This is a genomic window from Streptomyces sp. NPDC056987 (genome assembly GCF_042673865.1).
Lineage (GTDB): Bacteria > Actinomycetota > Actinomycetes > Streptomycetales > Streptomycetaceae > Streptomyces.
The window spans coordinates 322,771-378,972 of record NZ_JBHURV010000002.1 but is presented as its reverse complement, the minus strand read 5'-3'; the positions used below and the strand labels follow the sequence as shown (position 1 = coordinate 378,972).

The following is a 56,202-nucleotide window of genomic DNA, read 5'->3' as shown; positions in this document are numbered from 1 at the left end:
AGCGCGGGCGCGGCCGTCTCGTACGTACGCTGCGCCACGCCTATGAACAGGCAGTCGACGACGAGGAGTTGACTCGTACGGCTGGACATGGCGGCCGGGCGCAGCTCGCTCTCGCGGGCGGTGGAGGTGGTCAGCACGTGGTCGGCGTACTGCGAGACCGGGCTGTCCGGGCGGCCGGTGATGGCGACCGTCGTCGCGCCCCGGTCGAAGGCGACGCGGAGCGGTTCGATGGCGTCGCCGGTGGAGCCCGAGTGGGTGATGGCGATGGCCACGTCGCCGGGCTGGAGCTGGACGGCGTTGGTGACGGCGAGGTGCGGGTCGCTGTGGGCGTGCGCGATGAGGCCGATGCGCAGCAGCTTCTGCGCGAGGTCCATCCCGACGAGGGCGGAGGCGCCGACGCCGTAGATGTCGATCCTGCGCGCGGCGACGGAGGCGGCGACGACCGCGCCGAGCTGGACGGTGTCGAGCCCGGCGGCGGTGTCGGCGAGGGTCTGCTGTTCGTCGTAGGCGAGCTTGGTGACCACGTCTCCGATGGGGTCGTCCACGGCGATGTCGGCGGTGACGGAGGGGGCGCGGCCGGACTGCTGCTGGGCGGCGAGACCGGCGAGGGCGAGGCGCAGATCGCGGTAGCCGGGATAGCCGAGGAGCCGGGCGGTGCGGACGACGGTGGCCTCGCTGGTGCCGGTCAGCTCGGCGAGACCGGTGACGGTGAGGGCGGCGCAGCCGGCGGGATCGCCCGCGACCGCTTCGGCGACGAGCTGCATGGAGCGGGTCATGGTCGGGGCGAGGGTGCGTACCTTGGCGGCGAGGGCGGCGGGGGCGGGTGGAGCGTCACCGCTGAAACTTTCCTTCACATCGTGGGTCACTCTTGAAAGATATTTTCGGGTTTTCGGACCGTCAACCCCTGCGTCGGGGCCCCGTCGCGGGGCGGGGTGACAATTGCGGGATGGACGACGAGAACCCGGACGTGAACCCCGACCCGAACCCGAACCCGAACCCGAATCCGAATGTCGAGGTCGATGCGCTGGAGCAGGCGCTGCACGCCGCCCGCGCGCTGGTCCTCGCCGACCTGGCCGCGGGCGATGTGGCACGCCCCGAGGTGGTGTCGCTGGTCGAGGAGTCGGTGTCGCACCGCCGCTGGTGGGTCGCGCAGTGGCCGGAGGGGGTGGCGTACGTGGCGGGGCTGATCGCCCAGGACGTCCAGGACGCGCTGATGGAGCGGTACGGGCGCTGGCCGCTCTGCCCGGTGTGCGATGCGGGGGCCGAGCCGCACGCGCTGGAGGTGGAACCGGAGCTGGGGCCCGACCCGCACTGGGTGTGCGGGAAGGCGGGGGTGGCGGTCGCGGCGGTCGGCGCGCTGGGCGGGGCGGATGGTCCGGGTGGAGCCGGGGGTCCGGGCGGGCCCGGCGGGGCGGGTGCGGCATGACGGTGTACATCGATCCGCCCACCTGGCCGGGGCACGGCCGGATGTGGTCGCACCTGGTCAGCGACGTCTCCTACGAGGAACTGCACGCCTTCGCCGCCTCGATCGGCTGCCCGCCGCGCGCCTTCGAACGGGACCACTACGACCTGCCGTCGGAGCGTTACGGGGACGCGGTGCGGGCCGGTGCGGTGGAGATCGGCTCGAAGGAACTCGTCCGCCGGATCATGGCGGCGGGGCTGCGCCGCAGAAAGAACCGGCCCGACGGCTGAGCGGCGTGAGTGATAGCCTCTAACTTATTGATGAAGGTATAGCCAATCCGGTGTGGAAAGGTGACGGACCATGGCGGAAACGGGAACCGGATCGACAGCCCGCCCGCGGACGGGTGCGAAGGCCGAGACCCCGCGCGAGCGTTACCGGGCCCAGGTGCGCGCCGAGGTCAAGGAGCGCGCCTGGGAGCAGATCGCCACGGCGGGCGCGTCCGCGCTCTCCCTCAACGCGATCGCCAAGCTCATGGGCATGAGCGGTCCCGCGCTCTACCGCTACTTCGCCGGCCGCGACGAGCTGATCACCGAGCTGATCAGGGATGCTTACCGGAGCCTCGCGGACACCCTCCGCGCGGCCGCCGACGCCGGGGCCGACGTGACCGGGCTGGCACACGCCCTGCGCGGCTGGGCGCTCGCGGACCCTCAGCGCTATCTGCTCATCTACGGCACCCCCGTCCCTGGCTATCACGCGCCCGAGGACACCACCGGGATCTCCTCCGAGATCATGACGACACTGCTCGACGCCTGGCCCGAGCCGTCCCCGGACGCCCCCGTGTCGCCGTTCGACACCCATCTCGACAGCCACCGGGAGTGGGCGGCCGGCCACCCCGCCCCGTCCGCCACCCTCCACCGGGCCCTGAGCCTCTGGACCCGGCTGCACGGCACCCTGTCCCTGGAACTCGCGGGTCAGTTCGACGGGATGGGGTTCGATCCCGCGCTGCTGTTCACGGCCGAGCTGACCGACCTGGTCGATCCGCCGGCCCCTCACCGACCGGAACCTTCTCCTCGCTGACCGGAGCCCTCTCCTCGCCGACCGGGGCGGGCCGCCCGGTGACCGGGCCCGCGCCGGAGACCACCAGCGAGCCCGCCACCACCCGGCCGGCCGTCGCCCGGTGGAAGCGGAGCGAGAGCGCCGCCAGAGCGATGGCGACCAGGGTCATCGCCGCGCCCGCCCACGCGGTCGAGGCGAAGCCGAGGTCCGCGTCGATCACCGTGCCGCCCAGCCAGGGGCCGCCCGTGTTGCCGAGGTTGAAGGCGGCCGTCGTGGTCGCACCCGCCAGGGTGGGGGCCGCGGCGGCGATGTTGAACATACGGGCGTTGAGCGCGGGCGCCGTGTAGAACGCCGAGACGCCGAGGAGGAAGGTCAGGGTGACGACCGCGACCGGGCTCCCGGCGGTCAGCGCCAGCAGCACCAGGAGCACCGTCGACGCGGCGGTGCCGGTGAGCAGGACGCCGAAGAGGTGCGCGTCCGCGTACCGGCCGCCCAGCGCTGTACCGACCAGCGCACCGATGCCGAAGAGCGCGAGCACCGTCGGGACCCAGCCGCTGTCCAGGCCCGCCACGTCCGTGAGCAGCGGGGCGAGGTACGAGAAGGCGCAGAAGACGCCGCCCGCCGCGAGCGCGGTGACGGCGATGGAGAGCCAGACCTGACGGTCCCGGTAGATCGTCAGCTCCCGCTTGAGCCGGGGCTTCTCGGCGGGCCGCGGGATCCGCGGGATCAGGGTCACGACACCGGCCAGCGCGACCGCGGAGGCCGCGCCGACCGCCCAGAACGCCGAGCGCCAGCCCAGGTGTTCGCCGAGGAACGCGCCGGCGGGGACACCGAGCACGTTGGCGATGGAGAGCCCGCCGATCATGACGGCCATGGCGCGGGCGCGCGCGGTCGGCGCCACCATGGCGATGGCGACGGACGCGCCGACCGCCCAGAACCCGGCACACGCGAACGCGCTGACCACGCGGGACGCGAAGAGCACCTCGTACGACGGGGCGAGCGCCCCCGCGACCTGCCCGAGGCCGAAGACCGAGATCAGGGCGATGAGGGTGGTGCGCCGGGGCAGGCGCAGGGTGGCCACGGCGAGCAGCGGGGCGCCGACGACCATGCCGATCGCGAACGCGGAGATGAGCAGGCCGGCGGTCGGGATGGACACGCCCATGTCGTCGGCGAGCGGCGGCAGCAGGCCGGAGAGCATGAACTCGCTCGTGCCGAGGGCGAAGACCGAGAGTCCGAGGATGTAGACGGCGAGCGGCATACGGCCCGAAGGCGAGGGGGAGGGGGCGGGCGGCAGGGAAGGGGAAGGGGACGCGGCGGAATCGGGCATGTCAGGTCCAACCCGCACCGTCAGGCGTGACATTCCGGGGCCGGGCATCTGTTCAGATGATGAGATCGGGTGAGGAGGGGCGGGCCGAGACCGGTCCGGGACCGGTCTCGGAGCAGGCGGTCAGGCGGTCAGGCCGCGCAGCTCCGCCGCCATGTTCGCGCGGGCCCGCGCCTCCCACTCCCGCTCGCCGTACGGGGTACGGAACAGGGCCGGCAGCGCGAGCAGCTGCTCCAGTACGGCCGCCCGGCCCGTGCGGAACTCCGGGTCGGGGACGAAGCCGTACTCCTCCCGTACGGCCGTCGTGTACGCGGCGTACGTGTCCGGCGCCGAGGCCAGGACCGCGAGGTCGGCGTCGCACAGGACGGCGCCGTTCCGGTCACCGGGCGCGGTGGCGTGCCCGGCGGTGAGCCGGACGAGCCGGGCGACCTCGGCCGTGCCGGCCGCGTCCAGCCCGGCCTCCGGCAGTGCCCGTTCGGCCAGCCGGGCGGAGCGCTCCTCGTTCTCGGAGCGGTCGGGGCGGTAGACCGCGTCGTGGAACCAGGCGGCGAGCCGTACGAGAGCGGGGTCCGCCGCGTACGCGGCGAGGGTGTCGACGCGGTCCAGGACGGCGGTCAGGTGCGCGGTGGTGTGGTAGCGGCGCTGCGGCTCGGCCCAGCGGGCGAGGAGGTCGTCGGCGTACCGGTACGGGTCCGGCCCGGGGCCCGGCGCGGGCGCGGGCGCCGCGGTGTCCGGGAGCAGCGAGCGGAGGGTCGTCGCGAAGCGGTCGCGGAGGGCGGGGGCGGCGGGGTCGGGCATGGCACGACCATAGGGCCGGGCCCGGAGGAGATCCCCTCCGGGCCCGGCCCTGTGGTCATGCCCGCAGCCGTGCCGCCGTGCGGCCGTGCCGGTGCGGCGTCAGGACGCCTTGAAGCCCCGCAGCCGCAGGCTGTTGCCGACGACGAAGACCGACGAGAACGCCATGGCCGCGCCCGCGATCATCGGGTTGAGGAGCCCGGCGGCGGCGAGCGGCAGTGCGGCGACGTTGTAGGCGAAGGCCCAGAAGAGGTTCACCCGGATGGTGCCGAGCGTCCTGCGGGCCAGCCGGATCGCGTCGGCGGCGGTGCGCAGGTCGCCCCGTACGAGCGTGAGGTCGCCCGCCTCGATGGCGGCGTCGGTGCCCGTGCCCATCGCGAGGCCCAGGTCGGCCTGGGCGAGGGCGGCGGCGTCGTTGACCCCGTCCCCGACCATGGCGACGGAGCGGCCCTCGGCCTGGAGCTTCTTGACCGCCTCGACCTTGTCCTCGGGCATGACCTCCGCGATCACCCGGTCGGCGGCGATCCCGACCTCGGCGGCCACGGACTCGGCGACGGCGCGGTTGTCACCGGTGAGGAGGACCGGCGTCAGGCCCAGCGCGCGCAGCCGCCGTACGGCCTCCGCGCTGGTGTCCTTCACGGCGTCCGCGACGTCGAGCACGGCCCGCGCCTCGCCGTCCCAGGCGACCGCGATGGCCGTACGGCCGGCCGCCTCGGCCGCCGCCCGGTGCCGCTCCAGCTCCTCCGGGAGGTGGATCTCCCACTCGGCGAGCAGCCTGACGCGGCCCACGAGGACGGCGTGGCCCTCGACCACGCCCTGGACGCCGAGCCCGGCGACGTTCACGAAGTCCTCGGGCGTGGGGAGGGTTCCGACGCGCTCGGCGGCGCCCTCCGCGACCGCGCGGGCGATGGGGTGCTCCGAGGCGTGTTCCAGGGCGCCCGCCAGCCGGAGCACCTCGTCGTCGGTGGTGTTCGGCGCGCTGTGCGTGGCCAGGAGGGTCATCTTCCCGGTGGTGACGGTGCCGGTCTTGTCGAGGACGATGGTGTCCACGCGCCGGGTCGTCTCCAGCACCTCGGGGCCCTTGATGAGGATGCCGAACTGCGCGCCGCGTCCGGTGCCGACCATGAGGGCGGTCGGGGTGGCCAGGCCGAGGGCGCACGGGCAGGCGATGATCAGTACGGCGACGGCGGCCGTGAACGCGGCCGTCAGCCCGCCGCCCGCCAGCAGCCAGCCGCCGAGCGTGGCCAGCGCCAGCACGATCACGACGGGGACGAACACGGCGGAGATCCGGTCGGCGAGGCGCTGGACGGAGGCCTTGCCGTTCTGGGCGTCCTCGACCATGCGCGCCATCCGGGCGAGCTGGGTGTCGGAGCCGATCCGGGTGGCCTCCACGACGATCCGGCCGCCCGCGTTGAGGGTGGCGCCGGTGACGCCGTCGCCCACGGCCACCTCGACCGGGACGGACTCGCCGGTCAGCATCGACGCGTCGACGGCGGAGGAGCCCTCGACGACGGTGCCGTCGGTGGCGATCTTCTCGCCGGGCCGTACGAGGAAGCGGTCGCCGACCTGGAGATCGGCCGTGGGGATCGTGGTCTCCCCGCCGTCGCGCAGGACGGTGACCTCCTTGGCGCCGAGTTCGAGAAGGGCGCGGAGGGCGGCGCCGGCCTTGCGCTTGGAGCGGGCCTCGAAGTAGCGGCCGGCGAGGATGAAGGCGGTGACCCCGGCGGCGGCTTCGAGGTAGATGTTCCCGGCGCCGTCGCTGCGGCCGATCGTCAGCTCGAAGGGGTGGGTCATGCCGTGCATGCCCGCCGTGCCGAAGAAGAGCGCCCAGAGCGACCAGAGGAACGCGGCCCAGGTGCCGACCGAGATGAGCGTGTCCATCGTGGCGGCGCCGTGCCGGGCGTTGGTCCAGGCGGCGCGGTGGAAGGGCCACCCCGCGTAGACGACGACGGGGGCGGCGAGGGTGAGGGAGAGCCACTGCCAGTTGTCGAACTGGAGCGGCGGGATCATGGCCATCGCGACGACCGGGACGGCGAGGAGGACGGCCGTGATCAGCCGCTCGCGCAGGGTCTTCAGCTCGGCGTCGTCCTCCTCCTTCTCCTCCGTCTCTCCCTCGGCACCGGAGCCGCTTCCGGACGGTGCGAGTCGGGAGCGCAGGGGGGCGGGCTCCTGGGCCGTGTAGCCGGTGGCCTCGACGGTGGCGATCAGATCGCCGACCGAGAGCCCGTCGGCGTAGCTGACCTTCGCCTTCTCGGTGGCGTAGTTGACGGTGGCCTCGACCCCGTCCATCCGGTTGAGTTTCTTCTCGATGCGCGCGGCGCAGGAGGCGCACGTCATCCCGCCGATCATGAGTTCGACTTCGGCGGTGCTGCCCGGGGTTGCGCCGGTCGGGGTGCCGTCCGTGCTGGCGTCCGTGGTGGCGGTGGTCCGCGTGGTGCTCATGGTCGGCGGCTCCTTCTCTTCGGCCGATAGGTCCATCGTACCCCCTAGGGGTATAACGCTCTTCCTGTATACCCCCCACCCGTATGCAATGCAAGGGGTGGCCGTGATCGATCGGGCCCCTTAGGCTGGGATATTGGACTAGACCTATCTCTCTCCCCGCCCCCGATGAATGAGGTCCCCGCTCATGATCAAGCGTGCACTCCTGGAGGTGATCGCCCTCGACGCGGAGGACGCGATCGCCGCCCGGAACGGCGGTGCGGACCGCCTTGAGCTGGTCACCGACATGGCGGCCGACGGCCTGACCCCGGCCACCGCGACCTTCGCGAGGATCCGCGCCGCCGTCCCGATCCCCCTGCGGGTCATGCTCCGGCTGACGGACGGCTTCGCCGCCGGCGGCCCCGACGGCGCGGCGGCGCTGGTCGCCGCGGCGCGGCGGCTGCGGGCCGAGGGCGCGGACGAGTTCGTCCTCGGCTTCCTCGACCCGGACGGCACGCCGGACCTGGTGACGGTCGAGCGGCTGATCGCCGAACTGGACGGCTGCCGCTGGACGTTCCACCGGGCGATCGACCACGCGGCCGACCGCGACGCGCTGCGCAAGCGCCTCGCGGACCTGCCGGGCCTGGACACGTACCTCACGGCGGGCTCCCCGGCCGGCGTGGCCGAGGGCCTGCCCACCCTCCTGGCGGAAGCGGCGGCCGGCGCGCGCGGCGAACCGGGTTACGGGGCACGCCTCATGGCCGGCGGCGGGCTGCTGCTCCCGCACGTTCCCGTCCTGCGCGCGGCGGGCGTGACGGCGTTCCACATCGGCGGCGCGGCCCGCCCCGCCGGGTGGGACGGCCCGGTCTCGGCGGCGGCGGTACGGGAGTGGCGCGCGGCGCTCGACGCGGTGACGGCCGGCGTGTAGCGGCGCGCACGCCGCTCGGGCGCGCGCTGCCCGGGTGTGTGCCGCTCGGGTGTGTGCGCCGCTCGGGCGCGCGCTGCCCGGGTGTGTGCGCTGCCCGGGTGTGTGCCGCTCGGGCGTGCGCGCTGCTCGTGACGCGCGGGCCGCTCGTGGCACACGGGCCGCTCGTGACGCGCGCGCCGCTTGTGACGTGTCCCGGCCGCTCCGGCCCGATCCGGACGACAGGCGCCGGAGACCGAGCCGCCCGGCGAGGCGGGTGAGGCGCCCTCATCCGCCTCGCCGGGCGCGGGCGCAGGCGAGGGCGCCCGCCGCCCGTCGCGAGGGGGGAGAGAGGGCGCGTACCCGGACGGCGTCCCCCGCGCGTCAGGAACGGGTGAGCTGCTCCGGCAGCGCCGCCGCGTGCACCACCACCAGCCCCGACACCGCGCGCGTCAGCGCCACGTACAGCCGCCGCAGCCCCGTCCGTTCGTCCGGTTCGCCGTCGACCACCGCCGCCGGCTCGTCCAGCACCACGTAGTCGTACTCCAGCCCCTTCGCCAGCGACGCCGGTACGAGCGTCAGCCGCGCCTGTGCCGTCGTCTCCTCGCCCGGCGCGAGATATCCGAGCCCCGCCGCCGTCAGCGCCTGTGCCAGCGCCGGGATCCGGGCGTCCGCCGCGATCAGGCCGATCGACCCCTCGTGCGCCAGCGACTCCCGGCACGCCCCGACCGTCCCCGCGTCCAGCTCCGCGACGTCCGGAACCGCCCGTACCGCCAGCGAGCCGGGCGACTCCCGTACGGACGCCACCGGCGCCAGCCCCGGCGAGATCGCGGGCAGCAGCCGGGACGCGTACGCGATCACCTCGCGGGGTACGCGGAAGCCGGCCGTCAACTCCTCGACCAGCGCCTCCGGTTTGCCGAGGTGGTGCAGCGCGTCCGCCCAACTCGCCGTCGCCCACGGCGTCGTGCCCTGCGCCAGATCGCCCAGCACCGTCGCCGAACCGGTCGAGCAGCGCCGGCCCACCGCGCGGTACTGCATGGGGGAGAGGTCCTGCGCCTCGTCGAGCACGACATGGCCGAGCGAGTGCGTACGGGAGATCAGGTCGCCCGCCTCGTCGATCAGCACGGCGTCGGCCGGGGACCACTTCGCCGACCGTACGCTCCGGGCCGGTTTCGTCCACAGGATCGTCTTCTGCTCGTCGGCGCTCAGCACCCCGTCCGCGTGGGCGGCCAGGAACTCCGCGTCGGAGAGCAGCCGCAGCACCAGTTTCGCCGGATCCACCTGCGGCCAGACGGCCTTGACGGCCGCCTTCACCGCCGGATTGCGCGCCACCGCGTTCTGCACCCGGTCGTCGGGCGCCTCGCCCGCCTCCTCCATCCGTACGAGCACGGCGTGCGCGATGCGCTGCGGCAGCGCCTCGTGCGCCGCGCCGTACCGCATGTCGCGGGCGAGCAACTGCTCGACCATCTCGACGAGTTCGTACACCGGCACCCGCCAGCGGCGCGAGCCGCGCACCACCACGACCGGCTCGGTCGGCAGCGTGACGTGCGACCGTACGGCCCGCCGCAGCACCTCGGCCATCCGGGCGTCGCCCTTGATGACGGCGGCGTCCGCCGGATCCGTACCGCGCACCTCCGCCCCGGCCGCGACCAGGTCCGCGACCGTCGCCTGCTTCACCTCCAACTCGCCCAGCGTGGGCAGCACCTGCTCGATGTAGTGGAGGAAGGAGGCGTTCGGCCCGATGACCAGCGTGCCGGTACGCGCCAGCCGCTCACGGTGCGCGTACAGCAGATACGCGACCCGGTGCAGACCGACGGCCGTCTTCCCGGTGCCGGGACCGCCCTGCACGCACACCGTGCCGCCCAGCTCACTGCGGACGATCTCGTCCTGCTCGGGCTGGATCGTCGCGACGATGTCCCGCATCGGGCCCACGCGCGGCCGCTCGATCTCGGCCTGGAGCAGCTTGCTGGAGGTGGCGGTCTCCGTCGGGTCGGAGAGGTGCTCGTCCTCGTACGCGGTCAGCTCCCCCGCCGTGTAACCGAAGCGGCGGCGCAGCGCGACGTCCAGCGGCTTCTGCCGGGACGCCTGGTAGAAGGGCTGCGAGACGGGGGCACGCCAGTCGATCACCATGGGGTCGCCGTCGGTGTCGTGGACGTGGCGCCGCCCGATGTAGAAGGACTCGCCCGCCGCCCCCTCGGCCTCCTCCGCCCCGACGGCGTGCAGATAGTCGAGCCGCCCGAAGAAGAGCGGGGTGTGGGCGAGATCGGCGAGCGCCTTGATGCGCTCCTCGATCTGGGACTCCAGCACGGCGGCGTTGACCCAGTTCGCGGTGACGTCGCGGATGTCGAGCGCCTGCACGTCCTCGCGCATGGCGCGCAGGGCGGCGCGGGAGGCGCTGAGGTGGGCGCGCTCGCGCCCGAGGAGATCGGGCGAGCCGGGCGAGCTGGGGGATCCGGCGGGCGCGTCGGGGGAGTCGGGCGCGTCGGAGAGGTCAGGGGCGGGCGCGGGCACGGTGTTGCCTCCGGGGCTGTACGCACGCCGACGGGCCGCGCTCCACTGCCTCCGTACGAGCAGAGGCGTACGGCAGCGGCGGGCGGGCTCCGGTCCGGCGTGGATCACGTCATGGCGGTCGGCCGTCCGGTTTCCGTCCGGACGACGGCGCTCCCGTGTGTGAGGGAGGCGGGCAAGGTGCAGGATTGTAGCCACCGGGCGACGGCCGGGCGAATGCTTTTCGTCGCGGGGGCGCCGCGACGCAGGGGACGCCGGCCCCTGAGCCTCCCCGGTACGGCCCAGGTCCTCTCCAGGTCCTCTCCAGGTCCCATCCGGGGGTCCGTCCGGGGTCCATCCTCGGGTCCATCCCGTAGGGGACCCGTCCGGCCGGAAGTCGTACGCCGGTTCACAAACGGTTCAAACCCTGGGGCGATGTGGTCCACAGGCCCCGGAGTCACCATGGATACATGAGCACAGCAACCTTCACCCCGGCCCACGCCCCTCAGGGTCCACCGGTTCCCGGCGCGACCGCGACGGGCTCCGTCCCCCACCCCGGCCACCCGGTCGGCAACGCGCTCCGCGCGGCCAAGGTCTTCCTCACCGCGGCGTTCAACGTGGCCGTGCTGGGGGAGTATGCGGAGGAGGCGGGCATCAAGCGCCACCGCTGACCCCTATCCACTAGGGTCGCGGCCGTGACCTACCGGACCGTGACTCCTCGCTCACTCATCGCAGTGGGCGCGCTCGTCCTCTCGCTGGCCGCGTTCGCCACCCTCTGCGTCACCCGGCCCGTCCCGCTGGCCGACACCCTCGTCTACCGCGCCGAAGGCGCCGCCGTCCTCGGCGGGAGCGACCCCTACGGGATCGACCTGTACGGGGCCGGGGTCCATGGCTCCGGGGCCTACGGGTCCGGGATCTACGGCTCCGGGATCTACGGGACCGGCACCTACGGAACCGCGTACCCGCCCTTCGCCGCGATCCTCTTCGTCCCGACCACCTGGCTGCCCGTCGGCGCCCTCAAGGTGGTCTTCGTCCTCGGCAACATCGCGCTGCTGGCGCTGTTCGTACGGCTCTCCCTCCGGCTCGTGGGCCGATCCGGCCGCCTCGTGGGCCGTTCCGGCGCCGTCCTCGCCGTCGCCGCCGTGGCGGCCGGGCTCTGGCTCGAACCCGTCACCCGCACCATCCTCCTGGGCGACATCGCCCTCGCCCTCGCCTGCCTCGTCCTGTGGGACCTGACCCGCCCCGACCACGCCCTCGCCAAGGGCTTCGCCCTCGGCATCGCGGCGGGCATCACCCTCACCCCCGCCGTCTTCATCGCGTACCTGCTGCTCACCTCCCGCGTACGGCAGGGGCTGACCGCCCTCGCCGCGCTCGCCGGGACCGTACTGCTCGGGATGCTCGTACTCCCGTACGCCAGCAGGGAGTTCTGGACGAGCCAGGTCTTCGAGACCGACCGCGCCGGCGCCGCGTGGACCGCGGGCAACCAGTCCCTGCACGGCCTGCTGGCCCGCCTGCTGCACACCCCCGAGCCGGCCGCCGTCTGGGCGGTCGTGGCGCTGCTCACGGCCGTCTGCGGACTGTGGGCCGCCCGCCGCGCCGCCGTCCGGGCGGGCTCGGAGCGCTGGGGCATCCTGTTCACCGCCACGACCGCGCTGCTGGTCACCCCGGTGAGCTGGTCGCACGAGTGGGTGTGGTGCGTGCCCCTGCTGGCCGCCCTGCTCGCCGAGCGCCGCTTCTGCACGGCTGCGCTGGCCGGGGCGGTCTGGACGGCGCGGAGCTTCTGGGCCGTACCGTACGAGGGCGAGCCGGCCCTGCGGCTGGCGTGGTGGCAGCAGCCCCTGATCTCCCCGTACGCGCTGTGCGCCCTCGCCCTCCTGATCCTCACCGCCTGGCACATCCGGGCCCTCCGGAACGACGCGCCCGGCGCCACCGAACCGCCGTCCCGCCTGCCGGGTCCCCGTGCCGGCGCCGGACCGGGCCGCTCAGGGGCCGGGCGGCAGGACGCGGGCGTCGCCACCTACGCCGAGAACCACGAGTAGCGGGCGCCCCTAGTGGGCGGCCCCCCGAGGACTCCCCCTCACCCCTCGGCGAGGAGTTCGTCCGCGTCGACGATCCGGTACGCGTACCCCTGCTCCGCCAGGAACCGCTGCCGGTGCGCCGCGAAGTCCTGGTCGATCGTGTCGCGCGCGACCACCGAGTAGAAGCGCGCCTCATGGCCGTCCGCCTTCGGGCGCAGCACCCGGCCGAGCCGCTGGGCCTCCTCCTGGCGGGAGCCGAACGTACCGGAGACCTGGATCGCGACCGTCGCCTCCGGCAGGTCGATCGAGAAGTTCGCGACCTTCGACACCACCAGCACCGAGATCTCGCCCTGCCGGAACGCGTCGAAGAGCTTCTCGCGCTGCGCGTTGCTCGTCTCCCCCTTGATGACGGGCGCGTCCAGATGCTCGCCGAGTTCGTCGAGCTGGTCGATGTACTGCCCGATCACCAGGGTCTGCTCGCCCCGGTGCTTGCGCACCAGCGCCTCCGTCACCTTCCGCTTCGTCGCCGTCGTCGCGCAGAAGCGGTACTTCTCCTCCGTCTCGGCGGTCGCGTACGCGAGCCGCTCACTGTCGGTGAGGTTGACCCGTACCTCCACGCAGTCCGCCGGGGCGATGTACCCCTGCGCCTCGATCTCCTTCCACGGCGCGTCGAACCGCTTCGGCCCGATGAGCGAGAAGACGTCCGACTCGCGGCCGTCCTCCCGTACGAGCGTCGCGGTCAGCCCGAGCCGCCGCCGGGCCTGGAGATCGGCGGTGAACTTGAAGACGGGCGCGGGCAGCAGATGCACCTCGTCGTAGACGATCAGCCCCCAGTCGCGCGAGTCGAACAGCTCCAGGTGCGGGTAGATGCCCTTGCGGCGGGTCGTCAGCACCTGGTACGTCGCGATCGTGACCGGCCGGATCTCCTTCTTCGTACCGCTGTACTCGCCGATCTCGTCCTCGGTCAGCGAGGTGCGCCGCACCAGCTCGTGCTTCCACTGGCGGGCCGAGACGGTGTTGGTCACCAGGATCAGCGTGGTCGCCTTGGCCTGGGCCATCGCCCCCGCCCCGACCAGCGTCTTCCCGGCGCCGCAGGGCAGCACGACCACCCCCGAGCCGCCGTGCCAGAATCCCTCGACGGCCTGCTTCTGGTACGGGCGCAGCGCCCACCCGGATTCGTCGAGCTCGATCGCGTGCGCCTCGCCGTCCACGTAACCGGCGAGGTCCTCGGCCGGCCAGCCCAGCTTGAGCAGCGTCTGCTTGATCTGGCCGCGCTCGGAGGGGTGCACGGCGACGGTGTCCGGGTCGATCCGGTTGCCGACCAGCGGCTGGACCTTCTTGGAGCGGAGGATCTCCTCCAGCACGGGACGGTCGGTGGAGGTCAGGACCAGCCCGTGGGTGGGGTGCTTGGTGAGGGTGAGCCGCCCGTAGCGGGCCATCGTCTCGGCGACGTCCACGAGGAGGGCGTGCGGCACGGGATAGCGGGAGAACTCCACCAGCGCGTCGACCACCTGCTCGGCGTCGTGGCCGGCGGCGCGGGCGTTCCACAGGCCGAGCGGCGTCAGCCGGTAGGTGTGGATGTGCTCGGGCGCGCGCTCCAGTTCGGCGAAGGGCGCGATGGCACGACGGCAGGCGTCGGCCTGGTCGTGATCGACTTCGAGCAGCAACGTCTTGTCGCTCTGGACGATGAGCGGTCCGTTCACAGTTGCGCCCTTTCCGTCATTCAGCCATGGCGTCATCCGCCGGGCATCGGATGCCAAACGACCAGTGTCGCGCATCGCGCGCCGATCCGGACCCCGTACCGGCCCGCCGGACCCCGTACCGGCCCGGACCCCTGCCGGTACGGGCGTATCCCCCGGGGGCGGGGGCATCAGGGGGCTATGACCGCTGAGACGGAAAGGACCGGGCCGGCGAGTGCCGCCCCGGGGGGTGTGTCGGGGTTGTCGTGGGGGAGGACCGTGCTGCGGCTGGTGATCATGGGGGTCGCCTTCGTCTGCCTGGTGGGGTTCGCGGCCGTACTGGCCGAGCTGACGCTGACGCCGTCCCCGGTGTCCGCCGAGATGGCGGGGTCCAACCTGCGCCCCGGGCACTCGCTGCGGCAGTACGCGGAGGACTACACGTTCCTCGCCGCGTGCAAGCAGATCGGTGGAAATCTGCTGATGGGGGCGCCCTTCGGGGTGATCCTTCCGCTGCTCATGCCGCCCAGGCACCGGATGGTGCGGGTGGTGCTGCTGACGGCGGTGGTGATGGCGCTGGTGGAGCTGGCGCAGGGCGCGATGGTCGAGGGGCGCGCCTTCGACGTGGACGACGTGATTCTGAACACGAGCGGCGCGCTGATCGCGTATCTGCTGCTGGGGCGGCGGGTCTCCCACCGGTTCCACATGCTGAGCGTGCCGCCGCCGAGGGGCGCGAAGCCGGCGGCGGCGAAACCGGAGCAGAAGCCGGAGCAGAAGCCGGAGCGGAAGCGGCAGCAGAAGCCGGAGCCGGAGCCGAAGGCGGCACGGAAGGCCGGGAAGCCGGAGCCGAAGGTGGCGCGGAAGGCCGTGAAGCCCGAGCGGAAGGCGGCTCCGCCGGAGCCGGCCGGGCGGTGGTCCGACCGGCTCAGGCTCTCCGGGCGGACAGCCGCCCGGCGGCTCCGGCGGCTCAGGCCGGGTCGTCGGCCAGCTCCGCCACTCCCGTGATGCGGTGCAGCGGGTACGTACGGACCTCGTCGGCCGTGTGGTCGTACGCCGTCACGAAGCCGCCCTCCACCCGGACCGGCGCGATGACGCGCTGGCTGGCCGCGCCGTCCGCGTTGACATAGCCGATCCAGACCGCCGAGCCCGTCATGGCGGCGGCCTGGACGGTCGCGAGGGTCTCGGCGGACGTCGTACGGGGGAGCGCCCCGTTCGCACCGGCCACGGAGGTGCCGCCGGACATCGCGGCCGCCGCCGAGAGCGTGGCCGAGCCGGACGCCATCGGCTCCGGCACCGGCCTGCGGACCACGGTCGCGGCCATGTCGCCGGCCCGGATCGCCCGTACCGCCGCGCTCAGCAGCGTCCCGTCCGGCGTGGGCGGCCCGTCGGGGACCGGCGCCGGGGCCGCGCGGGGCGGGGTGCGGTGGGCGTGGGCGCGCGTGATCATGACATCGCCCTCCGGGGACTCGGCGGCGGGCGCGAACCCCATGGCGCGCAGCCCTTCGAGCAGCGTCGCCGCGTCGGCGTGGGCGGCGAGGACGGTCGGGGCGAGGCGGCGCAGCCGCAGGCCCTGGGAGCGCTTGTCGGCCAGGATCTCGTCGAGCACGGCCTCGTCGTCGCACCGTACGTACGCGGAGGCCACGCCGACCCGCAGATGGCCGTGCTTCCGCGCGACGTCGTCGATCAGATAGGCGAGGGGCTGCGGTACGGGCGTACGGCTGTGGTTCTTGAGGAATTCGTGCAGGTCGGAGGCGGACTGTCCGGCGTCCAGGGCACGGCGTACGGAGCCGGGCGTGAAGCGGTAGACCGTCGCGCCGCCCTTCGACTCGACGTCGGCCGCGACGGAGAGCAGCTCGGCGAGGTGGCGCAGGAGCGGGCCCGGGGCCACGGCGGTGAGGTCGGCCTGGAGGAGTACGTGGTCGAGGGGCTCGGGCAGGAGTGGCGCGAGGGTGTGGGCGGCGCGGAGCCCGGCCGGGGAGGCGCCGCCGGTACCGCTCGGGGAGAGGCCGCCGGTACCGGTCGTGCCCGTGGTGTCTCCCCTCTCGTTCGTCCCGTCCGGGGTCAGCAGCGCGCGGGCGTGGGACGACAGCGCGCCCCGGCCCGTGATCCCCAGCAGCTCCGCCTCGTTCAGCGTCCACGCCGCGAGGCGCCCGCGCAGGTCGTCCGGGCGCCCGGCGGCCGACGCGCCGCGCAGGGGGCGCTCCCAGCGCAGCCGGGCGAGCAGCGACTCGGGGTCGGGGGCGGTGCCCTCGGGGAGCGTGGCGAGGAGTTCGAGGACCCGGCGGCGTACCTCCGGCGCGGGGCCCCGGTCCAGGTCGGGGCCGAGCGCGGCGAGCGTACGGCCCTTGGAGTCCTGGCTGCCGACCAGGCCCGCCGTGCGCGTCGCCGTCAGCCAGGCGGTGGCGAGCCGGGCCCAGCGCTCGGGGGCGGGCAGCTCCTGCCAGTCGTCGTAGCCGGGGGTCGGCGCGTACCGTTCCTCCGTCTCGCCGTCCGTCGCCAGCAGGCCTGCCGCATAGGCGAGTTCGACCCAGAAGGCGGCGACGGGCTCGGTGACGTCGAGGGCGGTGGCGGTGCGCTTGAGGTCGCGTACGGAGAGCCCGCCGGCCCGCAGGACGTTCGGGCCGCCCTCGTTCCAGTCCTTGGCCAGCTCCTCGACGGTGGCGAGAGCCGTGTACGCCTGGCCGGCGGCCGTGCTGTCCACAGCCTGTGGACGGGCGGCGGCCTGCGGACGCCCGTCCTCGGGGCGCCCGCTCTCCGGCCGGACGGCCTGGAAACGCGCCGCCGAACCGGCACCCGCCCCCTCGGCGCGGGGCGCGACCGCGGGCGCCACGGGCTCCGGCCTGCGGTGCGCGCGCCCGGCGCGCAGATGGAGCGCGGCCTCACGGGGCAGGACGACCGTCCGGGTGGTCGCGGGCAGCAGCAGCCCCCGGTCGCGCAGCCACCGCACGGGCGGGGTCGGGCTGGACGTGACCTCGCCGTACGGCGGCCCCCACACCAGCCGGTCCAGCACCGACAGCGCGTCCATGGGGGCGGTGTCGAGCAGCGCCGCCATCCGTGTCCGGTCGGTGAAGAGCGCGGTGAGCGCGGCCACGGCGGAGACCGGGTCGTGGGTGGAGGGCAGCCCCGTCGCGGTCAGGATCTCCTGGAGCCGGCCCGGCGACATCCCGGCGGTGGCCTCGGTGACCGTCGGGCCGAGCCCGGTCGGCGACGGGTGCGTGGCGGACGGTGCCAGCAGCTCGCGGGCGGTACGGACGAGGCGCAGCCGGTCGTCACCGCCCCAGAGCAGCGCCTGGTCCCGCAGGGCCGCCACGGCGGCGGGCAGCGCCGCCTCGATGCGTTCGTCGCCCTCGTCGCCGGTCAGCAGCGCGCGCAGCGTGTCGTACGGCGCGGGCTCGGGCGCGACGGCGAGCGCCTCCGCGGTCTGGAGCGTGAACCGGTCGAGCCGTTCCAGCGCCCGTACGACGGACGCGCGGGTCCCGGCGCGGGTCGCGAGCTGGGTGAGGTCGCCCGGCACGGGGTTGAGCAGATCGGGCCTGGCCCGCAGCAGGGCGGCGAGGGCGTCGTCCCCCCGGGTGCGCAGGGCCTCCGCGAGCGTGCGCGGGGGCGTACCGCCCGGCCCTGGCGTACCGCCGGTTCCTTCGGACACGTTCGCCTCCTGCTCAGCCTGCGCGGGTCCCCATTCGTTCCACGTTAGCCCGTGAAGGCCCTTTCACTCGCGTCTCAGCGCGTGGGGGCGGGCCGCGGGTTTTCCGGGGCCCGGTTGTTTCCGGCGTTCTTCGTGTCGGATGTTCGTACTGGATGTACGGCTGGATGTACGGGGTGGACGCACGCGGGGGAGTTCGACACCATCGCGCTGTGGCCGCCGTGGTGGAGGCGGTCGTGCCTGCCCGGGGTGTGCGGTGCGTGTGCGCGTGTGCGGAGGACAGTGTGGGGATCGAGAGCGATCAGCTCGTCTACGACTACCTGAGTCGCGTCGGGGACGCGGCCCAGCAGCAGCACCTGCCCTCGGGGGACAGAATGCGGCTGGTCTCCACGCTCCGGAACGAGATCGACAAGCAGCGCGGGAAGTTCGGCACCGACAGCCCCGCGTCCGTCCGCCGGATCCTGGGGCGGCTGGGCGAACCGCACGCGGTGGTACGGGCGGCCGCGCGGGACGCGGGTACGGGCGCGGCACGTGCCCCGGAGGCCCCGGAGGTCGCCGTACCGGCGCAGCGGACGGGGCTGGCGAAGTCGCTGGGCCTGCGGGGGCCCAAGGAGCCGAAGGAGCAGAAGGGGACCAGCGGGGCCGGCGGGGCCGGCGGGGCCAACGGGTTCGGGGGGCGGAAGGCGGAGCCGGCGCCGCCTCCCTCGTCCGCGCCACCCGAGCCGTCCCGGCCGTCCTCGCCGTCCGAGGCACGCTCGGCGTACCCGGAGCCGTCGGCTCCGTCGGCTCCTTCGGCTCCGGAGGAGGCGGAAGCGCCGTTCGCCGTGCCGCCCGTCATTCCGCTGCCCGCCGCCCCGCCGCCCGCCGCCCCGCCTCAGGTCCCGACGGGTGAAAGTCCCGGCATCGGGCCGGAGAGCGGGCCCGAGGACACCGCCGGGCCCCGGATCCCCGCGCAGGCGTCGGAGTCCCCCTCGGCCTCCGCGCCGCCGACGCTGCGGAAGCCGTCCCGCCCGGCCGGTCAGCAGCCCGACTGGTGGCGGATCGAGCCCGGCCCCTCGGGGCTGACGGGTATGTCGATGGAGTCGACGCACGGGTTCGTCGGCGGGGTCGAGATCCCCGACATGCTCAAGCCGCCGAAGCCGAAGGAGGAGCCCGCCGCGGACGATACGGACGCGGCGGCCACCGACGACCCCGGGGCCCCGGAGGAGACGGCGGAGGGCGCCCCGCGCCGGCGCCGGAGACTGCGGCTCCGCCCCGGGCCCCGGAAAGCCGGGGGCGGCAGCGGGCTGTCCCACCCGTTCCTGCTGCTCGCGGCGGCCCTGCTGGTCGCGAGCGTCTTCACCGACCCCCGGCTGGCCCTCGGCGGCTGGCTGCTCGCGTACATCTCCCGGACCCTCTCCCGCGCCGAGGCGAAGTGGGTGGTCTTCGGACTCCCGGGTGTGTCGGCGGCCGGTGGCGCGGTCTGGCTCTGGGGCCGGATGGACGGCCGCTGGGGCGAGGCGATCCCGCAGGACGGGCTGGCCGACGCGCTGACCGGGGTCTGGCCGGTGGTGCTCCGCACGGCGGCGGTGTCCTCCGCCCTGTACCTGGTGTGGCGGGCCCGGCGGAAACCGGCGCGGTAGCGGGACGGAGGAGGACCGGCGAGGACCGGCGAGGGCCGGAGGAAACGTCGGGCCGGGTTATCCGTGGGGCAGCCGGTCGAGGATCCAGCGGCCCAGCTCCTCCGACATGTGGGAGTGGGATTCGTTCGTCGCGGAGAACTTGAAGTCGTCGAAGTCGCTCTCCTCCGGCGGGATGCCGTCGATGTCGGCGTACAGGTCCTCGCGCCGGTCGAGATCGCGGAGGGAGAGCGCGCTGATCGTGGGGACGAAGTTGACGCTGCGGTACGCCACTTCGGTCCGGCCGGTCAGCTTCAGCCTGTCGCCCGCGATGCCGAACGTCTCCAGCGTGCCGCCGGGCGCGCCGTCGAGATCGGGCAGACCGTCGGTCGTCGCCGTCTTCTTCCGGAACAGCCCCTGCAAATGCGCCACTTGCTCGGCGGCGCCGAGGGACTGGGTACGCAGCGCCGTGTGGGCGAACCAGCCGCTGGTCACCTTCAGCGCCTCCTCACCGGCCGGTACGCCGTTGCCCGTACCGTCGCCGCGCCCGTTGGCGACGCCGAGCTTCCGGGGGCGCATCGGCCAGCCGCCCACCCGCTCCAGCTCCGCGAGGAACTCGGTGCGCAGCGGGTCCTGCGACGGGGTGTCCTCCACGGCGGAGATGTGGCGCCACAGCAACTGGCGCGCGGCGGGGCTGTTGATCTGCCGCGAGAGCGCCGGGGTCGCCGCGAGGAAGTGGGCCAGCGCCTGGAGGCAGATCGGCACCCACGCCCCTCGGTGGGGCGTGTCGAACGAGAGATAGACCTCCGTCTGGTGGTCGATGGACTCGTGCTCCAGCTTGGCCAGGGCGTAACGGGTGATGAGGCCGCCCATGCTGAACCCGCCGACGAGCAGCGGCGCGTTCCCCGTCCGTTCGGCGACGGCTCGCAGGACGGCGTCGGTCGCCACCTCGGCGTTGCGGAGGAGAGAGGCGCTGCGGTCCTCGTACCCGATGAGGACGAGATCCCGGCGCCGGCGGCGCAGTTCGCCGACGAACGCGAAGTCCTTGCGCTCCAGGCCCTCCCAGAGCGCGTCCAGGCTGCTGGGTCCGGTCTCGAAGCCGTCGGAGAGGAGGACGGGGCGGGTCAGCGAGCTGTTGCCGTCGCCGTAGTAGACCCAGGCCCAGCCACCGTTCAGCTCCCAGGTCTCGTCGGGGGTGGGCGCGGGGGCGATCCCGGGGCCGGTGGGCGGGGCGAGGAAGCCGAAGGGCTCGATGGTGGGTTCGGTCTGATCGCTCATGCGGATCCTCGGCGTTCCTGTCGTGTCCCGTTGCGCGCGGCGGCGTGTTCGCGGCGGCTGGTTCGCGGCGCGGCGGCCGAAGCGTCCCGTCCCGCGCCGAACCAGGGATCACTCTGACTCCTGAAGATCCAAAACAGTGGAGCACCAGGAAGATGTCACTCGATCGAGTGGCAGGTGCGCCGTCGGCTCGCTCGCCGCCGGCCGTGGGCGCACTCTGTGACAAAAGTGTGGCGCAAAGCCACCGGGTGCTCTATGTTCAACGTCCTCATAACTGTCGATTCGCCGCAAAATCGCGGCTGTGAAGACGAATTGGGGCAACATGACCGTCCCCGCTCAGCCGAACCCGTCCTCCGGCACACCGCCTGCCGGCACCTCCGCGGGGCGGTCCCCGAACCGTTACTCGCACACCGGGACCACCCGCCTCCTCTGTGCCGGCCCGTATCTCCAGGCGCGGTTCCGGCGCCGGGTGGTGGAGGAACTGGTCGAGCACGACGGGAGGGCGGTGGCGCCCTCGGCCGGCGTCGATGTCGTCCCGGTGCTGGCCCACGCGTTACGGGCCCGCCGGCTCGAACTGCGGGCCGGAGCCTGGATCGTGCTCCTGTGGACGCTCTTCTGGCTGGCGGACCTCTACGGGGACGGCTTCGGCTGGATGACCTCGTGGAGCCTGGCCGACGCGTACAGCCAGAGCTACACGGAGCGGCGCTTCTTCCTCCTCACCGACATGGTCGACGTCTCGGACCTCGGAGCGCGTTACCCCGGCTCCGGCTCCTGGGCGCTGAACTACGCGCTCGTGTGCGGACTGCTGTGGCTGGTACGGAACATCTCGGGGCGCGGCACCAGCGTCTATTCGCTGGACGGTCTCCTTCCGGGGAGCCGGGGCCGGACCCGACTGGCCGCTTTCGTACCCCGGTTGCTGATGGCCCTGTACTGGGCGGCGGCGCTCGCCGCACTGTGGAACTCCTCGGCCAACTGGATGGCGGTGGTCTTTCCGCTGCTGATGGTGATCCCCGTGTGGCGGCACCGCAGCGCGGTGGAGGAGGTGATGTGCGACCGGCTCAGCACCGAGTCCTTCGGCAGGCGGCCCCGGGAGGAGCTGTCCGGCCCCGAGTGGCTGCGGAAGATCGGCCAGGCCATCGACCGGGAACAGAACTCGGGGCTTGTCCTGTACGAGCCGGACCGGCCGTTCGTCGGATCGGGGCGGGCCCTGAAGTCCTGGTCGCTCGTGATGGACCTGCGCCGCAGGCCCGGGGCGGAGGCCGAGCCGCTCACCGCCGCCGGGGTGCTGAACTGTGTACGGGACCGGCTGGCGGACCTCGGCCGGCTGCCGGAGCCCCCGGTCGGCCTCGACCGCCTCAGGGCCGTGGAGATCGACGAGTTGGTCTATCTGCCGTCGGGACCGTCGAGGAACGAAGTCGATCGCGGCGAGACCGCGACGGCGCTGCACCGGCTCACGTCGGTCGGCGAGGGCGGCGAGGCGCGGCGGCATTTTCTGCGGGTCCGGGTCGCCGCCTGGGAGCACCAGGTGGTGATCTCCGTACTGGTACGGGTGCACACCCAGGGCGAGTTGCTGGTGCTGGAGGTCGTGCCGCACGTACTGGACCCGCTCAAGCCGGAGTTCGGGCTCGTCGACGACATCGTGGCGCGGGGCAGGGACTACCCGGCGATCGCGGTGGCCCGAGCGCTGCTGACCGCACCGGCGGCCGGGGTGGCGGCGGCCTTCTCCGCCGCGCGTTCGCTGGAGGGCGTGGCGGGCGGGGCGTCGCGAGGGCGCGGATACGGCGGCGTCCGGGAGACCTCGGCCGAGGGAGCGGCGGCGTCGGTACGGGAACTGGCCTCCGTCGGCGGGCAGTCGCCGTTCCAGCGGATGGATGTCAGCCGCTACCTCAAGACGATCCAGGAGCGCATCGGTACGGGGGCGCTCCAGGCGCTGCAGGAGAAGGGCCATGACACGGGGCAACTGGAGCAGCAGATCGTGCAGGTGAGCAACGGCGGGGTCTTCATCGGGACGATGAGCGGGGGCGCGGTGGCCTCGGGCCGCGGCGCCATGGCGCGGGCCGGTGAGGCACTGCAGCAGATGAACGGCTGAGTCGGCGGCGACCGAGGCATGCGAACACCGGGAACGACAACAGGGGGAGCGAAGACATGAGCGAAGACATGAGCGGACACGGAAGCGGATACGGAAGCGGACGCGACGGCGCGGAGAACGCCGGGCCGGAGCCGGATTCCGGCGACGAGCCGACCCGTGGCACCGAGGAGTCGTCCCGTACCGACGAGCCGGCCGGTACGGAGCCGCCGGGCGGGATCGTCGTGGGCGAGTTCGGCGGAGGAGCGGTCGCCGCCGGGAAGGGCGCCGAGGCGGAGGACGCCAGCAGGCGGATCGGCCGGCCGCAGGACATGGGCGGACCGCCGCCTGTCGTGGCGCCGGTTCCCGGCGGCATCGCGATCGGACGGATGACCGGGGGCGCGGCGGCCTCGGGCTCGGACGCGCGGGCCACCGACCGGTCGGACCAGTTCATCGTGGCGACGCCGCAACTGAAGGACGCGCTGCGGCTGTTGCGAGGAGAGGAGCCTGAGGTACGGGAGGCGGCGGCCGAGGCCGAGCTGGAGATCCAGAACACCGGCGGAGTGACGAGGAGCCGTCTGCGGCGGCTGCTCGAACTGGCGGGCCGGGTGGCCGGATCGGTCGGCGGCCAGACGGCGGCCGGAGTCGCCACCGGAGTGATCACGGGGATGCTGACGTGACCGGGTGGGACCCGGCGAGACAGCGCTGGGAGTCCCAGCCGGCTCCGGACACCGGCCGGTCGGCGCTGGAAGCGGGCTTACGGATCGCGGCCGCCGCACTGACGGTGGCGGTGCTGGCCACGGTCGGCGTCGGCGGCGGACGACTGCTGTTCCGTGAGGATCCCCAGCAGGCCGGGGCATCGGCGGAGGCCACCCCCGGGGAGACGGCCACCACGGGAACGGACGCCGGAACGACCGCCGGAACGGACGCCGGTACCGCCGGGACCGACACCGCCTCCCCCGGAAGCGGGACGGCCTCGGCCTCCGCCACCGAGCCGCCGCCGGGCTTCGTCGTTCAGGAGGACGCCGAGGGTTTCACCGTGCAGGTCAGGGAGGACTGGCAGCGCAGGGCGGAACAACGGGACGAGGGCGTCGTCGTCTACTACGAGACGTCCGACAAGGCCGGACTGCTGCAGATCTACCAGATCTCCGAACCGGGCTACACGCCCTACGACGCGCTGGTGGAGACGGATCGGCTCCAGTCCGCGAACGACGGCTACAAGCGCCTCAAGCTGGAGCGGGAGAACGTCTCCGACGGCTCGGACGCCGCCGAACTGGCCTACCGCGTGCCACGCAGGGACGGGACGGTACGCCGGTCCCTGCTCAGGGCGTTCGTCGCCGACGACGGGGTGAGGTGGGTGGTCCTCGTCGCCGGACCCGAAGACGAATGGGACGCCACCTACGCGGAGTCGGCCAGCGTTGCGGCGGCCTCGTTCTGCCCTGAGGGCTACTGCCCGCCCACGCCCTGAGCCGCCCACGCCGTGCGGGCGTACGACCGGTGGCCTTACACCCGGTGGCCGTACGCCCGCACTACCGCAGGGTGATCGCCTGCACCGGGCAGGTCGCCGCGGCCTCGCGGACCGCGGGGCCGTTCCCGGCGCCCTCGCCCCGTTCCTCCTCCGGCAGCACGTCGGCCACTCCCTCGTCGTTCTGGGTGAACACGGCGGGCGCGTGCAGTACGCACATCGCCGCGCCGATGCACCGGTCGGTGTCGATCTCGATACGGGTACCGATGTCCATGGCGCCGGCGCTACCAGGCGATCGGCAGCTCGACCACGCCGCCCAGCAGCGCGTGCGGGACGCCGCCCCGTACCTGTTCCGGAGGGACGGCCAGCCGGAGCGCGGGGACGCGGCGCAGCAGCGTGTTGAGGGCGATCTCCATCTCGGCGCGGGCCAGGTTCTGCCCGACGCACTGGTGGATGCCGTAACCGAAGGCGACATGGCGGCCCGCCTTGCGGCGGATGTCGAGGACGTTCGGGTCGTCCCAGGCGCTCGGGTCCCGGTTCATCAGCATCGTCGAGATGATCACGCCGTCGCCCGCCCGGATGGTGTGCCCGGCGATCTCGATGTCCGCGACCGCCACCCGCTGCAGTCCGTCCGTGACCGAGATGAGCCGGGTCAGCTCCTCGACCGCGCCCGCGGTCAGGGACGGGTCGTTCCGCAACTCGGCGAGCTGGCCGGGGTGTTCGAGCAGGGCCAGGACGGAGGTGGCGATCGTGCTGGAGGTGCTCTCGTTGCCCCCGACCATCAGGACCGTACAGATCGTGACCAGCTTCTCCCGGTCCACGCCGCCCCGGGCACTCCTGATCATGTCGTCGATCAGCCCGTCTCCCGGCACTTGCTCCCGCCGCGCGATCAGGTCACGCAGATAGCCGAGGATTTCCTGGAACGCCTGCGCGGGTGAGTCCGCCTCGTCCCCGTCGGCCGGGGCGAGCGCGCGCCGGGAGCACGCGTCGAGCCGCGGCCGGTCCTCCTCCGGCACCCCCAGCAGCGCGAAGGTCGAGTCGGAGGCCAGGGGGAACGTGTAGGCGCGGACCAGGTCGGCGTGGTCGCCCCCGGCGAGCATCCGGTCGAGCAGCGCCCCGGCGGTCCGCTCGATGTGCGGGCGCAGGGCGGCGATCCGGCGGATACCGAACCCCGACGTCAACAGCTTGCGCTGGCCCGCGTGTTCGGGGTCGTCCGTGCCGATGAGGGGGAGCGCGTCGAAGCGCTGGGAGCCGAGGCGCTCCGTCAGGAACGGGAAGTCCGGGTGGTCGGTGTTGGACGAGAGCCTCGGGTCGGGCAGCAGCGCACGGCCCTCGGCGTTTCCGGAGACCAGCCAGACCCGCCGGCCGTCGTACAGGGTCACCTGCGACAGCGGCCCGTCCTCGCGCAGCCGGTCGTACCCCGAGGGCATCTGATACGGGCAGGTGCGCTCCATCGGATAGCCGGGAGCCTCGTCCTCCGGCTCAGCGGTCGATGGGGTGTCGGCTGGGGTGCCGGCGGTAGCTGTCACGGTCGTCCTCGCCATCCTCGGGTTCCGCGGTCGCCCGCTAACACCCTGCCGACCAGGGGCAGTCGGCGCCTCAAGAAGCGCGCGGGTTCATCCGTACGTGGCTGCGCCAGTTCACGTGTACGCGGGTGGCCCGGGCGGCCGGGACCGTTTCTCCCGGAAGCTCCGCGTCGTTGTCCCCGGTGTACCGGGGACGGCCGGGCCCGGCCGTCCGTCCTGATGCGAAGGCGGCACACTGTGAGCAACGAACTGGTTCACGACAAGACTGCGGGCAACGGACGGGTCCACCAGGACAGGAACCCCACGGGCGGGGACCCCACGGGCGGGAACCCCACGGGCGGGGACCCCCGGGACTCCCTGCGCCTCATGGAGATCGCGGCGGGTGGCTGCGCCTCGCGCGTACTGGCGGTGGCGGCCCGGCTGCGTATCGCCGATGTGCTGGACGGCGGGTTCCTGTCCGCCGACGAGATCGCCGCGCGCACCGGGGCCGACCGTGACGTACTCCCGCTCCTCCTCCACGTGCTCGTCTCGTCCGGGGTCTTCGAGCGCGATGAGAAGGGGGCCTTCGGACTGGCGCCGGGCTCCGCGGCGCTGCGGAGCGATCACCCGGGATCCCTGCGGAACTTCCTCGTCCTGCTGGCCGAGACGTACGACGACGCCTTCGGCGGGCTGCTCGGCACCGCCCTCACGGGACGCTCCGGGTTCGAGCAGGTCTTCGGTGTCCCGTTCTACGAGTACCTGGGACGCACCCCGGAGGCGGAAGGCGTCTTCGACGCGGCGATGGCGGAGCTGGCGGTTCCGGCGGCGGCCGCGCTCGTGGAGCGGTTCGACTTCTCCGGGGTGCGGCGCGTGGTGGACGTCGGCGGCGGCGACGGCACGATGATCACCTCGATCCTGGCCGGGAACCCGCACCTGGAGGGCGTCTGCGTCGACCGGCCCAGCGTCTGCGAACGGGCCGGCGCCAGGCTGGCCGCCACCGCCGGGCACCCGCTCGCCGGCCGGCTCAGCTTCCGCCCCTCGGACATCTTCCGGGAGGTGTCCGAGGGCGGTGACCTGTATCTGCTCAAGAACGTCCTGCACGACTGGTCCCACGAGAACGGTGTACGCATCCTCACGGCGGTACGCCGGGCGATGACCCGCACCGCGCGGACGCTCGCCCCGGGGCTGCCGAGGCCCCGGCTGATCGTGCTGGAGCCGCTCCTCGGGGCGGAGGCCGACGCGGCCCATTCCCTCTTCCGGACGGTGGTCTGCGGCAAGGGGACCGGCGGCTTCGAGCGCCACGACGACCTGCGCGCGCTGCTGGGCGCGGCGGAGTTCGGCGTGCTCTCCGTCGAGCGGCTGTCCAGCGGGCATCACGCCTTCGAGTGCTCGCCCAGCTGAACGGCGCGCGCGGAACCTTCCAGCAGGCTCATCGCCAGCGGTGTCGCGCTGTGATGGACGCTCTGCCGGTGGCGGAGGGTCACGATCAGGCCCGCCTCCCGCAGGACCGAGGTGTGCTGGGAGATCGCCGGTGCCGATACGGAGAGCCGCCGGGCGAGTTCGCCGGTGGTGGCGGCGCTCCGGGCGATGGCGGTCAGTACCTGTGCGCGGGTGCTGCCCAGGAGGATGTGGAGCGGACTCCGTTCGGCGCAGCTGGTCAGCAGACGGGCGTGCGGCGGCAGACCGTGCGGCAGACCGGGTTCGTGGGTGACGGGGTAGACGATGACCGGCGGGAGCTCGGGATCGCGCAGGGTGATGGGCGCCCGCCGGCAGAAGAAGGACGGCAGCAGCGTGATGCCCCGTCCGTACAGCTGGATGTCCCGGTCGTAGCGGCTCTCGACGGTGAGGACGGGTGCCTGCCAGCGGATGGCGGGATGCGCGGTGGCCAGCAGGCACTCACTGCCCCCGTCGAGCACGGAGCGTGCGCGCAGGGCGCGGTCGGCCTCGAACGAGGCCTGCACGGCGCTCCAGTGCGGGCCCAGGGCGATGTCGAAGTACCGCTGCATCAACACGCCCAGCTGCGCCAGCTCCCGTGGGTCGCCGTCGGCGAGCCGCCTGATCCCGGCGGTGCCCGACTGATGGACGGTGAGCCGTCCGAGGTCCCGGCGGAGGGTCCGGCGGGGGGTGGCGAGCACCAGGTCGATGCCCTCCTGCGGGGTGGCCACGGAGCGCGCCGGGGTGAGGAAGTCGGGTGAGTAACCCGTCGGCGGGGCGAGGCTGAGAAGGGCGTGCATGGGGGCGTCGAGCTGGGTGTGCACCCGCTGCTTCCACGCTCCGAAGGCGGTCACGCCGGCCTGCTGCCGCAGGAGGTGCAGGCTGAGCAGGATCTCCCACATCGGGTCGGGGGCGGTGGCCAGTCGGATGCGCGCCAGATCCGCGCTCGTGAAATGGAATCTCAGCACGGGCCGGCCCCGTTCACCGGATCGCGGCGGCGAGCGGAACGGGAAGTGGAGTGGGCGGCGGAGTGGGTGGCGGTGCGGCGATCGGGACGTGATCTCGGGACTGCACGGGGTACTGCACGGGGTACTCCCTTGCCTCGTACGACTGCTTGTCACCGGTACGACGCGGGGGTATGCACGTACGGTTGGTGCGATTTTCGGCCGAAAGCGGACGAACCACGGCCGTGGAACGGCGGCTGACGCCGCTCCACGGCCGTGGCGTGTGCGAGGAGGACCAGCGTTCGCGGTGGATCCGCGAGGGGATCAGCAGGCAGCGTTCGCCCACTTGTGGGAGGAGATGTTGTCGTTCATGTTCTGCCCGCCGCCGGTCCCGGTGTTGGGGAAGTAGTAGCTGGTCAGCGGGTTGTAGCTGCGGCCGTTGGGGATGCAGGCGTAGGCGCCGGTGTAGTTGAGGCCCCAGTAGACGAGGACATCGTCGTAGGAGCCGGCGTACCCGTTGTTCCAGATGTCGGACGCCTGGTTGCGCATGTTCCCGCCGGGGGAACAGGTGCTCCAGTCGCTGTCGTTGCCGCTCCAGGCGCAGTTGCCGCCCCCGCCGTTGATGTCGCGCCAGGCGTAGAAGTTCCCGTCGGCCGCGATGACGGACGCGGAGGCTCCGGCGGCCGGGCCCACGGGGGTCTCCGCGGCCTGCGCCGTCGCGGGGACGGCGAGCGCGGTGACGGTGCCGAGAGCCATGACGGACAGGACGGAGTACAGCCTTCTGATGTGCATGATTGTCCCCTTGCTTTCGCTCGATACATGGACGGGTCGTGCACCGGCCGGTGGTTCACCGGCGGTTGGTTCAGCGGGTCGTCTCGCGGGCTCTGGGGAGCGCGGCGTGCTCCAGCCGCAGCCGGCTCTGCACCGCGGTCCGGTATTCCGCGCGCAGTGCCGCTTCGTACTTCCGTTCAAGACGGTGCGCCGTGGCGGACAGTCCGCTGTCGTCCGCACACGCGGCCTCGTCGACGGCGGAACGGATTTCCCGCTCCCGTGAGGTGTCCCCGGATTTCTTCTCCGTGCTCAGGAATTGGGCCCGGGAATCGTCCGGATTCTTGTAGTCGTATCCGCGCTCGTGCATGCACGCCGCCCACACACCCACGGATTTCCGGTACGCGGGATCCGCGCGTACCTGGTTCTGCGCCATCGCGGGCAGCTGCCCCGTCACCACGTCGGCCTTGAACCAGGCCGGGAGATCCGTGTACAGCGCGCTCTGCGCCCACGCGGTGCAGCCCTCGGTGCTGGCCGTGACCTCGCCGCCGCCCGGCAGCCGCGCGCTCAGCCCCTCCGGGCTCGTGCCGTTGAGGGCCGCGGTTGCCGCCTTCCGCCGCTCCGGCGGGAGGCCCGCGTAGTAGAGCCGGTTGGGGTCGGTCGCGCGGAGCTTCTCGACCCGCCGCTGGATGTCGCTGCCGTACCCGTGCTTCGCGGCCCAGCCGGCATCGTCCACCGCGTAAGGGAAGCGGCGGTCGTCGGCGATGGGCTGCCGCGGGACCGGCCAGACCCGGAAACCGCGCTCCCGCATGCACTGCCGCACGAGTGTCTGCTCGGCGTCGTACAGCAAGGTCTGCTCGGCGCCGCTCAGTTCGCGTGCTCCAGCTGCTTCAGGTGCTTCACGTGTTTCACGTGTTTCGTGCGCTTCGCGTGCACCGGAGCACGCCACGGCGGTGACCCACGTGACACAGAGGAGCGCTACGACGAGTACGCGGGACGATCCGCCGGAATGACGTACGGCAGTGCCGATTCGAAGCATGGCAGGATATCCATCCTGAAGGGTGACGAAATGCGGTGTGCGGGAACCAGCTTCGTCCGCACCGAGTCCTTTTGCCACGCCTTTAGACGCCTGCTTAAAAGCCGAGATGAGGGCGGTTCCGGCCCCCGGCAGCAGGCGATTTCTCTACGGAATACCCGTCGCTGATTACTGATTCTTTCCGGAACGGAGAATTCTGGAACCCGCGGATCCGGAAGTGTCCGAGCCCTCCGGGCGGTACGGCGCGCCCGGCACCACCAGCGGTGACCCGGTCACCGGGTCCGGGACCACGACCGAGTCCAGACCGAAGACCTCGCGCACCAGCTCCGCCGTCACGATCTCGCCCGGCGCGCCCTCCGCCACGATGCGGCCCGCCTTCATGGCGACCAGGTGGTCCGCGTACCGCGCCGCCTGGTTGAGGTCATGGAGCACGATCACCACCGTGCGGCCCTGCTCGTGGTTGAGGCGGCGCACCAGGTCGAGGACCTCCACCTGGTGCGCGATGTCCAGGAAGGTCGTCGGCTCGTCCAGGAGCAGCAGCTCCGTCTCCTGGGCCAGTGCCATGGCGATCCAGACGCGCTGGCGCTGACCGCCCGACAGCTCGTCCACCGACCGGTCGGCGAGAGCGGTCACGTCCGTACGGGCCATCGCGTCCGTGACCGCGCGCTCGTCCTCGTCCGACCACTGCTGCCACCAGTGCTGGTGCGGCTGCCGGCCGCGCGAGACCAGGTCCGCGACGGTGATCGCCTCCGGGGCGGCCGGCGACTGCGGCAGCAGGCCGATCGACCGCGCGATCCGCCGGGTCGGGATGCGCGCCAGCTCCGTACCGTCCAGCAGTACGGAGCCGCCCTTCGGGCGCAGCAGCCGGCCCAGCGCGCGCAGCGTGGTCGACTTGCCGCAGGCGTTCGGGCCGACGATGACCGTGACCCGCCCGTCGGGGACGGCCAGGTCCAGTCCGTGGACGACCGTACGGTCCTCGTAGGCGAGCGTCAGCTCGCGCGCGACGAGCTTGCTCATCCCTTGCCTCCCGTGCCGGTTCCCGCGGTGCGGCCGCGGACGATCAGCCAGATCAGATACGGTGCGCCCACCGCCGCCGTCAGCACGCCCACCGGCAGTTCGGTCGGCGACAGCAGCCGGCGCGCCAGCAGATCGGCCAGTACGACGACGACCGCGCCCATCAGCGCCGAGCACGCCAGCGGGATCTGCGCCGTACGCGTCATGCGGCGGGCGATCTGCGGCGCCAGCAGCGCCACGAAGTCGACCGGGCCCGCCGCGCCCGTCGCCACCGACGCCAGCACCACACCGAGCAGCACCAGACCGAGCCGGACGCGCCCGAGCCGTATGCCGAGCGCGGTGGCGGTGTCGTCGTCCATCGACACCGTGCGCTGCGCGTACGCCGCCCACGCCACCGCGGGCAGGGCCGCCAGCAGCACCCAGCCGAGCGGGGCGGCCGCGTCCCAGCCACGGCCGTTGAGCGAGCCCGTCATCCAGACCTGGGCCTGCTGGGCGACCAGATAGTCGCCCTTGGTCAGGAAGAGCGTGGTGATCGAGCGCAGCGCGATCGCGAAGCCGATGCCGATGAGGACGAAGCGCGTGGCGTGCAGCCCGCCGCGCCATGCGAAGACGTACACCAGGGCCGCCGCCAGGATGCCGCCGGTGACGGAGAGATAGGGGAGTACGGAGAAGGACGTCACCCCGTACGTCATTGCGCCGACCGTGAGCGCGCTCGCGCCCTGGCTCACGCCGATGATGTCGGGGCTGGCGAGCGGGTTGCGGGCGACGGTCTGGATCAGCGCGCCCGCGACGCCGAACGCGAGCCCGACGAGCAGCCCGACCACCATGCGCGGCAGCCGCAGCGTCCCGACGACGAGTTCCTGCGCGGACGGCTGCCCGGTGAGGACCTTCAGCACCTCGGCCGGGGGTACGAAGCTCTCGCCCACGCTCAGGTACGCGACACAGACCGCGGCGAGGAGGACGGCCAGCCCGGCGGCGACGGCGGCCGAGCGCCGGTGCAGCAGGAACGATCCGCGCGCGGCCCGCACCCGGGTGTACCCGGCGGGCCGTATGCCGCGCCGGGGCGCGGGGGGTTCGGGTGCCTCCGGCGCCTCCGGGGTCTCCGCCGTGACCGTCACGCGGGCACCGCCTTCCGCCGTACGAGCGTGACCAGGAACGGCACCCCGATCAGCGCCGTCGTCACCCCCGCGGGAACCTCGCCCGGCGGGAATACGATCCGGCCGATGACATCGGAGACGAGCAGCATGACGGGCCCGATCAGCGCGGCCATCGGGAGCACCCAGCGGTGGTCGGTGCCGACCAGCGCGCGGGCGATGTGCGGAACGGCCAGCCCGATGAAGGCGATCGGCCCCGCCGCGGCGACCCCGACGCCCGTCAGGACGGTCGCGCCGACGCCGCCCAGGATCCGTACGGCCGCGACGTTCTGGCCCAGCCCCTTCGCGACGTCCTCGCCGAGCGCCAGCGCGTCCAGACCGCGCGCCACGGAGACCACCAGGACCGTGCCGACGAGCAGGAACGGCCAGACCTGACCGGCCACTTGGGCGTCCCGGCCGGCCAGCGCCCCCACCTGCCAGAAGCGGAACTCGTCCAGCGTCGCCGCGCTCGTCGTCAGCACCCCCATCGTCACCGACACCAGCAGCGCGTTGATCGCCGCGCCGCCCAGGGCGAGCTTGACGGGGGTCGCGCCGCCGCGCCCGCTGGAGGCGATCGCGTACACCGCGACCGACGCGATACCCGCGCCCGCGAACGCGAACCACACGTAGCCGGTGAGGGTGTGCACCCCGGCGAGGGCGATGGCCAGCACGACGCCCACCGAGGCGCCCTGGCTGATGCCGAGGATGCCGGGGTCGGCGATGGGGTTACGGGTGATGCCCTGGAGCGCCGTACCGGCGAGGGCGAGCGCCGCGCCGACCATCAGCCCGATCAGGGTGCGCGGCACGCGCAGCTGTCGGATGACCTCGGCGTCGTCACCGCGCCCACCGTGCAGCAGCGCGTCGACGACGGCGGAGGGCGGGACGGCCCGCGCCCCGACGGCGAGACTCAGCAGCACCGCGAGCAGTACGGCCACGACGCCGGCCGCCGTCCAGCCGACGCGGCGGACGACGAGCCCGCCCCTGGCGGTGCGGGGCGGGGTCGTCGGGACGACGGCGGCTGGCATCGGAACCCATCGGAGACGGAGGCGGAGACGGCGGAGCAGTTGGTAAGGCTTGGCTAAGTCTAAGCACCCGGATCAAGCCATCCCACGGGGCCGACCGGTCGCCGGGCCGCCCGGGCAGAATGGCGCTCATGGCACCCTCCACGACATCGATCACATCGACGGCACCAACGGCATCCACGGCATCGACGACACCGCGTACGGACCGGCCGGGGCCGGTGGTCGGCTTCGACCTCGACATGACCCTCATCGACTCCCGGCCCGGCATCCACGCCGTCTACCAGGCACTTTCCGCCGAGACCGGGGTGCACATCGACGCCGACCTCGCGGTCACCCGGCTCGGCCCGCCGCTCGACCAGGAACTGGCGCACTGGTTCCCGGCGGAGCGGATCGCGGAGATGGGCGACCGGTACAGGGAGATCTATCCCACATTCGCGATCGCCCCGACCACCGCACTTCCCGGCGCCCGCGAGGCCATAACCGCCGTCCAGGCGCTCGGCGGGCGGGCGATCATCGTCACCGCGAAGCACGAGCCGAACGCCAGGCTCCACCTCGGCCACCTCGGCATCGAGCCGGACGAGGTCATCGGCTGGCTGTGGGCGGAGGCCAAGGGCGAGGCGCTGCGCGAACACGGGGCGTCGGTGTACGTAGGGGACCACACCGGCGATGTGCGCGGGGCCCGTACGGCGGGGGCGCTCTCCGTGGCCGTACCGACGGGGCCGTGCGGCGAGGAGGAACTCCGTACGGCGGGCGCGGATGTCGTCCTGACGGACCTGACGGCGTTCCCGGCCTGGCTGGAGACGTATGCGAGCACCTTCGGCCGCTGACGGCGGCGTCCGGTGTCGGTGAGGATGAGGGCGACCGTCAGGCCCGGTCCCGGTCCCGGCGGCGCTGCGCGGCGACCGACCGGAGCACGCCCGCGCCGGCGACGGCGAACCCCACCCCCATCAGCATGGAGACGGCGTAGGCGATCGTCGGGAACGGATCCGAGCCGAGGAACAGCGGCGCGACCGTGACCAGTGTGGCCACGGCACCGACGATGAAGACGATCGCGCCGGCCCGCACCAGCCCGTCACCGGGCCCGGCTTCGTCGTTCGCGGACGCCGGCCGGTCTGTCGATCGGTCCACTGATCGGGGTACAGGAGTAGCAGTCACCTCACCAGGGTAGTTCCCTGCGGAAGGCAGCGGACAGGAACCGTCCGGCAACGTCTTGTCACCAGCCCCTGGGCCATTAGCCTTGGGTGTGGCGGGTCGACGACCCGCTGTAGTGCTATCCAGAGCCGTTTCGCGCGCGCCAGCGCCCCAACGAGTACAAGGACGAGGACAGACGTGCCTACCGGCAAGGTCAAGTGGTTCAACAGCGAGAAGGGCTTCGGCTTTCTCTCCCGCGACGACGGCGGCGACGTCTTCGTGCACTCATCGGTCCTCCCCGACGGCGTCGACGCCCTCAAGCCGGGCCAGCGCGTGGAGTTCGGGGTCGTCGCGGGTCAACGCGGTGACCAGGCGCTCTCCGTGAAGGTCCTCGACCCGGCGCCCTCGGTGGCGGCGGCGCAGCGCCGCAAGCCGGACGAACTGGCCTCGATCGTCCAGGATCTGACGACGCTGCTGGAGAACATCACCCCGATGCTGGAGCGCGGGCGCTACCCCGACAAGGTCCACGGCGCGAAGATCGCGGGCCTGCTCCGCGCGGTGGCGGACCAGTTGGACGTCTGACCCGCCGGCCCCTCCCGGCCCTTCCCGGCCTCTGCGCTCCGCGCTCAGCCGAAGTCCAGCGCACCCGCCGGGAGGGGCGGGACCAGGCCCTCGGCCGCCGCGCGGGTGAGGAGGCCGCGGATGGCGGCGTAGCCGTCCTCGCCGAGGTCCGCGGTGAACTCGTTGACGTACAGGCCGATGTGCTGGTCCGCGACCGCCGGATCCATCTCCTGGGCGTGCTCCTGGACGTACGGGCGCGACGCCTCCGGGTCGTCCCAGGCCATCCGGACCGACCGGCGGACCGAATCCGCCAGCAGCCGCAGCGTCTCCGTACCCAGGGAGCGCTTCGCGACGATCGCGCCCAGGGGGATCGGCAGGCCCGTCGTGGACTCCCAGTGCTCGCCCATGTCGGCGAGGCTGTGCAGCCCGTAGTTCCGGTACGTGAAGCGCGCCTCGTGGATGACGAGTCCGGCGTCCACCTTGCCCTCCCGTACGGCCGGCATGATCTCGTGGAAGGGCAGCACGACGATCTCGCCCACCCCGCCGGGCACCACGTCCGCCGCCCACAGCCGGAAGAGCAGATAGGCCGTCGAGCGCTCGCTCGGCACGGCGACGGTCTTCCCGGTCAGGTCGGTGCCCGGTTCCTTCGTGAGGACCAGGGGGCCGCAGCCGCGGCCGAGGGCGCCGCCGCAGGGCAGGAGGGTGAACTCGTCGAGGATCCAGGGCAGTACGGCGTACGAGACCTTCAGTACGTCGAACTCGCCGCGCTCCGCCATGCCGTTGGTGAGGTCGATGTCCGCGAACGTGACGTCCAGCTCCGGCGCCCCCGCCACCCGGCCGTGCGCCAGCGCGTCGAAGACGAACGTGTCGTTCGGGCACGGCGAGTACGCGATCCGCAGCGGCGCGGCGGCGGGAGACGAAGACGGGGACGGCTCGGAGGGCGTCATGACGGCTCCTCGAAAACGGGGGTGAGCAGGGTGAACGCGTGCCGCAGCGACTCCATCGCCCGGCCGATCCGCCACGACGCGCGGTCGCGCGGGCCGACGACGTTCGAGATCGCGCGGACCTCCGTACACGGTACGCCGTGGACCGCGGCGGCCTCCGCGACCCCGTACCCCTCCATCGCCTCCGCCGCGGCCCGCGGATGACGCGCGGTCAGCTCCGCCGCGCGCGCGGCGGTGCCCGTCGCGGTCGAGACGGTCAGGACGGGCGCGAGGAGCACCGGGACGGCCGGGTCGGTGCTCAGCACCGCCGCCATCCTGGCCGCCAGTTCCGCCGGAGGACGCCGTACGGAGCGGCCGAAGCCCAGCTCCTCGACGGCGGCGAACCCGTCGGGGGAGTCCGCGCCCAGATCGGCCGCGACCATCGAGTCCGCGACGACGAGCGAACCGACCGGGGCGTGCGGCAGGAAGCCGCCGCCGATCCCGGCCGAGACGACGAGGTGGTACGGAGGGTCGTACGGGGAGGACGCCAGCGCCGTCGCCGTGGCGACCGCGGCGGCCGTCGGGCCGACCCCGCCCGCCAGCACGTCCACCACCGGTATCTGCACGGAGCCGGGCCGCGGCGTGTACTGGGCGTGGCCCGCCATCTCGTACCCGCCGGTCAGCTCCCGTACGCCACTGGCCGCGTACCGGGCGAGCCCGGCGGCCACGGCCTCGGCCTCCGCCGCCACCGCTGTCACGACGAGTACACGCATGGCGGAACCTCTCGGACGGCTGCGGGGAGACGGGTCAGTGCGGGAGACGGCTCAGGACAGGACGGGAGAGGGCTCAGGAGCTCTTCTTGAACTCGAAGTGCCAGACGCCCGTCAGGCTCTTGCCCGTCGTCTCGACCACGCTGACCTGCGTCTCGTTGGTCGTCTGACCGGTCTGGCTGGAGAAGAACGCGCTGGCCGGGATGGACCGGTACGTCTTCTTGTACGGCTCCTGCTCGGCCGGCTGGCCGTTGATGAAGAGCGTCCAGCCGCGCTCCGCGATCTCCGGGTCGACGCCGAAGCGGATCTTGTCGTCCACGGCGACCGTGATCGTCTTCTCGGCCTTCTTGTTGAGGCAAGGCTGCATGTCCGCCTCCTTGATGGCCTTGCCGTCGTTGTAGCAGGCCGCCTCGGTGTTGACCGAGTCGCTGTTGACCGTCACGGTCGCGAGCGGCGTCGGCTTTTCACAGGCGGCGAGGACGAGGAGTCCGGCGGACACCGCGCCGAGCGCGACGCCGGCCCGGCGGTACCTACCAGAGAAGAACGCAACGGTCATGGGCCGAAGGCTATCGGTCGCCCCGGCTCACGCCACACGCGGGTGCGGCGAGCCGCGCCGCGCCCCGCTCAGCAGTCCCCGTACGGCCATGAGCGCCCCCAGCCCCACGATGCCCGCGGCCACGCCCATCCCCAGCACCCCGTTGAGCGGCAGCGCGATGCCGATCGCGCCGCCGACCACCCACGACATCTGGAGCAGCGTCTCGGAGCGCGCGAACGCGGACGTCCGCACCTCCTCCGGCACGTCGCGCTGGATCACCGCGTCCAGCGACAGCTTCGACAGCGCTTGCGAGAACCCGGCGATCGCGCAGAGCACCGCCATCATCAGCCCGCCGAAGAGCAGCGCCGCCAGGATCGCCGCGGAGAGGGCGATGGCCAGCATCGTCGCGATGATCAGCTCGGGGCCGCGTGCCTTGAGCCACGCGCCGACGGCCGTACCGAGCGCGTTCCCGGCGCCTGCCGCGACGCCCACGATGCCGAGGGAGACGGCGGCGCTCTGGCCGGCGAGCGGGTGTTCGCGCAGGAGGAAGGCGAGGAAGAAGGTCAGGAAGCCGGAGAGGGCGCGGTGCGAGGCGTTGGCCTGGAGTCCGTGGAGCACGGAGGGGCCGACCGTCCGCAGGCTGGGCCGCCGCTCCTTGCCGGCCCGGTCGCCCCCGCCGTGGGGGTGGGTGTGGGGGACGGGGACGAGCCGGGCCTTGCGCTCCCCCTTCGCCGAGTCCACCGTCGGCGGCAGCGTGAACGCCAGGACCGCACCGCCGAGGAAGATCACACAGGCCCCGTACAGCGGCCCGCGCGGCCCGATCATGTGCAGCCCGGCGGCGATCGGCGCCGCGACGCCGGTGGCCAGCAGACCGGCGAGCGTGACACGGGAGTTGGCGCGTACGAGCGAGAAGCGCGGCGGCAGCAGCCGGGGCACGACCGCGCTGCGGACGACCCCGTACGCCTTCGACGCGACCAGCACCCCGAGCGCCGCCGGATACAGCTCCAGGCTCCCGGTGATCACCGCGGTGGACATGACGATCGCGAGGACGGCACGGGTCAGCATGGCGGCGGCCATGGCGGCGCGGCGGCCGTGCGGAAGGCGGTCGAGGAGCGGGCCGATGACCGGGGCGAGCAGGGTGAAGGGCGCCATGGTGACGGCGAGGTACAGCGCGACCCGGCCGCGCGCCTCGTCGGTCGGCACGGAGAAGAAGACCGTCGAGGCGAGCGCGACGGTGATCATGACATCGCCCGCGCCGTTCACGGCGTGCAGCTCGATCAGCTTGCCGAGCCCGGACTCGCCCGCCCCGTGCGCGTGGGTCGCCTTCCGGATCCCGCGCGCCGCCGCGGTGAACGGCAGGCGCAGCGCTCGGCCGACCGCCCGCCCGGTCCTCCGGAGCGGACCGCCGGACGCGTGGGCGTCGGACGACCTTACGGCTGCCACCCCGTCATAGTGCCCCAAGGGCCCCAGGCGCGAACCGATCTCGCGCATGACGGGGCCGTGACGGTGCCATGACGGAGGAGTCGGCGGGGGTCATCCGTGGGCCGTGGGGCGTTCACCCGGTGGCGTCTGCCCCGGGCGGCCCGCCGCACACGTACACGGGTTCGCGCGACGCGGCACGCCGCACAGGTACGCGACACGTACGCGTACCCGCGGGCGGGATACGCGTACCCACGGGCGGGAGTCGGGATCCGGTCACCCCCGCGGTCTCCCCGCGGCCCGGTGCTCCCCGCGGCGCTCCGCCGCACGTCCCCGGCCGCGCCGCGCCCGTACCGTACGGTGGCGGGCCGACTCGCCCGGCCGGCCCCGAGGGCCCCTTCGCACGTCACCGTGGGGGTCCGCCGGGTTACGGGCTGGTTGCGGAGTGGCCCGAAGTACGGGAAAGACGACGCGCAGGTGGGCGGCGGGCGGCGGAGGGGGTAGCGTGCGTAGCGCGCCACCGGCGGTTGTTCTCGGCCGCGCGCCTCTTTGTCATCCCGCAGAATGGATGACAGTAGGCGTGCCCGAGGAGAGATCGGGCGTGGACGTCGATGCGGCCCTCTGGTCCGCTCCGCCCTCGGCTCGTACATCGCGATTCGGCCGGCGCACCCGTGAGACGGCGTAGGAGAGAAGCGAGACCTGTGAGTGCTGCGACGACGCGAAGCCGAATCCCTGACCGTCTGTGCGCCGAGGCGGTAGACCTCGCCCGGTCGGCTGCCGAGGAGGCCGCCGCGCCCGGGGTGGTCGGGGAACATGTCTCGGCGGTGGCTGACGGGGACAGGGTCGTCACCCACTTCTTCGAGTGCAAGGAGCCCGGCTACCGGGGCTGGCGCTGGGCGGTGACGGTCGCGCGCGCCTCCCGCGCGAAGATCGTCACGCTGGACGAAACGGTGCTGCTGCCCGGCCCGGACTCCCTCCTCGCCCCCGAGTGGGTGCCCTGGAGCGAGCGGCTGCGCCCCGGCGACATGGGCCCCGGCGATCTGCTGCCGACGGAGGCGGAGGATCTGCGCCTGGAGCCCGGCTACTCGGGCGAGGACATGCCGCCGCCGAACTCCGCCGTCGTACCGGAGGTGACCCCGCAGAACCTCGCGGACCTGGTCGAGGCGGAGGACGCGGCCGAGGTGGCCGCCGACGCCGTCGATACTGCCGATGCCGCCGGTGGACCGGCCGCTCCCGGCACCGATGGCGGGCCCGGCACCGTACCGGTGCGCGCCACGATCGCGGCGGTCGCGGAGGAGCTGGGCATGCGCCGGGCGCGGGTCCTCTCCCGCTACGGGCTGCACGTGGCGGCGGACCGCTGGGACGAGTCCTTCGGCGCGAAGACCCCCATGGCTCAGGCGGCCCCCGCGCCCTGCGTCTCCTGCGGCTTCCTGCTGCCGCTGGCGGGCTCGCTGCGCCAGGCGTTCGGCGTCTGCGCGAACGAGTTCTCCCCGGCGGACGGCCGCGTCGTCTCCCTGGCGTACGGCTGCGGCGGCCACTCGGAAGCGGCCGTCATGCCCAAGCCCCTGCGCCCGGCGCCGCCGGTCCTGGACTCGGTGGGCACGGACGCCTTCCCGCTCCGCCCGGCGAGGGACAGCGGCTCGGTCCTGACGGGCGCCGCGCCGGACGGCGACACGGAGGACCTGGGCCACTCGTAGGCGTGCGGGTGCGGGGCGAGGGCGGCCGATCCGACCCCGTACACACCCTTCCCGGCCCCCTCACCCCCCGCTGTCCACGCACTCATGGCTGTCCCCGCCGCTCCGGCACTGGTGCCCCGAGCGGCCGGGGTCCTCCGTGCCTCCCGTGTTCTCCGTGTTCTCTGCGCAGAGCACCCCGGCGCGGGTCGGGCAGGGCGGTGGCGGCGCCGGATGGGCGCGGTCGTACGCGTCGTTCCAGACGCCGAGGGTGACGAGCAGCGCGAACGCGGCGATACACAACTGGATGCCGCCCGCGTACGGGTGCGCGCTCCGCAGAAAGACCACGGCGACGGTCAGCGCGCCCAGCGTGAACGCCCCGCACCAGAGCGTCGGCACCCAGTCCATCGGGGGCACTTCGGGTACGTCCCCGGCCTTCCTCCCGACCGCCCCCGACCGCGCCCACTCACGCAGCCCGAGCTGGACGCCTGTCACCAGGGCGACGGGAATCTCCAGGATCAGCACGAGCGCGGCCACACAGCCCCCGCCGCCCGCGCCCCCGCCCCCGCTCGTCTCCGGCGGAAGCGGTGCACGGGAGCCAGGAGGGAAGGTCATGCCCGTACGTTCGTACGGAGCCTCCCCTTCCACGCCCGCGTACGCCGAACCGAGACCGGACCGCGGCCCGCCCGGTGCCCACCCCCGTACGGCTAGGGCGTCTCGTCGTCGGGCACCCAGCGCAGCACGGCGATGTTCGCGGGCGTGATACCGACGGCGGCGGCGAACTCGCCGACCGACAGGTTGCGTTCGGCGAGCTGGACGTCGAGGTCGATGATGATCGCCGTCAGACGACCTCGGCGATCTCGGTCTGCAGATCCGTCGCCTTGCGCAGCAGACCCCGCATGACGACGACGAGCATCGCGAACGCCGCCCCCACGCCGACGCACCCGGCCGCCGTGCCCAGGGCGCCGATGGCCTGCATGGTGTCGCCGTAGGGCGAGGGGATGTCGGCCACGGCCAGATGTCCGGTGACCCCGAGCGCCAGCAGCGTCGCCACGAGCGAGGACCCGATGATGACGTCGACCCACCGGAAGGCCCGCGGCGTGAAGATCGCATCCCGGCTGACCATGTCGAGCAGCATCCACGTGGCGACGAGCGCGATTTGGACGCAGACGACCCCGACGACGGCCACGGCCGCGTACGGCACGGCGAACGGCTCGTAAGGCGGGAAGCGGTCGACCTCGTCGGCCGCGGTCGTCGGGATGACCACGATCTGGCCGAAGAGACCGACCAGGATCGCCACGGCGATACCGACGCGGAGCGCGCCGATGAAGAGCTGATTCATGCATCGATCATCGATGGCTATCTATCGAAAGTCAATCGATCCGGGTGTCGCTGGGGGCGGGCCCGGCCAACCAACGCGCCACCGGGGCACCCCCATCGCGGCCCCACGGCACCCCCCGGGTAGCGCATCGGCGTGGGTGTCGGTCCTAGCCGTGCAGCTTCAGGCCCTTGACGATCTTGTCGATGACGTTGCGCGGGCCGTGGACCGCCAGGCCCACCAGGTCCAGGGCGTCCGCCGGGACCGCGCGGACCGCCGCCCGGTTGTCGTCGTCGTTGCCCGTGGCGAACATCTCCGCCGTGTAGAGGGCCGTGGGTACGGCGCGGGAGAGGGCGCGGGCGTGGCTGCGGGTCAGGGTGGGGGCGTCGGCGGTGAAGCAGAGGACCGGTTCGCGGAGCAGCGGGAGGTAGTCGTTGCCGGAGGCGTCCTCGTACCGCTTGCCCATGATGTCGTCCTGGGCGTGGGCGATGCCGCTGGCCAGGAAGGCCGTCACGTTCAGCTTCTGCCATACGGCGAGGTCCTCGCGGACGATGACGGCGATCTTGGTGTCGAACCGGAAGGGGGTCCCGGAGGGAACGGGCGTGCTCGTTGTCATACCCGCGAGTCTCGTCCAGTGGGTGGAACGCCGTCTTGAACGCTCGTGCGGCGCGGCAGACTGGGCGTATGAACAAGCAGGACGGACAGGACAGGCGGGATGAACGGGACGGCCAGGGCGGCCAGGGCGCCGGCCATGACGACTGGGCCCGTTACTGGCGTGACCCGCACCGGCCGCTGGAGGCCATGCACGCCCACTTCGTCCGCCATGTCTTCCACCTGCACAGCCACGACGCGTACTCCTTCGCCGTCACCGAGTCCGGCGCCCAGCGCTTCCGCTGCCGGGGCGGCGGGCACACCAGCAGCGCGGGGATGATCATGGCGTTCAACCCGGACGACCCGCATGACGGCGAGGCCGCCGAGGAGCTGGGCTTCACGTACCGGATCATGCACATCGGGCCCGAGGTCGTCCGGGACGTGCTCGACGACATCACCGGGGGCCGCGCCCGCATGCCGCTCTTCGACCGGCCCGTCGTCGACGACCCCGTGCTCGCCCGCGCGCTGCGCCGACTCCACCCCGCGCTCGTCGGCGGCGCCGATCCGCTCGTACGGGAGGAGCGGCTGACCGCCGCCGTGACGGCGATGGTGCGCCGCAACGCGTCGTCGCGTACGGGCTCCGCCGTGCCCCGCGAGCTGTCCGGCGGCGGGCAGACCGCCGCGGCCCACCGGGTGCGGGCGCTGCTGGACGAGGCGTACGAGCGTGAGCTGACCGCGCAGGACCTCGCGGACGCGGCCGGGTGCAGCCGGTTCGCCCTCTACCGGGCCTTCCGCGCCGTGTACGGGATGCCGCCCAGCGACTACCAGCGCCTCCTCCGGCTGCGCAAGGCCCGCACCCTCCTCGCCGCGGGCCGGTCGGCGGCCGACGCCGCCGCGCTCTCCGGCTTCGCCGACCAGGCACACTTCCACCGGTGGTTCGTCCGGTCGTTCGGTGTGACCCCCGGTGTCTTCGGACGGGCCGCCGGCGCACCCGCCTGAGGAGGGGGACGGGAGAGGGGTAGGAGGGAAGGGGGCGCACCGCCGTCAGGACGCGCCCCGCACCGCCACCGGGGCGCGCCGCGCGGTACGTTCTGTGCCCGTACGCGGAGACAGACAGAGCGCCGTACTCGACCAGAACAGAGCGGAGTCACAGCGTGAGCGTCAGGACGACCGAGGGGGCCGACCCGTTCGGGACGGCGCGGCTGCGGCGTGGGGTGCTGGACGCGTGGGGGGCCAGCCCCGCACGGTTCCGTGAGGATGCCAACGCCGAGGAGGACCTTGCCCTCGGCGGCTACCGGGACCGGCTCGTCGTCGAGCTGGCCCAGAACGCCGCCGACGCCGCCGCGCGCGCCGGGGTCGAGGGCCGGCTGCGGCTGACCCTGCGGCCCGCGACCGCCGACGGGCCCGCCGTGCTGGTGGCCGCCAACACCGGCGCGCCGCTCGACGCGACCGGCGTCGAGTCCCTGTCCACCCTGCGCGCCTCCGCCAAGCGCGAGGGGCACGAGAGCGCGGTGGGGCGGTTCGGTGTCGGCTTCGCCGCCGTGCTCGCGGTCAGCGACGAGCCCGCCGTCATCGGCCGGCACGGCGGTGTCCGCTGGTCCCTCGCCGAGGCCCGCGAGCTGGCCGGGATCACCGCGCAGGCCAGCCCCGGCCTCGGGGACGAACTGCGGCGCCGCGACGGCCATGTACCGCTGCTGCGGCTGCCGCTGCCCGCCGAGGGCACGGCACCCGACGGTTACGACACCGTCGTCATCCTGCCGCTGCGCGACGCCGCCGCGGCCGATCTCGTGGCGCGGCTGCTCGCCGGGATCGACGACGCGCTGCTGCTGACCCTCCCGGGCCTCGCCGAGGTCGTCGTCGAAACCCCCGACGGGGAACGGGTGTTGCGCCGTACGCAGGACGCGTCGTACGTCGTCGTGCACGACAGTGCGGGGCCGGGCGGCGTGCATCCGGGCGGCATGGGCTCCGGCAGCGTGGGCTCCGGCGAAGCCGACTCCGGTGGTGAGGCGCGCCGTTGGCGGGTGGTCAGCCACCACGGCGCCACCGGGGCCACCCTCCTCGAAGGGCGGCCCGTGGAGGAGCGGCTGCGCCCGCACTGGGCCGTCACCTGGGCCGTGCCCGTGGACGCCGAGGGCGCCCCGGCCCGGCCGCGTACCGCGCCGGTCGTGCACGCCCCGACCCCCACGGACGAACCCCTGGGCGTACCCGCCCTGTTGATCGCCACGCTGCCGCTGGACACCACCCGGCGCCACCCCGCGCCGGGACCGCTCACCGACTTCCTCGTCGCGCGCGCCGCCGACGCGTACGCCGAACTGCTCGCCGGCTGGCAGCCCAACTCCACCGGCCTGCTCGACCTCGTACCTGGCCCGCTCGGCAAGGGCGAGCTGGACGGGAGCCTGCGCGCCGCGATCCTGGAGCGGCTGCCGCGCATCGCCTTCCTGACCCCGGCGGCGCCGGCTGCCCCGGGGGACGAGCAGGAGGAGGGACCGACCGCGCTGCGGCCCTTCGAGGCGGAGGTCGTGGAGGGCGCGGGCGCGGACACCGTACAGGTGCTCGCCGAGGTGCTGCCCACCCTGCTGCCCGCCGGGCTCGAACGCCGCACGGAGCTGCGTACGCTCGGCGTCGGCCGGCTGCCCCTCGGTGACGCCATCGAGCGCATCGCGGGCGTCGAACGGCCGCCCGCCTGGTGGTACCGGCTGTACGAATCCCTCGCGGGCGTGGACGCCGACCGGCTCTCCGGGCTGCCCGTCCCGCTGGCGAACGGCCGTACGACGATCGGGCCGCGCCAGGTGCTGCTCCCGCTGCCCGGCGAGGACGGGGCCGCGTCCCCCGGTGCCACCGCCGACCTCGCGCGGCTCGGGCTGAAGGTCGCCCACCCCGAGGCCGCCCACCCCCTGCTGGAGAAGCTGGGCGCGCTCCCGGCCACGCCCCGCGCCGTCCTGACGACCCCTCAGGTACGGACGGCGGTCGCCGCGTCGCTCGACGCGGGCGAGGTGTGGGACGAGGACGCCACCACCCCGGACGCCGAGGAACTGGCCGAGCTGGTGCTGACCCTCGTACGGGACGCGGGACTTGAGGCGGGCGACGAACCCTGGCTGGGTGCCCTCGCGCTGACCGACGAGGACGGCGAGCTGGCACCGGCCGGTGAACTCGTGCTGCCGGGAAGCGCGTTCGCCTCCGTTCTGCGGGCTGACGAACTGGCCTTCTGTGACGCCGAGTTGGCGGAACGCTGGGGCGAGCAGCCGCTTGCCGCCTGTGGCGTCCTCGCCGACTTCGCCCTCGTGCGCGCCACGGATGTCGTCCTCGACCCCGACGAACTGGAGCCCAGGGAGGGCGACTTCGCCGAGCCCGACGACGCCGGGCTGCTCGACGCCGTCGACGTCTGGTGCGAGGACGTCCTGGACCGGCTGCCCGACACGCCCGTACCGCCGGTCGCCACGGAGATCGTGGCCGTACGCGACCTGGACCTGGTGGACGACGAGGCGTGGCCGCAGGCGCTGGCGCTGCTCGCCCGGCCGCCGCTGCGCGACGCGCTCACCCAGTCCGTACGGATCCTGCTGCCCGACGGGACCACGGAGAGCGTGCGTTCGTACACCGCGTGGTGGCTGCGCGACCACCCCGTGCTCGACGGGCGGCGCCCCGCGGGGCTGCGCTCCGCGGCCGGGGACCCGCTGCTCGCCGGGTTGTACGACGCGGTCGACGCGACCGGCTTCGACGACGCGCAGGTGCTGCGCGCCCTCGGCGTACGGACCTCCGTCGCCGCGCTGCTGGACGAGCCCGGCGGCGCGGCCGAGCTGCTGGGCCGGCTCGCGGACCCGGAGCGCGAGGTCGGCGCCGGACAACTGCACGCGCTCTACACCGCGTTGGCCGACCTCGATCCGGACCAGGTGACCCTGCCGGACGAACTGCGCGCCGTGGTCGACGGCGAGGTGCGGGTGGTCGACGCGGCGGACGCGGTGATCGCGGACGCCCCCGACCTGCTGCCCCTGGCGGGCGGGCTGCCGCTGCTGCCGGTCGCGCCGGCCCGCTCCGCCGAGCTGGCGGAGCTGCTCCAGGTGCGGCGGCTCAGCGAGACCGTCGTCGCCGAGGTGACCGGGGAGGCGGCGGCCGGCGGCGAGGAGCACGACGTCCCCGACGCGGTCCGCGCCCTGCTCGGCCCGGCCACGCCCGCCACGTACGTCGAGCACGAGGAACTGGTCGCGGGCGGCGTCGAGCTGGACTGGCGCCGTACCCCGGACGGGGTGCTGCACGCGGCGACGCTGGAGGGCGTGGCGGCGGGGCTCGCCTGGGCGGCGGGGCAGTGGCCGCGGCGCTTCGAGGTGGCGGCGCTGCTGGAGGACCTGTCGCGGACGGAGGAACTGGCCAGGGACCGCTGGTTCGACTGAGCCGGGAGGCGACCGACCGATCTGCCGGGCTGCGGACCCGTAACCGGTCCGCGGACCGGGCGTCGGGCCGGGGATAGGGCTGGGGATGGGCAATCGGTCCCGGGTCGGTGAATCGGCTGATTTTCGATCTTCGCAAAAAAGCCATGATTCCGTACAACTATTCACGTCCGTGCCCGGTCTGGTCTGTCGAGTCACCAGGCTCACAGACCAGATGGGCCCCGCCGTACGGACGACGCATCGCGGGGCCCCTTCTCCACTTGGGGAACGCATGCGTATTCGTGCCACTGTCGCCGCCGTCTCCGGCGCCCTGGCCCTGTCCGCTCTCGCCGTGCCGGCCTCCCAGGCCGCGCAGCCCGGCGGCGACCGCGGCGACCGCCCGTCCGCACCGGAGTACGGCTTCGCCGCCCAGCGCGGCGCCGCCGCCGCGCCGAAGGCCAAGTGGCTCACGGCCGCGGCGAAGGCCGCCGCGGCCCCGGTCATCACCAAGACCGTGGTGAACGGCGGCAAGCCGATCGTCGTCGGCACCACCGCCACCAAGAAGGTCACCGTCGCGATCACCGCGTCCCATGCCTCGGGCATCGCCGACGCCGGCACGCTCCTCTGGATCGGCAAGAGCCTCGATGACGACGACGCCTTCGGCTTCGGTCAGAACGAGGACAACGCCAAGTGCAAGGCGGCCAGTGCGACCACCTCGACCTGCACGCTGACCGTCACGGTCGACCCGCTCCTGCTGATCAACACGGACGCCACGTACTGGAACGTGGGCGCCGCCGTGCTGGCCAAGGACGGTTCGGACGCCTACAACGACAAGTACACCAAGATCCGTTTCCAGCGGCTCTCCAAGCTCACCGTCAACGCCTCCCCGGAGCCCGTGAAGAAGGGCAAGACCCTCACGGTCACCGGCAAGCTGTCGCGCGCCAACTGGGAGACCGGCACCTACAAGGGCTACGCCACGCAGACGGTGAAGCTCCAGTTCCGTAAGAAGGACAGCAAGACCTACACCGACGTCAAGACGGTCAAGACCTCCGGCACCGGCACGCTGAAGACCACCACGACCAAGACCACGGCCGCCGGCTACTGGCGCTGGAGCTTCGCCGGTACGGCCTCGACCCCCGCGGTCAACGCCACCGGTGACTACGTCGCCGTGAAGTAGTTCCCGTCGACAGGAAGGGGTCCGGCAACCGCCGGGCCCCTTCGGTCACTACTGCCGTCCGTGTTGCCTTCACCGTTGCCTCCAAGGGCATCCGAGGGCATCCACCGGCACGGACGGACAGTGTTGCTAGCCCCCCTGAGAACAGGGGGCACAGACGCATGGATTGCGGCAGCGGGCGTTTCTAGTGTTTGTCACGTCGTCGAACGTGACGGCCAGTACCCCCCGTTGGAGGAAGCCGTGACCCGCAAGAAGACCAGGACATCCGCCGCACTGGCGCTCTGTTTCGCCGTGGCAGGTGTGGGGCTCGTCGGCTGCGAGGACCCGACGACGGGCGCGAAGCCGGAGGCGGGATCGTCCTCCGGTGCCTCCGCGACCGGCGAGGCCCCGCTCACCGGGACCGAGAAGATCAAGGTCGGGAAGCACTCGGTGAACGTCTCCTGCACCGGCAACCAGGCCGGTGACCGGCCCGTCGTCGTCCTGCTGCACGGCGGGGGCGACGACCTGACGAAGATGGCCGACTTCCAGAAGACGCTGAGCGCCGACGGCCGGGTCTGCTCGTACGACCGGCTCGGCGCGGGCGCCAGCGACAAGCCGGACGGCCCCCAGGACTACGACGACATCGGCAAGATCCTGACCGGCGTGCTCGACCGGGTCGCCGGGGACGGGCCGGCCGTCCTGGCCGGGCACTCCATGGGCGGGCTGATCGCCGCCAGGTACGCCCCCGACCACCAGGACCGGGTCAAGGGCCTGGTCCTGCTGGACAGTACCTCTCCCACCGCTGTCGGCGACCTCACCAAGCGGATCCCCGAGTCCGCCACCGGTCCGGCCGGCGAGCTGCGCGCCCAGACCCTCGGGGTGTTCGCGGGGGAGAACCCGGAACAGCTCGTCTTCACCGACGGGAAGGTCCGCTCCGCGGGTGACATCCCGGTACGGGTGATCCAGCACGGGGTGCAGTACCTCGCGGAGGTTCCCGAGTACGGACCGGGCCTCGAAGAGGACTGGACCAAGGGCCAGAAGGCGTGGCTGGGGCTGTCCACCAACAGCGAGCTGAGCACCGCCGAGAAGAGCGGCCACTACATCTACCTTGAGGCCCCCAAGGTCGCCGCCGACGCCGTCAAGGAGGTCGCCTCACAGGCCACCGCCTGACGGGCGACAGCCTGACGGGTGACAGCCTGACGGGTGACCGTCTCACGGGCTCACGGGTGGCCGCCGAGCCAGGTCAGCTCCGCTGTCCGGGCCCGGCGGCCGACGCGTCGGGCGTACGTGCCAGGCGTCGGCCGAGTGCGAACCTGGCCACGGGAGCGCGGCCCTAGCCACGGGAGGCCGGGGCCTGTGCCGGGAACCTGCGCCCCACCCACCGCCAGCACAGCTCCAGCGCCACCGACGCCGCCACCGCGATCCCCACCGCGGCCCACGGCACCGCCGTACCCACCAGCTTCAGCGCGAAGAAGTGCTGAAGCGCCGGTACCGCCAGCACCACCAGGAACGCCACCCCCATCGACACCACGAGGCAGATCCGCCACCACGTGTACGGGCGCGCCACGATCGCCAGCACCCACATGGAGACCAGGAAGAGCGTGAGCGTCGCCGCGCTCGTCTCCGCGCCGAGCGAGTCGGGACCGGCGTAGACGTGCCGGGCCAGCAGGTACGTGGTGAACGTGGCGAGGGCCGCGATGACGCCGGAGGGTACGGCGTACCGCATCACCCGGCGCACGAAGTTCGGCTGGGCGCGCTCCTTGTTCGGGGCCAGCGCCAGGAAGAAGGCGGGGATGCCGATCGTCAGTGTCGAGAGCAGGGTGAGATGGCGCGGCAGGAACGGGTACTCGACCTGGAAGCACGCCACCAGGATCGCCAGCAGCACCGAGTAGACGGTCTTCGTGAGGAAGAGCGTCGCCACCCGGGTGATGTTGCCGATGACCCGGCGGCCCTCCGCCACCACCGACGGCAGCGTCGCGAAGCTGTTGTTCAGCAGCACGATCTGGGCGACGGCCCGGGTCGCCTCCGAGCCCGAGCCCATCGAGACGCCGATGTCCGCGTCCTTCAGCGCCAGGACGTCGTTGACGCCGTCCCCGGTCATCGCGACCGTGTGCCCGCGTGACTGGAGCGCGCCGACCATCTCGCGTTTCTGCTGCGGGGTGACCCGGCCGAAGACCGCCCCGGCGACGAGGGCGTCGGCCATCGGCTCCCGCTCGGCGGGGAGGTGCCGGGCGTCGACGGTCTGCTCGGCGCCCGACAGGCCGAGCTTTCCGGCCACCGCGCCGACCGAGACCGCGTTGTCGCCCGAGATGACCTTGGCGGAGACGTCCTGGTCGGCGAAGTACGCGAGGGTCTCGGCGGCGTCCGGCCGCAGCCGCTGCTCCAGGACGACGAGGGCGGTCGCCTCGGCGCCGGACGCGGCTTCGGGGGAGTCGAGCGCGTGGCCGCCGGGGCGCCCGTCGCCCGTACCGGCGCGGGCGAGCAGCAGGACGCGCAGGCCCTGCCGGTTGAGGTGGTCGACCTCGGCGAGGGCCGGATCGCCCGTGGGCAGCAGTACGTCGGGCGCGCCGAGCAGCCAGCGGGAGGGCCGGCCACCGGCGGGCCCTCCGCCGTTCTCCCCGCCCGCTCCGTTCTCCTCGAACGCGGCGCCGCTGTACTTCCGTACGGACGAGAAGGGCAGCGCCGCCGTCACCGGCCACTGTCCGCGCTCACTCTGATAGGCGTCGATGATGGCCTGGAGGCTGGCGTTGGGGCGCGGGTCGGACTCCCCGATCGCGCCGAGCACCTTCCGTACGTACGCCGGGTCCGCGCCCCCGAGCGGGCGCAGCTCGCTGACGTCCATGCCGCCCTCGGTGAGGGTGCCCGTCTTGTCGAGGCAGACGACATCGACCCGTGCCAGCCCCTCGATGGCGGGCAGTTCCTGGACGAGGACCTTGAGCCGGCCGAGCCGGATGACCCCGATCGCGAAGGCGACGGAGGTCAGCAGCACCAGGCCCTCGGGGATCATCGGGACGATCCCGCCGACCGTTCTGGCGATGGAGTTCTTGAAGTCGTTCTGCTTGACGACGAGCTGGCTGAGGATGAGCCCGATCGCGGTCGGGATCATCATCCAGGTGACGTACTTGAGGATCGTGCTGATGCCGTTGCGGAGTTCGGAGTCGACCAGCGTGAAGCGGGACGCCTCCTCGGCGAGCTGCGCGGCGTAGGCGTCGCGTCCCACCTTCGTCGCCTGGAAGGCGCCCCCGCCGACGACCACGAAGCTGCCGGACATCACGGGGTCGCCGGGACGTTTCAGCACCGGGTCCGCCTCGCCGGTGAGCAGCGACTCGTCGATTTCGAGGCTGTCGGCCTCGGCCACCACGCCGTCGACCACGACCTTGTCGCCGGGGCCCAGCTCGATGAGGTCCCCGAGGACGATCTCGGAGGTGGAGATCTCGGCGGGGACGCCGTCCCGCCGGACGGTGGGTCTGGCCTCACCGATGACCGCGAGGCCGTCGAGGGTCTTCTTGGCGCGCAGTTCCTGGATGATGCCGATACCGGTGTTGGCGATGATCACGAAGCCGAACAGGGTGTCCTGGATCGGCGCGACGAAGAACATGATCACCCAGAGCACGCCGATGATCGCGTTGAACCGGGTGAAGACGTTGGCGCGGATGATCTCGGTGGTGGACCGGCTGCTGCGGACGGGTACGTCGTTGACCTCCCCGCGCGCCACGTGCGCCGCCACCTCGGCGGCGGTCAGCCCGGTGCCCCGGCCGGCGGGCCGGGGCCGGGGCGGCTTCATGGGGTGTACGGGGTCCAGCTCGGCGCCCGCGTCGATGGCGGGCCCGGCGGGGGAGCCGGGACCGGCGGGGGAGCCGGGACCGGCGGGGGCCGGGCCATGAGATCCGCGGCCGTGCGGCTCCGGGCCGGGGGGCTCCGGTCCGTCGGTGTTGATCTTCGCCCGCTGCGTCATGTTCCGACCGTACGGTCACCAGGGCCCGTTCACCCGCCGGCGAGGGCGAAGATCCGACCCCGGGACGACGGTTCGGGCGCGGAATCGTCCCTGGGCAGTACGGCCGGGTGGGGGCGGTAGGGGCTCAGGTCCCGTCAGGGCCGGACGTCTCCGTCCCGGACCCGTCCCTCCCGGACCCGTCCTTCCCCTTCGCCGCTTCGGCGGTCGCCGCCGCGCGCTTGAGCGCCGCGTCGCGGCCCCGTACGTACCAGATCCCGATGAGCCCGAGTCCGGCGCCGGCGAGGCAGGTCCAGATCCACCAGGCGTGCCCGTGGTCGCTGTACCAGCCGTAGAAGGGGAGCTGGACGAGGAAGAGGACGAACCAGATGATCGTGCCACCCGTGACGGTGCCGACGACCGGCCCCTCCAAAGGCTCGGGAGCGGCGCGCTGGGGCATAGAACCGGTCATGGGGTCAGTGTAGGCGGGACGGGGGTCTACGCGCGGAGATAGCGATCTTCACTTGATCTGTTCATACTGAAACGGTTTCTGGATGTCTTGTTTTGTTCGTTTGAACATCCAATAGAAATCCAATGAACATACAAGTCTGATCGAGTTCCGCCACCACTCCAGTCCGCCACGTCAGTCCACGACCACTCCAGTCACCACTCCAGTCCGGGGCACCCTTCCCCGTATGACGTCTGAGGTTCCGCATGCCCTCCTCGGCCACCGCTCCGGTCGGTTCCGACGCCCAGCCGCCGACTCCCGGGCAGCCGTCCGGCGGGCTCGACGGTTTCTTCAAGATCTCGAAGCGTGGCTCCACGGTCGGCCGTGAGATACGGGGCGGCTTCGCCACCTTCTTCGCGATGGCCTACATCATCGTGCTGAACCCGATCATCCTCGGCAGCGCGAAGGACATGTACGGGCACCAGCTCGACAACGGTCAGCTCGTCACCGCGACCGTCGTGACCGCGGCCTTCTCCACGCTCCTGATGGGTGTCATCGGCAACGTGCCGATCGCCCTCGCCGCCGGCCTCGGCGTCAACACCGTGGTCGCGCTGCAGCTCGCGCCCCGGATGAGCTGGCCGGACGCGATGGGCATGGTCGTGCTCGCGGGTCTGCTGGTGATGGTGCTCGTGGCCACCGGCCTGCGCGAGCGCGTGATGAGCGCCGTACCGCTGGGGCTGCGCAAGGGCATCGCGATCGGTATCGGCCTCTTCATCATGCTGATCGGACTGGTCGACTCCGGATTCGTCTCCCGTATCCCGGACGTCGCGCAGACCACCGTGCCGCTCCAGCTCGGCTCCAACGGGCATCTGCACGGCTGGCCGGTCCTGGTCTTCGCCCTCGGTGTGCTGCTCACCCTCACGCTGATCATCCGTAAGGTGCCGGGCGCGATCCTGATCTCCATCGTCGCGATGACGGTGCTCGCGATGATCATCGACGCGGTCGCCAAGGTGCCGAGCTGGGGCCTCACCGCCCCGAAGTGGCCTGGCAACCCGGTCGCGAGCCCGGACTTCGGGCTGATCGGGAACGTCAGCCTCTTCGGCGGCTTCGAGAAGGTCGGCATCCTCACCGGGGTGCTGTTCGTCTTCACCGTGCTGCTCTCGTGCTTCTTCGACGCGATGGGCACGATCCTCGGCGTCGGCGACGAGGCCAAGCTGATGGACAAGGACGGCAACCTCCCCGGGATCAACCGGGTCCTCTTCGTCGACGGCATCGCGGTCGCCGCGGGCGGCGCCGGCTCGGCCTCGGCCAACACCTGTTACGTGGAGTCCACCGCGGGCGTCGGGGAGGGCGCCAGGACGGGGCTGGCCTCGGTCGTGACGGGCCTGCTCTTCACGGTGGCGCTGTTCCTCACCCCGCTGGCGACGATGGTCCCCTCCCAGGCGGCGACGCCCGCGCTGATCGCGGTGGGCTTCCTGATCCTGGCCGGTTCCGTACGCGACATCGACTGGAGCGACTTCACCATCGCCGTGCCCGCCTTCCTGGCCATGGTGATGATGCCGTTCACGTACTCGATCACCAACGGCATCGGCATCGGGTTCGTCACCTTCAGCGTGCTGCGCCTGGCGGCCGGGCGGGGCCGCGAGGTGCCGGCGGCGCTGTACGCCGTCTCGGCGGTCTTCGTCTTCTACTACGCGATGCCGGCGCTGGGCCTGACCTGAGCCGTGCTGCGGGGGCCGGGGCCGGGGCCGGGCCGGCCCGGCTACTGCACGCCGTAGAACCGCTCCGTCTCGTCGACGGCCGCTTTGAAGCGCTCGTCGAAGTCGTCACGAATGAGCGTCCGGGTCACATAGTCCTGGACGCTCATTCCCCGTTTGGCGGCATGGTGACGGAGCCGTTCGAGCAGCTCACCGTCTATGCGCAGGCTGAGCACTGTCGATCCCATGCGCACCAGGGTCGGGGGAACGTGCGCTGCGGCGAGTCGCTTTCCGTGCCAGTCTCACTCGTACGAGTGATGTAGCCACCTGGTGGAGAGGTGGGGCAGAGGTGTGGCACGCCAGTGGTATTTAGCTTGGGTAATGAGTTACCCTAAATACATGCCTGACCTGCCCCACGGTGACGACAACGAGAACGACGCCGCCGTGAACGCCCTCCGCTCCGCCGTCATGCGGCTGGGCCGGCGTCTGAAGCACCAACGTGTGGACGAGTCGCTGTCCCCGACCGAGATGTCGGTCCTGGGCACCCTCGCCCGCTGTGGCTCGGCCACCCCTGGCGAGCTGGCCCGTAAGGAACACGTGCAGCCGCCGTCGATGACCCGCATCGTGGCGCTGCTGGAGGCGAAAGGTCTCGTCAGGCTTGAGCCGCATCCCGACGACCGTCGGCAGAAGGTGGTCAGCCAGACCGAGCGGGCGGAGGCGATGCTCGAAGAGAGCCGCCGCAAACGCAACGTCTGGCTGGCGACCCTCGCCGAGGGCCTGGACGAGGACGAGTGGGCGAAGCTGCGCGCTGCCGCTCCCGTGCTGGAGAAGCTCGCCCATTTGTAGACCGCGCGCCGTAAGGAGGCGAACCCCCATTGAGTACGGGATCCGGAGCAGACTCCGCCCCCGCACCGAAATCCGCCCACGACAGCACCACCCGCTTCACCCGCGTCACCCTTGAAGCGGACGACCCCGACTCCACGGGCTGTACGAACGGCACCCGCCGTACCGACGACATTGGTCGTACCGACGACGCCGGCCGCACCGACTCCATAGGCGCTTCCATAGGCGCCGACCTCACAGGCAACGACCCCGCAGGCACCGATCCCGTAGGCAGCGGCCTCATAGCCGCCGATGCCGCAGGCACCGACCCCGCGAGCGTCGACGCCGCAGGCATCGTCCCCACGGCCGCCGTCCCCGCAGGCATCGTCCCCACGGCCGCCGTCCCCGCAGGCACCGTCCCCACAGGCACCGACTCCGCAGGCACCGGTCCCACAGACACCGCCTCCGCAGGCACCGACTCCGTCGAGAAGGAGCCGGCCACCGGCGGCACCTTCTCCTCGCTGAAGATCCGCAACTACCGCTTGTTCGCGACGGGCGCCGTCGTCTCCAACATCGGTACGTGGATGTCCCGCGTCACCCAGGACTGGCTGGTCCTGAGCCTCACCGGCTCCTCCGCCGCCGTCGGCATCACGACGGCCCTCCAGTTCCTGCCGATGCTGCTCTTCGGCCTCTACGGCGGCGTCATCGCCGACCGCTACCCGAAGCGGCTGCTCCTCCTCTTCACCCAGGCCGCGCTCGGCCTGTGCGGCCTCTCCCTCGCCGTCCTGACGCTCTCCGGACAGGTCCAGGTCTGGCACGTCTACCTGCTCGCGTTCCTGCTCGGCATGGTCACGGTCGTCGACAACCCGACCCGCCAGTCCTTCGTCTCCGAGATGGTCGGCCCGGACCGGCTGCGCAACGCGGTCAGCCTCAACTCGGCCAACTTCCAGTCCGCCCGGCTGATCGGCCCCGCGGTCGCCGGTGTGCTGATCACCACCGTGGGCAGTGGCTGGGCGTTCATGCTGAACGGCCTCTCCTTCCTGGCCCCGCTCGTCGGACTGCTGCTGATGCGCCCGCACGAGCTGCACAGATCCGTCCGCGTACCGCGCGCGAAGGGTCAGCTCAGAGAAGGGCTCCGCTATGTGCGCGGCCGTCCCGACCTGATCTGGCCGATCGTCCTCATCGGCTTCATCGGTACGTTCGGCTTCAACTTCCCGATCTGGCTGACGGCGTTCGCGCACGAGGTCTACGAGGGCGGAGCCGGGCTCTATGCCTTCTTCAACATCCTGATGGCCGCGGGCTCCCTGGCCGGTGCCCTGCTCGCCGCCCGCCGCCGCTCCAGCCGGATCCGGCTGCTCATCCTGGCGGCGATGGCCTTCGGCCTGCTGGAGATCGCGGTCTCCTTCTCGCCGTCGGTCTGGCTGTTCTCGCTGCTGCTCCTGCCGATCGGCATGATCGGCATGACGACGAACATCAGCGCCAACACGAGCGTGCAGATGGCCGCGGACCCGGAGATGAGAGGCCGCGTTCTGAGCCTCTACATGATGGTCTTCGTCGGCGGCACCCCCATAGGCGGCCCGCTCCTCGGCTGGGTCACCGACACGTACGGCGCCCGCGTCGGCTTCGCCACGGGCGGCGTGGTCTCCCTCCTCGCGGCCGCGGGGATCGGCCTGGTCCTCACCCGGGTGGCCGGGGTACGGCTCCGGCTCGACCTGCGCGGCGGACGGCCGCACATGGAGTTCGTACCGAAGAAGGAGCGCGAACAGCTCGCGACGGCCGCGTGAGCGACGGCGGTGGGGGCGGGGGGGGGCCGCCCGGCCGCGGGGGGGCCCCCCGCCGACGCGTCGTACGAGGCCCAGGAGCAGGAGACCGGGCTGCTGCTGACGC

The 56,202-nt window shown here is 72.8% G+C and carries 49 protein-coding genes and 1 pseudogene (1 of these 50 only partly in view); 22 read left to right on the top strand and 28 right to left on the bottom strand.

The features are described from left to right. On the bottom strand, window positions 1-866 hold the 5' portion of the coding sequence (locus tag ACFTZC_RS04000; protein WP_382886576.1) for a MurR/RpiR family transcriptional regulator. Its footprint begins 58 nt before the window's first position; the window shows 866 of its 924 coding nt (coding positions 1-866); its start codon is at window positions 864-866; its stop codon lies beyond the left edge, outside the window. A 101-nt stretch (window positions 867-967) separates the two neighbouring features. Here ACFTZC_RS04000 and ACFTZC_RS03995 point away from each other — a divergent pair, with 101 nt between their 5' ends. From ACFTZC_RS03995 to ACFTZC_RS03985, 3 genes are all read left to right on the top strand, one after another. Continuing rightward, window positions 968-1,426: a hypothetical protein gene (locus tag ACFTZC_RS03995; protein ID WP_382886751.1), complete on the top strand. Its 459-nt coding sequence runs from the start codon at window positions 968-970 to the stop codon at window positions 1,424-1,426. After that, window positions 1,423-1,692, top strand: a complete 270-nt coding sequence (locus tag ACFTZC_RS03990) for a DUF4031 domain-containing protein (RefSeq protein ID WP_382886574.1) — start codon at window positions 1,423-1,425, stop codon at window positions 1,690-1,692. Before ACFTZC_RS03995 ends, ACFTZC_RS03990 begins: the two co-directional genes overlap by 4 nt. A 70-nt stretch (window positions 1,693-1,762) precedes the next feature. Beyond that, window positions 1,763-2,479 (top strand): TetR/AcrR family transcriptional regulator, encoded by a 717-nt coding sequence (locus tag ACFTZC_RS03985; protein WP_382886573.1) that lies wholly within the window; start codon window positions 1,763-1,765, stop codon window positions 2,477-2,479. Here ACFTZC_RS03985 and ACFTZC_RS03980 read toward each other — a convergent pair. From ACFTZC_RS03980 to ACFTZC_RS03970, 3 genes are all read right to left on the bottom strand, one after another. Then, window positions 2,412-3,716: a Cmx/CmrA family chloramphenicol efflux MFS transporter gene (locus ACFTZC_RS03980; protein ID WP_382886749.1), complete on the bottom strand. Its 1,305-nt coding sequence runs from the start codon at window positions 3,714-3,716 to the stop codon at window positions 2,412-2,414. The genes ACFTZC_RS03985 and ACFTZC_RS03980 overlap by 68 nt on opposite strands. Before the next feature lie 189 nt (window positions 3,717-3,905). Next, complete coding sequence (locus ACFTZC_RS03975) at window positions 3,906-4,580, bottom strand: hypothetical protein (protein ID WP_382886571.1); 675 nt, start codon at window positions 4,578-4,580, stop codon at window positions 3,906-3,908. A gap of 99 nt (window positions 4,581-4,679) precedes the next feature. Further along, window positions 4,680-6,926, bottom strand: a complete 2,247-nt coding sequence (locus ACFTZC_RS03970) for a heavy metal translocating P-type ATPase (protein ID WP_382886747.1) — start codon at window positions 6,924-6,926, stop codon at window positions 4,680-4,682. A 277-nt stretch (window positions 6,927-7,203) separates the two neighbouring features. Here ACFTZC_RS03970 and ACFTZC_RS03965 point away from each other — a divergent pair, with 277 nt between their 5' ends. After that, a complete protein-coding gene (locus tag ACFTZC_RS03965) occupies window positions 7,204-7,923 on the top strand; it encodes a copper homeostasis protein CutC (protein ID WP_382886569.1) in 720 nt (239 codons plus the stop codon). 360 nt (window positions 7,924-8,283) lie between these two features. On the opposite strand, the gene ACFTZC_RS03960 is transcribed toward ACFTZC_RS03965, so the two are convergent. Then, complete coding sequence (locus tag ACFTZC_RS03960) at window positions 8,284-10,410, bottom strand: HelD family protein (protein ID WP_382886567.1); 2,127 nt, start codon at window positions 10,408-10,410, stop codon at window positions 8,284-8,286. A gap of 446 nt (window positions 10,411-10,856) precedes the next feature. Between ACFTZC_RS03960 and ACFTZC_RS03955 the strand changes: the two genes are divergently transcribed. After that, complete coding sequence (locus ACFTZC_RS03955; protein WP_382886565.1) at window positions 10,857-11,057, top strand: hypothetical protein; 201 nt, start codon at window positions 10,857-10,859, stop codon at window positions 11,055-11,057. Between the two features lie 24 nt (window positions 11,058-11,081). After that, a complete protein-coding gene (locus ACFTZC_RS03950) occupies window positions 11,082-12,425 on the top strand; it encodes a glycosyltransferase 87 family protein (protein WP_382886563.1) in 1,344 nt (447 codons plus the stop codon). A 38-nt stretch (window positions 12,426-12,463) separates the two neighbouring features. Here the strand turns inward: ACFTZC_RS03950 and ACFTZC_RS03945 are convergent, their stop codons facing one another. Next, a complete protein-coding gene (locus ACFTZC_RS03945) occupies window positions 12,464-14,107 on the bottom strand; it encodes a DNA repair helicase XPB (RefSeq protein WP_382886561.1) in 1,644 nt (547 codons plus the stop codon). A gap of 255 nt (window positions 14,108-14,362) precedes the next feature. Here ACFTZC_RS03945 and ACFTZC_RS03940 point away from each other — a divergent pair, with 255 nt between their 5' ends. Next, window positions 14,363-15,085: a VanZ family protein gene (locus ACFTZC_RS03940; RefSeq protein ID WP_382886560.1), complete on the top strand. Its 723-nt coding sequence runs from the start codon at window positions 14,363-14,365 to the stop codon at window positions 15,083-15,085. On the opposite strand, the gene ACFTZC_RS03935 is transcribed toward ACFTZC_RS03940, so the two are convergent. Beyond that, a complete protein-coding gene (locus tag ACFTZC_RS03935; RefSeq protein ID WP_382886558.1) occupies window positions 15,048-17,726 on the bottom strand; it encodes a helicase C-terminal domain-containing protein in 2,679 nt (892 codons plus the stop codon). The genes ACFTZC_RS03940 and ACFTZC_RS03935 overlap by 38 nt on opposite strands. Before the next feature lie 281 nt (window positions 17,727-18,007). Between ACFTZC_RS03935 and ACFTZC_RS03930 the strand changes: the two genes are divergently transcribed. Next, complete coding sequence (locus tag ACFTZC_RS03930) at window positions 18,008-19,345, top strand: hypothetical protein (protein WP_382886556.1); 1,338 nt, start codon at window positions 18,008-18,010, stop codon at window positions 19,343-19,345. Window positions 19,346-19,402: 57 nt separating this feature from the next. Here the strand turns inward: ACFTZC_RS03930 and ACFTZC_RS03925 are convergent, their stop codons facing one another. Next, window positions 19,403-20,599 (bottom strand): esterase/lipase family protein, encoded by a 1,197-nt coding sequence (locus ACFTZC_RS03925; protein ID WP_382886555.1) that lies wholly within the window; start codon window positions 20,597-20,599, stop codon window positions 19,403-19,405. A gap of 298 nt (window positions 20,600-20,897) precedes the next feature. Here ACFTZC_RS03925 and ACFTZC_RS03920 point away from each other — a divergent pair, with 298 nt between their 5' ends. The 3 genes from ACFTZC_RS03920 to ACFTZC_RS03910 are packed head-to-tail and all read left to right on the top strand — an operon-like array spanning window position 20,898 to window position 24,129. Beyond that, window positions 20,898-22,685, top strand: a complete 1,788-nt coding sequence (locus tag ACFTZC_RS03920; protein WP_382886553.1) for a hypothetical protein — start codon at window positions 20,898-20,900, stop codon at window positions 22,683-22,685. 56 nt (window positions 22,686-22,741) lie between these two features. After that, window positions 22,742-23,341 (top strand): hypothetical protein, encoded by a 600-nt coding sequence (locus ACFTZC_RS03915; RefSeq protein WP_382886551.1) that lies wholly within the window; start codon window positions 22,742-22,744, stop codon window positions 23,339-23,341. Next, window positions 23,338-24,129 (top strand): hypothetical protein, encoded by a 792-nt coding sequence (locus ACFTZC_RS03910; protein WP_382886550.1) that lies wholly within the window; start codon window positions 23,338-23,340, stop codon window positions 24,127-24,129. Before ACFTZC_RS03915 ends, ACFTZC_RS03910 begins: the two co-directional genes overlap by 4 nt. Before the next feature lie 61 nt (window positions 24,130-24,190). Here the strand turns inward: ACFTZC_RS03910 and ACFTZC_RS03905 are convergent, their stop codons facing one another. Both ACFTZC_RS03905 and ACFTZC_RS03900 read right to left on the bottom strand, forming a co-directional pair. Beyond that, window positions 24,191-24,400: a ferredoxin gene (locus ACFTZC_RS03905; RefSeq protein ID WP_382886548.1), complete on the bottom strand. Its 210-nt coding sequence runs from the start codon at window positions 24,398-24,400 to the stop codon at window positions 24,191-24,193. Between the two features lie 10 nt (window positions 24,401-24,410). Then, window positions 24,411-25,655, bottom strand: a complete 1,245-nt coding sequence (locus tag ACFTZC_RS03900; protein WP_382886547.1) for a cytochrome P450 — start codon at window positions 25,653-25,655, stop codon at window positions 24,411-24,413. Between the two features lie 234 nt (window positions 25,656-25,889). Between ACFTZC_RS03900 and ACFTZC_RS03895 the strand changes: the two genes are divergently transcribed. Next, window positions 25,890-27,032, top strand: a complete 1,143-nt coding sequence (locus tag ACFTZC_RS03895; protein ID WP_382886545.1) for a methyltransferase — start codon at window positions 25,890-25,892, stop codon at window positions 27,030-27,032. Here the strand turns inward: ACFTZC_RS03895 and ACFTZC_RS03890 are convergent. The 6 genes from ACFTZC_RS03890 to ACFTZC_RS03865 form a co-directional block, all read right to left on the bottom strand. Beyond that, window positions 27,005-28,033: an ArsR/SmtB family transcription factor gene (locus ACFTZC_RS03890; RefSeq protein WP_382886543.1), complete on the bottom strand. Its 1,029-nt coding sequence runs from the start codon at window positions 28,031-28,033 to the stop codon at window positions 27,005-27,007. The two genes, ACFTZC_RS03895 and ACFTZC_RS03890, sit on opposite strands and share 28 nt — an antisense overlap. A 300-nt stretch (window positions 28,034-28,333) precedes the next feature. Then, window positions 28,334-28,801, bottom strand: a complete 468-nt coding sequence (locus tag ACFTZC_RS03885; RefSeq protein ID WP_382886541.1) for a hypothetical protein — start codon at window positions 28,799-28,801, stop codon at window positions 28,334-28,336. Window positions 28,802-28,871: 70 nt separating this feature from the next. Further along, the gene (locus tag ACFTZC_RS03880; RefSeq protein WP_382886539.1) at window positions 28,872-29,627 is read right to left on the bottom strand and encodes a hypothetical protein; all 756 of its coding nucleotides are present in this window, start codon (window positions 29,625-29,627) and stop codon (window positions 28,872-28,874) included. A 354-nt stretch (window positions 29,628-29,981) separates the two neighbouring features. Further along, entirely contained in the window at window positions 29,982-30,830 is an 849-nt protein-coding gene (locus ACFTZC_RS03875; RefSeq protein ID WP_382886538.1) for an ABC transporter ATP-binding protein, read from the bottom strand. Next, window positions 30,827-31,879 carry a FecCD family ABC transporter permease gene (locus tag ACFTZC_RS03870; protein WP_382886745.1) on the bottom strand — a complete coding sequence of 351 codons (1,053 nt, stop codon included), beginning with the start codon at window positions 31,877-31,879 and terminating at the stop codon, window positions 30,827-30,829. The genes ACFTZC_RS03875 and ACFTZC_RS03870 overlap by 4 nt, the downstream gene beginning before the upstream one ends. A gap of 62 nt (window positions 31,880-31,941) precedes the next feature. After that, a complete protein-coding gene (locus ACFTZC_RS03865) occupies window positions 31,942-32,985 on the bottom strand; it encodes a FecCD family ABC transporter permease (protein ID WP_382886536.1) in 1,044 nt (347 codons plus the stop codon). A gap of 128 nt (window positions 32,986-33,113) precedes the next feature. Here ACFTZC_RS03865 and ACFTZC_RS03860 point away from each other — a divergent pair, with 128 nt between their 5' ends. Then, window positions 33,114-33,809, top strand: a complete 696-nt coding sequence (locus ACFTZC_RS03860) for an HAD family hydrolase (RefSeq protein ID WP_382886534.1) — start codon at window positions 33,114-33,116, stop codon at window positions 33,807-33,809. Between the two features lie 37 nt (window positions 33,810-33,846). Here ACFTZC_RS03860 and ACFTZC_RS03855 read toward each other — a convergent pair whose 3' ends face one another. Continuing rightward, window positions 33,847-34,110, bottom strand: a complete 264-nt coding sequence (locus ACFTZC_RS03855) for a hypothetical protein (protein ID WP_382886532.1) — start codon at window positions 34,108-34,110, stop codon at window positions 33,847-33,849. Between the two features lie 201 nt (window positions 34,111-34,311). Between ACFTZC_RS03855 and ACFTZC_RS03850 the strand changes: the two genes are divergently transcribed. Further along, window positions 34,312-34,695, top strand: coding sequence for a cold-shock protein (locus tag ACFTZC_RS03850; RefSeq protein ID WP_365815188.1), 384 nt, complete (start codon window positions 34,312-34,314; stop codon window positions 34,693-34,695). A 44-nt stretch (window positions 34,696-34,739) separates the two neighbouring features. Here ACFTZC_RS03850 and ACFTZC_RS03845 read toward each other — a convergent pair whose 3' ends face one another. The 4 genes from ACFTZC_RS03845 to ACFTZC_RS03830 all read right to left on the bottom strand — a co-directional run bounded on the left by ACFTZC_RS03845 (window position 34,740) and on the right by ACFTZC_RS03830 (window position 38,393). Next, window positions 34,740-35,621 carry a 1,4-dihydroxy-6-naphthoate synthase gene (locus ACFTZC_RS03845; RefSeq protein WP_382886530.1) on the bottom strand — a complete coding sequence of 294 codons (882 nt, stop codon included), beginning with the start codon at window positions 35,619-35,621 and terminating at the stop codon, window positions 34,740-34,742. Next, window positions 35,618-36,370 carry a futalosine hydrolase gene (locus ACFTZC_RS03840; protein ID WP_382886528.1) on the bottom strand — a complete coding sequence of 251 codons (753 nt, stop codon included), beginning with the start codon at window positions 36,368-36,370 and terminating at the stop codon, window positions 35,618-35,620. The genes ACFTZC_RS03845 and ACFTZC_RS03840 overlap by 4 nt, the downstream gene beginning before the upstream one ends. Window positions 36,371-36,443: 73 nt before the next feature. Then, window positions 36,444-36,923: a DUF2771 domain-containing protein gene (locus ACFTZC_RS03835; protein WP_382886526.1), complete on the bottom strand. Its 480-nt coding sequence runs from the start codon at window positions 36,921-36,923 to the stop codon at window positions 36,444-36,446. A 27-nt stretch (window positions 36,924-36,950) separates the two neighbouring features. Further along, window positions 36,951-38,393, bottom strand: a complete 1,443-nt coding sequence (locus ACFTZC_RS03830) for an MFS transporter (RefSeq protein WP_382886524.1) — start codon at window positions 38,391-38,393, stop codon at window positions 36,951-36,953. 629 nt (window positions 38,394-39,022) lie between these two features. Here ACFTZC_RS03830 and ACFTZC_RS03825 point away from each other — a divergent pair. Beyond that, window positions 39,023-40,018 carry a DUF3027 domain-containing protein gene (locus ACFTZC_RS03825; protein WP_382886522.1) on the top strand — a complete coding sequence of 332 codons (996 nt, stop codon included), beginning with the start codon at window positions 39,023-39,025 and terminating at the stop codon, window positions 40,016-40,018. A gap of 60 nt (window positions 40,019-40,078) precedes the next feature. Here the strand turns inward: ACFTZC_RS03825 and ACFTZC_RS03820 are convergent, their stop codons facing one another. The 4 genes and pseudogenes from ACFTZC_RS03820 to ACFTZC_RS03805 form a co-directional block, all read right to left on the bottom strand. Beyond that, entirely contained in the window at window positions 40,079-40,609 is a 531-nt protein-coding gene (locus ACFTZC_RS03820) for a DUF6234 family protein (RefSeq protein ID WP_382886520.1), read from the bottom strand. A gap of 119 nt (window positions 40,610-40,728) precedes the next feature. Next, window positions 40,729-40,839: pseudogene (locus ACFTZC_RS03815) on the bottom strand (helix-turn-helix domain-containing protein); the annotation flags it as partial. Beyond that, window positions 40,836-41,336 (bottom strand): DUF2975 domain-containing protein, encoded by a 501-nt coding sequence (locus tag ACFTZC_RS03810; protein ID WP_382886518.1) that lies wholly within the window; start codon window positions 41,334-41,336, stop codon window positions 40,836-40,838. The pseudogene ACFTZC_RS03815 and the gene ACFTZC_RS03810, both read right to left, overlap by 4 nt. A 145-nt stretch (window positions 41,337-41,481) precedes the next feature. Then, a complete protein-coding gene (locus tag ACFTZC_RS03805) occupies window positions 41,482-41,928 on the bottom strand; it encodes a DUF2000 family protein (protein WP_382886516.1) in 447 nt (148 codons plus the stop codon). A 185-nt stretch (window positions 41,929-42,113) separates the two neighbouring features. Between ACFTZC_RS03805 and ACFTZC_RS03800 the strand changes: the two genes are divergently transcribed. The 4 genes from ACFTZC_RS03800 (at window position 42,114) to ACFTZC_RS03785 (ending at window position 48,587) form a co-directional block, all read left to right on the top strand. Beyond that, the gene (locus ACFTZC_RS03800; RefSeq protein ID WP_382886743.1) at window positions 42,114-42,902 is read left to right on the top strand and encodes an AraC family transcriptional regulator; all 789 of its coding nucleotides are present in this window, start codon (window positions 42,114-42,116) and stop codon (window positions 42,900-42,902) included. Between the two features lie 155 nt (window positions 42,903-43,057). Continuing rightward, window positions 43,058-46,288 carry a sacsin N-terminal ATP-binding-like domain-containing protein gene (locus ACFTZC_RS03795; protein WP_382886514.1) on the top strand — a complete coding sequence of 1,077 codons (3,231 nt, stop codon included), beginning with the start codon at window positions 43,058-43,060 and terminating at the stop codon, window positions 46,286-46,288. Window positions 46,289-46,556: 268 nt separating this feature from the next. Beyond that, window positions 46,557-47,441 (top strand): DUF5707 domain-containing protein, encoded by an 885-nt coding sequence (locus ACFTZC_RS03790; RefSeq protein WP_382886512.1) that lies wholly within the window; start codon window positions 46,557-46,559, stop codon window positions 47,439-47,441. A gap of 237 nt (window positions 47,442-47,678) precedes the next feature. Continuing rightward, window positions 47,679-48,587, top strand: coding sequence for an alpha/beta fold hydrolase (locus ACFTZC_RS03785; RefSeq protein ID WP_382886511.1), 909 nt, complete (start codon window positions 47,679-47,681; stop codon window positions 48,585-48,587). A 163-nt stretch (window positions 48,588-48,750) separates the two neighbouring features. On the opposite strand, the gene ACFTZC_RS03780 is transcribed toward ACFTZC_RS03785, so the two are convergent. After that, the gene (locus tag ACFTZC_RS03780; RefSeq protein WP_382886509.1) at window positions 48,751-51,372 is read right to left on the bottom strand and encodes a cation-translocating P-type ATPase; all 2,622 of its coding nucleotides are present in this window, start codon (window positions 51,370-51,372) and stop codon (window positions 48,751-48,753) included. 124 nt (window positions 51,373-51,496) lie between these two features. Further along, window positions 51,497-51,820 carry a DUF2530 domain-containing protein gene (locus tag ACFTZC_RS03775; RefSeq protein ID WP_382886507.1) on the bottom strand — a complete coding sequence of 108 codons (324 nt, stop codon included), beginning with the start codon at window positions 51,818-51,820 and terminating at the stop codon, window positions 51,497-51,499. A gap of 242 nt (window positions 51,821-52,062) precedes the next feature. Here ACFTZC_RS03775 and ACFTZC_RS03770 point away from each other — a divergent pair, with 242 nt between their 5' ends. Continuing rightward, complete coding sequence (locus tag ACFTZC_RS03770) at window positions 52,063-53,517, top strand: NCS2 family permease (RefSeq protein ID WP_382886505.1); 1,455 nt, start codon at window positions 52,063-52,065, stop codon at window positions 53,515-53,517. Window positions 53,518-53,558: 41 nt separating this feature from the next. Here the strand turns inward: ACFTZC_RS03770 and ACFTZC_RS03765 are convergent, their stop codons facing one another. After that, window positions 53,559-53,741, bottom strand: coding sequence for a ribbon-helix-helix protein, CopG family (locus ACFTZC_RS03765; RefSeq protein ID WP_365810157.1), 183 nt, complete (start codon window positions 53,739-53,741; stop codon window positions 53,559-53,561). A 151-nt stretch (window positions 53,742-53,892) separates the two neighbouring features. On the opposite strand from ACFTZC_RS03765, the gene ACFTZC_RS03760 reads away from it, so the two are divergent. Both ACFTZC_RS03760 and ACFTZC_RS03755 read left to right on the top strand, forming a co-directional pair. Next, window positions 53,893-54,339: a MarR family winged helix-turn-helix transcriptional regulator gene (locus ACFTZC_RS03760; protein WP_382886504.1), complete on the top strand. Its 447-nt coding sequence runs from the start codon at window positions 53,893-53,895 to the stop codon at window positions 54,337-54,339. A gap of 359 nt (window positions 54,340-54,698) precedes the next feature. Beyond that, the gene (locus ACFTZC_RS03755; RefSeq protein WP_382886741.1) at window positions 54,699-56,099 is read left to right on the top strand and encodes an MFS transporter; all 1,401 of its coding nucleotides are present in this window, start codon (window positions 54,699-54,701) and stop codon (window positions 56,097-56,099) included. The last annotated feature ends 103 nt before the right edge of the window (window positions 56,100-56,202 follow it).

Excerpts from the sequence above, each read along its gene's own strand:
- ACFTZC_RS03820 (WP_382886520.1), bottom strand. The coding sequence starts at position 40,609 with ATGACCTTCCCTCCTGGCTCCCGTGCACCGCTTCCGCCGGAGACGAGC.
- ACFTZC_RS03875 (WP_382886538.1), bottom strand. The coding sequence starts at position 30,830 with ATGAGCAAGCTCGTCGCGCGCGAGCTGACGCTCGCCTACGAGGACCGT.
- ACFTZC_RS03955 (WP_382886565.1), top strand. The coding sequence starts at position 10,857 with ATGAGCACAGCAACCTTCACCCCGGCCCACGCCCCTCAGGGTCCACCG.
- ACFTZC_RS03835 (WP_382886526.1), bottom strand. The coding sequence starts at position 36,923 with ATGACCGTTGCGTTCTTCTCTGGTAGGTACCGCCGGGCCGGCGTCGCG.
- ACFTZC_RS03800 (WP_382886743.1), top strand. The coding sequence starts at position 42,114 with ATGCACGCCCACTTCGTCCGCCATGTCTTCCACCTGCACAGCCACGAC.
- ACFTZC_RS03885 (WP_382886541.1), bottom strand. The coding sequence starts at position 28,801 with ATGCACATCAGAAGGCTGTACTCCGTCCTGTCCGTCATGGCTCTCGGC.
- ACFTZC_RS03840 (WP_382886528.1), bottom strand. The coding sequence starts at position 36,370 with ATGCGTGTACTCGTCGTGACAGCGGTGGCGGCGGAGGCCGAGGCCGTG.
- ACFTZC_RS03845 (WP_382886530.1), bottom strand. The coding sequence starts at position 35,621 with ATGACGCCCTCCGAGCCGTCCCCGTCTTCGTCTCCCGCCGCCGCGCCG.
- ACFTZC_RS03765 (WP_365810157.1), bottom strand. The coding sequence starts at position 53,741 with ATGGGATCGACAGTGCTCAGCCTGCGCATAGACGGTGAGCTGCTCGAA.
- ACFTZC_RS03905 (WP_382886548.1), bottom strand. The coding sequence starts at position 24,400 with ATGGACATCGGTACCCGTATCGAGATCGACACCGACCGGTGCATCGGC.
- ACFTZC_RS03970 (WP_382886747.1), bottom strand. The coding sequence starts at position 6,926 with ATGATCGGCGGGATGACGTGCGCCTCCTGCGCCGCGCGCATCGAGAAG.
- ACFTZC_RS03780 (WP_382886509.1), bottom strand. The coding sequence starts at position 51,372 with ATGACGCAGCGGGCGAAGATCAACACCGACGGACCGGAGCCCCCCGGC.
- ACFTZC_RS03990 (WP_382886574.1), top strand. The coding sequence starts at position 1,423 with ATGACGGTGTACATCGATCCGCCCACCTGGCCGGGGCACGGCCGGATG.
- ACFTZC_RS03975 (WP_382886571.1), bottom strand. The coding sequence starts at position 4,580 with ATGCCCGACCCCGCCGCCCCCGCCCTCCGCGACCGCTTCGCGACGACC.
- ACFTZC_RS03865 (WP_382886536.1), bottom strand. The coding sequence starts at position 32,985 with ATGCCAGCCGCCGTCGTCCCGACGACCCCGCCCCGCACCGCCAGGGGC.
- ACFTZC_RS03860 (WP_382886534.1), top strand. The coding sequence starts at position 33,114 with ATGGCACCCTCCACGACATCGATCACATCGACGGCACCAACGGCATCC.
- ACFTZC_RS03805 (WP_382886516.1), bottom strand. The coding sequence starts at position 41,928 with ATGACAACGAGCACGCCCGTTCCCTCCGGGACCCCCTTCCGGTTCGAC.
- ACFTZC_RS03830 (WP_382886524.1), bottom strand. The coding sequence starts at position 38,393 with ATGCGCGAGATCGGTTCGCGCCTGGGGCCCTTGGGGCACTATGACGGG.
- ACFTZC_RS03760 (WP_382886504.1), top strand. The coding sequence starts at position 53,893 with ATGCCTGACCTGCCCCACGGTGACGACAACGAGAACGACGCCGCCGTG.
- ACFTZC_RS03810 (WP_382886518.1), bottom strand. The coding sequence starts at position 41,336 with ATGAATCAGCTCTTCATCGGCGCGCTCCGCGTCGGTATCGCCGTGGCG.
- ACFTZC_RS03985 (WP_382886573.1), top strand. The coding sequence starts at position 1,763 with ATGGCGGAAACGGGAACCGGATCGACAGCCCGCCCGCGGACGGGTGCG.
- ACFTZC_RS03790 (WP_382886512.1), top strand. The coding sequence starts at position 46,557 with ATGCGTATTCGTGCCACTGTCGCCGCCGTCTCCGGCGCCCTGGCCCTG.
- ACFTZC_RS03915 (WP_382886551.1), top strand. The coding sequence starts at position 22,742 with ATGAGCGAAGACATGAGCGGACACGGAAGCGGATACGGAAGCGGACGC.
- ACFTZC_RS03980 (WP_382886749.1), bottom strand. The coding sequence starts at position 3,716 with ATGCCGCTCGCCGTCTACATCCTCGGACTCTCGGTCTTCGCCCTCGGC.
- ACFTZC_RS03965 (WP_382886569.1), top strand. The coding sequence starts at position 7,204 with ATGATCAAGCGTGCACTCCTGGAGGTGATCGCCCTCGACGCGGAGGAC.
- ACFTZC_RS03925 (WP_382886555.1), bottom strand. The coding sequence starts at position 20,599 with ATGAGCGATCAGACCGAACCCACCATCGAGCCCTTCGGCTTCCTCGCC.
- ACFTZC_RS03775 (WP_382886507.1), bottom strand. The coding sequence starts at position 51,820 with ATGACCGGTTCTATGCCCCAGCGCGCCGCTCCCGAGCCTTTGGAGGGG.
- ACFTZC_RS03770 (WP_382886505.1), top strand. The coding sequence starts at position 52,063 with ATGCCCTCCTCGGCCACCGCTCCGGTCGGTTCCGACGCCCAGCCGCCG.